Source organism: Aquabacterium sp., from assembly GCF_050725395.1.
Classification (GTDB): Bacteria; Pseudomonadota; Gammaproteobacteria; order Burkholderiales; family Burkholderiaceae_C; genus Aquabacterium.
Genome location: NZ_JBOHHL010000032.1, coordinates 1 through 54514, shown reverse-complemented (window position 1 = coordinate 54514; position 54514 = coordinate 1). Strand labels below are relative to the sequence as shown.

Below are 54514 nucleotides of genomic sequence, written 5' to 3'. Positions count from 1 at the left end.
GCGCGCAAATGCGCGTGCACATGATGAGTTTGCCGCTGCGCTGGCGCCTGCTGGCAGGCTATGTGACGGCCGACATGACCTACGTGATGATGATGCAAAGGCATGGGACCGCACCCCCAGCGGGGCCCGAGCATCCGGGGCCGTTGGCGTACTTTGCAGGCCTTTTTTCGGTGAACTGGCTGACCTGGAACGTGGCGTCGTTGGCGGGCGTGATGTTTGCCAGCGCGATCCCGACGCAATGGGGCCTGGGTTTTGCCGGGACCTTGGCCTTGGTGGGCTTGCTGGTGTCGCTGACGAATGACCGCAGGACGGCCTTGAGCGCGGGCTTGGCGGGCACGGCGGCAGTGGCCGCCTTTGCCTTGCCGTTTCGGCTCAACATCGTGGTGGCGGTGGCTTCGGCGGTGGCCTGCGGTTTGCTGTTGGACCAGATGTCGGCTTCGCGGCAAGGCAGCCCCGAGCCCGCGGACAGCGCGTCAGGAGACCACTGAACCATGGCCTTGCCTGCGATTCCGATGAGCGAGGGAGAAATGGTGCTGGCCGCCTTGGGATTGGTGGTGATCTCTGCCTTCAGCCGTTCGTTCTTCTTTTTGAGTGAGCAGCCCTGGCGCTTGCCCGCCTGGTTGGAGCGCGGCTTGCGCTATGCGCCCTTGGCGGCCTTGAGTGCCGTCGTTTTTCCGGAAGTGCTGTTGACTCAGGGGCATTGGCCGCATGATTGGCGTGATGCGCGGTTCTTCGCGACCGCGGTGGCCGTGGGGTGGGCTTGGTGGCGGCGCGACATGCTGGGGACCATCCTGAGTGGGATGGTGGTCTTGCTGGCCTTGAAGCTGGGGCTGGGCTGGTGAGGTCCTCGCCCGAGGCTCGAGGCCCCATGATGAACCTGGGTGGCTGATCGCGGGCGGTTCTTGCCCGAGATCAGCGGGCAGGGGATCAGGCGCGACGGCGGAGACCGATCGCACCGATGGTGACCAGGCCCAACACGGCGAGGGCCACGCTGGAGGGCTCTGGAACCGCGCTGGTCGCCACGTGCACGTCGTCCACGAACTTGCCGGAAGGCAGGACGATGGCGCTGATGTCGGCGGCGATGTCGTCGACCTGGAAATGGGCGCCCGACAGGTCTTGCTGGAAACTGAAGGTCTGCACGACGTGGCCCATGGCGTCCAGGAAAAGGATGTCGGCCGAGGGCATGCCGTAGGTGGTGTTCTCCAGCGTGAAGGAGAAGCTGCTCAAGGTCAGCGGCGTGCTGAAGCTCATCAGCACGGGGCCGTAGGCGGTGTTCAATGCGTTGATGCCGCTGGGGGCCAGGTTCCGCCCGAAGTCGATCGGGTTGGCGACGGTGACGGCCTCGGTGTAGTCGGTGTCGATGCCCCAGTGGGTCTGGCCGGGGATCGGGTCGCCATTCACATCGAGGTCATCGAAGAGCTTGGCGTTGTCGAAGCGGACCAGGCTGCTGGCGCTGCCGATGGCCAGGTTGGCGTCGGTGCCGGAGGCGACGGCGTCGAAGCTGAGGGTGGTGTCGATGCCGACAGCGTGAGCGGAGGCGCTGGCCAGCGCGATCGCGGTGGCGGCCAGGGTGGCGCGCAGCGCAGTGTTCAATGTGTGCATGGGTGAAAATCCTTGGATGGCGAAGGCTCCATGCAGGAGCCTTCGCGGTGGCATCAGGTCAGTGAAGCGTGGCGGTCAGGTCAATCACTTGACGCCGCCGATGGCCGCCTGGCCCAGCTTGAAGAACACGTCGGTGTTGTCCATCACACCGGTGAACAGCGAGCTGCCGCGGCCGAAGGCCGACAGGGGGATGTCGGTGGCGGTGTGCACGGCTTGCTGGCCGGCCACCTGGCCGGTGATGAACACGCCGGTGTCGCTGTTGCGCACGTTGGGATTGGCGGGGTAAGTGTTCAAAGGCGAGGCTCCAACGAAGGGCTGTTGTGAATCCTGGGTGGGCTGGGCGGTGGCCAGCCAGGTTTCGTAGCGGTCGGCGTTGGCGCCGTATCCCACCAGCAGCTTGTTGTCGATGTCGGTGGTGGCTGGGTAGCCGTCGGCCTGGATGGCGTAGGACGGGAACTTGGCGGCTTCATAGTTGCCGACCACGGCGTCGCGCTGGTCGGCCGTGGTGTGGCTGCCGGAGGCCTTGGCTTGCAAGGCGGCGTTGGTCAGCAGCGAGGCGCCGATCAGCGCCGCGCCCGAGCACTCGTGGTCGGCCGTGACGATGACCAGGGTGTCGGGATTGGCGATGGCGAAGTCCTTGGCCTTTTGAATGGCGCGGTCGAACTCCAGCACTTCCAGCATCCAGCGGTCGGTGTCCATCAGGTGAGCCTGTTTGTCGATGGACGCGCCTTCGACCATCAGCACGAAGCCATTGGGGTTCTTCTTGAGCACGTTCAGGGCCTTGTCGGCCATTTCGTCGAGCATGGGCTGGTCGGGGAAGCCGTAGTCGTTGACCACGCTCGAGGTGCCGCGGCGGCCGTTGATCTTGTCGAACGAGACGTTCATGTTCGAGTAGGAGAACAGGCCCAGGAGCTTGTCGGGCGTGCCGGCGTTGTCCAGGTCGGTCTTGGTGGCGGCGTAGGTGAAGCCGGCGCCTTGGAAATCGGCGATCAGGTCGCGGCCAGCGTCGAGGGCGCCAGGTGCTGCGCTCCAACCGGTGACGATGTCACTTGGCAAAACGTAGTCGCTGGAAGTGCGGCGTTGCGAGCCATTGGCGGGCTGTGGGCTGGTGCTGTTGCCGGCGTTGGGCAGGAACCACTTGCGACCACCCCCCATCAGCACGGTCAGGCCGGTCTGGGCGCGGTCGTCGAAGAACTGGTCGACGATGCCGGTGCCGTTGCCGCGGTTGGAGGTGTGCACGGCATTGGCGGCCGGCGTGGCATCGAACACGTCGGAGGTGGTGACGACGCCCAGCGACTTGCCTTGCGTGCGGTGCAGGAATTCCGACAGGTATTCGATGCGGGGGTTGTCGAAGGTGTCGGTGGTGTCGTCGGGGAAGACACCTTCCTGGTTGTTGTTGGCCTTGTTGCCCGTGACGTAGTTGGCCATGCCTGGGGCCGAGTCGGTCACGATGGAATCGAGCGAGGCGGTCATGACCATGCCGGTGAACGGGAAGGTGTCCATGGCGAGCAGGCCCTTGGCCTTGCCTTGCGCGTAGCCCTTGGCCAGGATGCGGCCGGCCGTGCGGTGCGCCGCGCCCATGCCGTCGCCCAGGAAGATGACGATGTTCTTGGCGGGACGGCCTTGGGCGGTGATGCCGATGACTTCGAAGTTGCCGGTGGAGGTGGTGGTCGTGCCGTCGCTTTGCGTGGCAATGGCGGTCAGGGTGTGGACGCCGGCGGTGGCGTTGCTGTAGGCCCGCACGGAGGCGGCCACAGAGCCGGGGGCGGCGGCGGTGATGGCGCTGGCCGGCACCAGGCTGGTCTTGCCAGAGAACACCGAGGTGGCGGCACTGGTCACGGGGGCGGCCGCGTTGAGGGTGGCAACGCTGTTGCCATCGACCAGGAACTGCACCTTGGTGATGGACTTGCCGGCTTCAGGGCGGACCGTGGCCTGCAGGTCGAAACGCTGGCCGGGCAGGAAGCGGGCCAGGGTGTTGACGGTTTGGCCGAGGGCATTGCTGGGAGGCGTCAAGCGCGAGATGGTGGGGGCGGCGAAAGCGGGGGCGGCCAAGGCGGCGAGTGCCGTCGTCAGGGCCAGGGTCAGGGCGCTGCGTTGAAAGCGGGTGCGGGACATGGACATTCTCCGGATAAGGCTTGGGGAAAGAAAAAGGAGGGGCGGATGGGTCAGCGGGCCTGTTCGGCCAAGGTGGTGCGGGCACCCGGCACGGCGTCGGTGAAGAGCTTGGAGGTGTTGTCATCCAGCTCCAGTTGGAAGGACGACACGCGGCCACCAGCTTCATCGCGGGCACCGACGCGCAAGGTGCCGATCACGCTGATCAGGCCGCGCAGGTGCGGGATGTCGCGTTGCGCGGCGCCTGGGGCGGCATGCACGAAGACGGAGGACGCGGGCAGGTCGTCGGACAGGCTTTCGTCTTCGTCGCCCACTTCCACGGGCAAGGGCGAGAGGATGAACTGGCCGGGCGTGGCCGCGTCCTGCGCGACCATGTAACCCACCATGCGCACCTTCTGGCCGGCCAGCGAAGTCATCTTGTCGCCGAGCTCCAGGCCTTTGGGGCCGATGGGCAGCTTGAACATCTCGCGGAACTTGAGGTCGGTGACGCCTGCGGGCGGTGCGCTCAGGCTGCCCTTGACGGCGATGGCGGCGGGGGCCGGGTAGGAGGCGGCGCTGCCGTGGGCCCAGGAGGAGGTGCCGGCGAGACCGCAGGACGCGGCCAGGAGTGCCAGCAAGAGGGAGGTGTGACGCATGGTGTGACAACCGGGGGAAATGAAACAACCTCGTTACGATCGCGCCCGGCGGTGACGCCCTGATGACAATGCAAACTCGCGGATTGACCCCCGGGTTCAGGGGGCGCCAGGCTCTCTACAATCAGGCCCAGCTCCCGTTTCGTTTTTCATCCAATTTTCACGATCACCATCATGAACATCCTCCGATTCGAAGACCTCGTGGCCCAGGGCAAGGTGGCTGGCCAGCGCGTGTTCATCCGCGCCGACCTGAACGTGCCGCAGGACGATGCCGGCAACATCACCGAAGACACGCGCGTGCGCGCCTCGGTGCCGGCCATCGAGCTGGCCCTGAAGGCCGGCGCCGCCGTGATGGTGACCTCGCACCTGGGCCGTCCCACCGAGGGCGAGTTCAAGATGGCCGATTCGCTGGCCCCCGTGGCCAAGCGGCTGGGCGAGCTGCTGGGCCGCGAAGTCAAGCTGGTGTCGAACTGGGTGGACGGCGTGACCGTGGCGCACGGCGACGTGGTGCTGCTGGAGAACTGCCGCCTGAACAAGGGCGAGAAAAAGAACAGCGAGGAGCTGGGCCGCAAGATGGCCGCGCTGTGCGACATCTTCGTGAACGACGCCTTTGGCACTGCGCACCGCGCCGAGGGCACGACCTACGGCATCGCCCAGTACGCCAAGGTGGCTTGCGCCGGCCCGCTGCTGTCGGCCGAGATCGACGCGCTGAACAAGGCCCTGGCCGCGCCCAAGCGCCCGCTGGTGGCGATCGTGGCGGGCTCGAAGGTGTCGAGCAAGCTGACGATCCTGGAGGCGCTGTCCAAGAACGTGGACGGGCTGATCGTGGGGGGCGGCATCGCCAACACCTTCATGCTGGCCGCGGGTTTGAACGTGGGCAAGTCCTTGGTCGAGCGTGACCTGGTGCCCGCCGCCACCGCCGTGATCGAATCGATGAAGGTGCGTGGCGCCGAAGTGCCGATCCCCGAGGATGTGGTGGTGGCCAAGACCTTCGCCGCCGACGCGCCCGCCACGGTCAAGGCCGCGGCCGACGTCGCCGACGACGACATGATCCTGGACATCGGCCCCAAGACCGCCGCCACGCTGGCCGCCAAGCTCAAGGCCGCTGGCACCATCGTGTGGAACGGCCCCGTGGGTGTGTTCGAGTTCGAAGCCTTCGAAAACGGCACCAAGACGATTGCCAAGGCGATCGCCGAATCGCCCGCCTTCAGCATCGCTGGCGGTGGCGACACCCTGGCCGCGATCGCCAAGTACGGCATCGAGAAGGATGTGGGCTACATCTCGACTGGCGGCGGTGCTTTCCTGGAAGTGCTGGAAGGCAAGACCCTGCCGGCCTTCGAGATCCTGCAAAAGCGCGCGGCGGGCTGATCGGCCATGGTCAAGCGCACGCTGCTGGTCCTGGCGATTGCCGCTGGCTTGATCTGGTGGTACGAGCAGGCGCAGGCCCCGGGGGTGGACGCGGCGAAGGTGACCGCGCCGTCGTCGGCCTCGCCGGGGCTTGATGCGACGCCACCGGTCGTCAAGGGATCGGCGGTCCGGCCCGCGGGCGGTTGGTCGCCCAAGGCCTGGTCGGTGATCGGCGGCAAACTGACCCCCACCCGCGCCTTGCGCGATCGCTTCGACAGCTACCTGCCTTTGGGCAAGGGGGTGACGATGGTGGAGGTGCGGGCCACCATCGAGCAGGACGCCGAGGCGGACCTGGGACAGGCCAATGCCGCCCAGGTGCTGGCCATCTGGGACCGTTACGCGCGCCTGCAGAACAACGATTGGCAACACCCTTTCAATGCCACGGAGCCGAAAGGCTGGCAGGCCACCCTGAACGAGCAGCACCAGGTGCGGCGCCAGTTGCTGGGGGCCGAGTGGGCCGAGGCCTTCTTTGGCGACGACGAGGCGGCGTTTCAGCGGCGCATCGCCAACCTGGTGGCGGCCCGCCCGGTCGCACCTCAAACGATGGACAGCGTGCTGGCCAGCGCGCCGTCGTCGGCGGGCGTGGCCTCGGCCGCCTCATCGGCCAGTCGGGATGACTGGCGGGCGCGCGCCGACAAGGCCCGGCTGGAATGGACGCACCTGACGCAGGATGCCTCGCTGGACGAGGGCCAGCGCCTGATCCGGATCCGGCAATACTTGCAACAGAACTTCAATGGCCCCGATGCTGCGCGCATGGAGCGCGAGCTGCCATTGCCCTGATCTGAGCGCGCCAGTCAGCGGCGGGTGGGCGGCGTCAGGGCGTCACTGGCTGCGATGACATCACCAGTGCGCTTGAGGGCGTCGGCCCACACGGGGTAGTGGGGCAGCATGCCCGAATCCCAAGGGTGGAAGCCGGGCTTGTACCAAGCCAGGTAGGGCCGGACGACGTCGGTCATCATGCCGCCGGGTCCGTAGAGCCACCACAGGCCTTTGGCCCACAGCCTGGCGCGCTGCCGGCGGTTGAAGCCATCGACCTTGAACATGTGGCCCATGATCTGGAACACGAAGAGCGGGAAGTGGATGCTGACCTGCAGCAGGGCCAGCACGCGGCCGACGTAGCCCACGCGGGCCACTTCTTGCATCACGTCGTAGGCCACGCCCTTGTGCTCGACCTCCTCGACGGCATGCCACACGTACATGGCGCGCACGCGCGGGTCGGCGTCCATGAAGAGGTCGCGGCGCTCGAACCAGCACTGCGCCATGATGGCGGTGAGGTGCTCGGAGGCGGCGGTCAGCGCCAGGGTCTGCCGGCGCGACAGGCGCGTGCGCGCGGTGTCGAACAAAAAGCGCCGCTGGTTGTCCAGGATGCGGTCGACCTTGATGCCTTGCGCAGCCAGCCGCTGGTTGAAAGCCTTGTGCACCTGGCCATGCTGGGCTTCCTGGCGGGTGAAATCCTGGATGGCCTGCAGCTGTGCGGCATCGGTGACCTGCCCGCGGAAATCGCGCACGCAGGTGATGAAAAAGCGCTCGCCCTCGGGGAAGAGCGTGGACATGGCGTCGAAGAAGCGGGTCTTGAACGGATCGCCGCCGAACCAGTGGCGGGGGATGTCCTGGGATGCCAGGCCGAAGTCCAGGTGCTCGCGCGGCACGATGGGGACACCATCGCGCTGGGCGGTCGTGTCCTGGGGGGTGTCGGCGGAGCGGAGGGCGGTCATGCGGCTATTTTCGGCCGCTGTGCCGGCGAACTTGAGGCCCAAGGCGGGCCTCTCAGGACAAGTCCCTAGGCCGCGGCCGCGTGCAGCACCTCGCCGGCGATGATGGGGTCGCCCGTTTCGTTGAAGGTGTTCAGCCAGAGCTGGTAGCTGTCCATCTGGCCATGCTGCCAGGGGTGGAAGCCAGGCTTGTAGTAATGCATGTACATGGCGAACATCGACATGAACAGCCCCGTGCCCGGCTTGTACAGCCACCACAGGCCCTGTGCCCACAGCTTGGTGCGTTGCCAGCGGCTGAAGCCATCGACCTTGAGCATGTAGCGCGTGCTCAGCATGGCGTTGATGGTGAAGCCCAAGGTGACTTCGACCATGGCGAGGACGCGGCGCGGGTACCAGACCTTGGCCACCTTCTGCATCACGTCGAAAGCGACCGATTTGTGCTCGATCTCTTCCATGGCGTGCCAGGCGTACATGGCGCGCATGCGCGGGTCCGCGGCGGCCATGACGTCTTTGCGCGAGAAGAAGCTGTGCGCCATGATCGACGTCATGTGCTCGGCGGCGGCGGTGCTGGCCAAGGTGTGCTTCTTGGGCAGGTTGCGGCGCATCCACTCGATCAGGCCGCGCTGGATGCCTTCCAGCATGTCCACGTCGATGCCTTGCTTCTTGAGGCGCTCGTTGTACTGGCTGTGCACGATGCCGTGCTGGCCTTCCTGGCGGATGAAGTGCTTGATCTCCTCACGCAGCACGGGGTCGCTCACCTGGTCTCGGAAGTCGCGCACGCAGCTGATGAAGAAGCGTTCGCCTTCCGGGAAGATGGTCGACATGGCGTCGAAGAAGCGCGTCTTGAAAGGGTCGCCGCCAAACCAGTATTGGGGGATGTCGCCTTCCAGGCCGAAGTCGAGCTTTTCGCGCGGGACGATGTCGTTGGGCTTGTGCATCATGGCGGGCTCCTTCAAGCGTGGGACCAGACCTGCGCGCCGTGCAGGCGGTTGCCAGCCAGGACCGGGTCGCCGGTTTCCTTGAGCAGCTTCAGCCAGTTGTCGTAGCTGGGCACGACCGGGTCTTGCCAGGGATGGAAGCCGGGCTTGAGGTAGCTGAAGTACTTGCCCGCCATGGGCGCGAACAGGCCGCCCGGCTTGTACAGCCACCACAGGCCCTTGGCCCAGATCTTGGTGCGCTGCCAGCGGCTGAAGCCGTCGACTTCAAGCATGTGCTTCATGATGCGGAACACGTGGAAGGGAAAGAGCATGGTCACCAGCAGCATCGAGCGGATGCGGTTGCCATAGCTGCTCTTGGCGACGTCCTGCAGCACGTCGTAGGCGACGGCCTTGTGCTCCATCTCTTCCATCGCGTGCCAGACATACAGGGCTCGGATGCGGTCGTCGGCGCCTTCGAAGATCTCGGGGCGCTCAACGAAGCAGTCGGCCATGATGGCGGTGATGTGCTCGGCGGCGGCCGTGATGCCCAGCGTGAATTCGCGGGAGGTGTATTTGCGGATGATGCCAAAAAGGCGCTTTTCCTGGCCGGCCAGGATGGCGTCGACCGCGATGCCCTGGGCCTTCAGGCGATCGTTGTAGCGCGTGTGGACGATGCCGTGCTGACCTTCCTGGCGCGTGAAGTCCTTGATGTCCTGCAGCATGCGCGGGTCGGTGGTGCGGTCCTTGAAGTCGCGCACGCAGGTGATGAAGAAGCGCTCGCCCACGGGGAAGAGCGTCGACATCGCGTCGAAAAACCGGGTCTTGAACGGGTCGCCATTCATCCAGTACTGGGGGATGTCGCCGTCCAGGCCGAAATCCAGCTTTTCACGCGGGATGATGGGGGGCGGGGTCATTTTGCTGTTGTTCATGTGTCGTCTCCTCGGGTGGAGTGCGCCCAAGGCACAGGCTGTCCGATGGGTGAACTGTAGGCAGTCGGTGGCGAGGGGGCTATGGTGTGCAACGACAGCAAGGTAAATTTCGCGACATCTTCACCCTCGGGAAAACCATTAAGGGGCGGGTGCCGAATCGCGCCGGTACTGGCTGGGCGTGGTGCCCGACCAGCGGGTGAAGGCCTGGGTGAAACTGCGCCGGTCTGAAAACCCCAGGCGATCGCTGATGTCCTCGATGGACTGGGTCGGGTCTTGCAGCCACTCGCGGGAGAGACGATAACGCACCCTGCCCAGGATGCCGGAATGGCTTTCCCCCAGGTCGCGCAGACGGCGTTGCAGGGTGCGGGCGTGCACGTTCAGCTCTTCGGCCAGGGCTTCCAGGCCCAGGCCCAACAGGCGGGGCTTGTGCGCCAGGGCGCGCTCGATCTGGTCGACCAGGGTGTGGCCGCTGGTGTCGGGTGCGGCATCGTGTTGCTGCTGTTCGGCGCGCTCGGCCACCTTCTGAACGACGCGTTGCGCGGCTTGTTCGTGCAGCAGGGGAAAACCGCCGCGCAGGGGCAAATCGAGCAGGGCGCGGTCGAACCACATGGCGCTGACCGGTTCCGAATACGCGACCGGTGATTGGAAAAAAGCTTCGCAGGCCACGCTGTCCTGGTCGCGTGGATGCTGGAACGTGATGCGGCCGAACAGCTGCTGGCCGCCCAGCAACATGCGCGTGAACTTGTGCAGGCTGGCGAACACGCCTTCGGTGAAATGCCGGGTGTTGGCGGCCGTGGCCTCGGGGTGGTTGAAGGACACCGCCATGCGCGCCTCGTCGCCGTGCTCGGCCAGCGTGAACTGCATGTAGGGGTTGAGCAGCGGAGGAATCCACTCCAGCGAGCGCGCGGCTTCGCGCAGCGTGGGGCTGGTGGTGATGAAGGTCTCCACGTCCGACATGTACTCGAACGCGAAGGTTTCGCCCAGCACGATGGGGAAATACTGGCCACGGTCGACGGCGTGGGTCTCTTCGACGCAGCGTTGCATGACGCGCTGCATGGTGACGCGCAGGATGACGGCGGTCTCGGGGTGCAGGTTGCTGGTGTCGATGCCTTCTTCCTGGAAGATGCGGCCGATGTCGATGCCGCACAGGTTCGCCGCGCGCACCCAGTTGGTCACGGTGACGAAGGGGATCGGTGTTTCGGCCGGGCTGGGGGAGGTCATCGGGTCGCGATGTCCGGGATGGGCGGGTTCTGGAAGTGGGTCAGCCAGCGCAGCACTTCGGCCACGGTGGCTTGCGGTTGTTCGAAAGGATACAGGTGCGAGCCGGCGATCCACGACATGTTGGCCGATCCCACGATCCGGCGCGTGCCGGCCAGCTTGACGGCCTTGAGTTCCTTGGAACGCGTCCCGCCGATGAAGGCCAGGGGGCAGGCGGGCGGCCGCTGCCTGAACTCCCGCACCAGGTTGATCGGCATGCTCTGGTAGATGCGCGATTCGATCTCGCGCTTGAAGCTCAGGCGGCGGGAGACGGCGGGGTGGTGCTCGGTTCCGTGCTGCACATAGGCGTCGAACACGCCGGGGTGGAAGGCGGCGAACTTGGGTTTGGCGATGAAATGCTCGCGCACGGCCTCCAGGCTGGGCCATTCGTGGCAGCGCTGGGCGGCCACGCCGGAGGGCATGACGCGGTCCACCACGCCCAGGGCCTTGACCAGCTTGAGTCCCAGCGCACGCCAGCCTTCCAGCAGGGGCGAGTCGAGCACCACCACGCCTTGGGCCAGTTCGGGGTGGCGGCTCGCCAGCATCAGGCTCAGGTAGCCGCCCAGCGAATGCCCTACCAGGTACACCGGGTGGCCCACCGCCTCGTCGATGAAGTCCTTGAGCTGGTGCACGAGGTGCGGCCAGTCGGCGCTGACCGGGTAACGCGGGTCGTGACCGTATTTCTCGATGGCGTGGACCGCGTAGCCGGCGTCGCGCCAGGCATCGAACAGGGCCCGGTAGGTGCTGGCCGGGAAGCTGTTGGCGTGCGAGAAAACGATGGTGGGCTGGCTCATGGCGGGGTCTAACTTCTACATCAATGGACAGGCAAAGGCAGAGCGACTCCTTGGCATGTCGGCTGAACGGGCCTCAGACTGTAGGCATTACGCCACCGGGCAAGGCATGCGGCTCAGTGTAATGTCTCGGGAGAAGGCGCGACAAGCGAGGGTCTTGCCGCCCCAATTCGGGCGTTTCACCAGGCGGTTTGGTGGGACACTGTTTGCGAGACAACAGCCGCTCTCGATGCAGAGCCGAACACACCATGCCACGTGCCACCAAGATCGTCGCCACCCTGGGTCCTGCTTCCTCGTCCCCCGAGGTGTTGGAGCGCATGCTGCGCGCGGGGGTCGACGTGGTGCGCCTGAATTTCTCGCACGGCAAGGCCCAGGACCACATCGACCGCGCGACGCTGGTGCGCGAGGTGGCCAAGAAGGTGGGCAAGGTCGTGGCCATCATGGCCGACCTGCAGGGGCCGAAGATCCGGGTCGGCAAATTCGCCAACGGCAGCGTGATGCTGGAAAACGGCCAGCCCTTCGTGCTGGACGCCAGCCGCGCCGAGCCGGGCGACCTGCACGGCGTGGGCCTGGACTACAAGGAACTGCCGCGCGACGTGCGCGCTGGCGACATCCTGCTGCTGAACGATGGCCTGATCGTGCTGACCGTGGAATCGGTCAAGGGCGAGGCCGTCAACACCATCGTGACCATCGGTGGCGAGCTGTCCAACAACAAGGGCATCAACAAGCAGGGCGGCGGCCTGACCGCGCCGGCCCTGACGGCCAAGGACATGGAAGACATCAAGACGGCCGCGAGTTTCCAGTGCGACTACATCGCCGTGTCCTTCCCCAAGAATTCGACCGACATGGAGATGGCCCGCCAGTTGTGCAACGTGGCCGGCGAACCCTGGAAGCACCGCCCGGCCCTGATCGCCAAGATCGAGCGCACCGAGGCCATCCCCAACCTGGAAAGCATCCTGAAGGCCTCCGACGGGATCATGGTGGCGCGTGGCGACCTGGCCGTCGAGGTGGGCAATGCCGCCGTGCCCGCGCTGCAGAAACGCATGATCAAGCTGGCCCGCGAGATGGACAAAGTGGTCATCACCGCCACGCAAATGATGGAGTCGATGATCGTGAACCCGGTGCCCACGCGCGCCGAGGTGTCCGACGTGGCCAACGCGGTGCTGGACGGCACCGATGCCGTGATGCTGAGCGCCGAGACCGCCGCCGGCAAATACCCCGTCGAGACCGTGCAGCAGATGTCGGCCATCGCGATGGCGGCCGAGGCGGCCGAGGACGTGACGCTCGACGCGGATTTCACCAACAAGAAGTTCGGCCGCATCGACCAGTCGATCGCCATGGGCGCGCTGTTCACGGCTTACCATCTGGGTTGCAAGGCCATCATCGCCTTGACCGAGTCAGGCTCGACCGCGCTGTGGATGAGCCGTCACAAGATCCACGTGCCGATCTTCGGCATGACGGCGCAGCCGATCTCGCAACGCAAGATGGCGCTGTACCGCAATGTGCGGCCCCTGCTGATCCGCAGCCACACCGACCGCGACGAGGCCTTGAAGCAGGCTGAATCATTGCTGGTGGAAAGCGGCGTGCTCAAGCCGGGCGACACCTACGCCATCACCTGCGGCGAGCCCATGGGCTACCCGGGTGGCACGAACATGCTGAAGGTGTGCGAGGTCGGTTGATCAGACGCTGGCGGTTTCCGCCGGCTTGATCAAGGCCTGGGCCGATGAGCCCAGCACCAGGGCCTCGAAGGCCTGCGGTGGCACGGCCTTGCTGAACAAAAAGCCCTGCAGCACGTCGCAGCCCATGCGCTGCAACACGCGCAACTGGTCTTCTTCTTCCACGCCTTCGGCCACCACCTGCATGCCCAGGCTGTGGCCCAGCGACACCACCGTCTGCACGATGGCCTGGTCCTTGTTCTGGCCGGGCAAGTCGATGATGAAGGAGCGGTCGATCTTGAGTTCGTCGGCGGGGAACTTCTTGAGGTAGCTCAGCGATGAGTAACCCGTGCCGAAGTCGTCGATCGACAGGCGCACGCCCAGGCCCTGCAGATCGTTCATCTGCTTCAAGGCCCAGGACACGTCGCTCACCAGCATGCTTTCGGTCACCTCGACCATCAGCCATTCGGGCGGCAGTTGCGTCTGGGCCAGCACCTTCTGCAGGTACTGGAAGAAGTGGCCGTTGTCGAACTGCGGCTTGGCCACATTGATCGACACTTTCAGGTCGCGCATGCCCTGCTGCTTCCACTGCGCCATTTGGCGGCAGGCTTCCTGCGTGACCCAGTCGCCGATCTCGACGATCAGGCCGGTTTCTTCGGCCAAAGGCACGAAGCGGCCGGGGAACAGCAAACCGTGGTCAGGGTGCTGCCAGCGCACCAGGGCTTCGGCGCCCAGGATGCGGCCGGTGCGCATGCAGACCTTGGGCTGGTAGTGCAGGCGCAATTCATGGCGCTGGATGCCGACGCGCAGCTGGTTGGTCAGGGTCAGGCGCTCGATGGAGCGGGCCGTCAGTTCGGCCGAGAAGAATTCATAGCCGCTCTTGCCATGGCTTTTGACCTTGGAGCAGGCCAGGTCGGCGCTCTTGAGCAGGCCATTGGCGGTCTGCCCGTCGCTGGGGGCCAGGGCGATGCCCAGGCGTGGCACCAGGAAGATGTCGTGGCCGTCGATCTGGAAAGGGGCGGCGGTCAGGGCCTGGATCACGTCCTTGGCCAGGGTGGCGGCGTCTTCGGCCTGGGCCAGTTCGGGCAGGATGAGGGCAAAGTCCTGGCTGTCGACACGGGCCAGGCCGAGTGATTCGGGGTTCAGGGCGGCTTCTTCACGCTCCTGCGGCGGCACCACGGTGTTGATCAGGCACTGGGCGACCTTCTGCAGCAGGGTGTCGGCGGCGCGCGGGCCCAGGGTTTCGCGGGTCTGGCGGAACTGCTCGCAGTCCAGGTGCAGCAGGCCGATCATGGCCTGGTCGGGCAGGGCGTGTTGCAGGGTCTCGTCCAGGCGGCGCGTGAAGCGCTCGCGGTTGGGCAAGCCGGTGACCAGGTCGACGTTGGCCAGGCGGTCCTGGTAGCGCTTGAACGCCAGGGTGTTGCGCACCCGCAGAACAAGTTCGCTCGAATCGACCGGCTTGGACAGGAATTCGGTCGCGCCCAATTCCAAAGCGCGCAGCTTGGTCGCCGGGTCGCTGGCGGCGGTCAGCACGATGACCGGGGTGTATTGGAGGAGCTCGTCGGCGCGCACGGCCTGCAGGATGTCGAAGCCGGACACCTCGGGCATCATCAGGTCGAGCAGCAGCACATCGGGCTGGTGCTGGCGGATCAGCTGCACGGCCTCGCGCGGGTCGTTGCAGGCCACGAAGCGGGTGTAGCCGGCGTCTTCCAGGTGCGTCTGGATGACGTCGGTCATCATGGACTCGTCGTCCACCATCATGACCAGTGCGCCGTCCCAGGGCGTGGTCATGGTCATGAGGTTGCTGCCGCTCATGCGGGGGCTCCCTCGGGGGCGTCCAGCACCATGCGGTGGCTCAGCTCCTCAATGTGCTGCAGCCAGTGGCCGGCCTGCACGGCGTCGTCCACCAGGCAAGCGGCTTCGAGGTGGCGAGCGGGTTCGAAGTACGCGTCGAAGCCCACGCTGCCACCGGCGCCTTTGAGCCAGTGGGCGTGTTGAGCCAGGGCGGGCAAGTCTTTGTGATCCAAGGATTGCTTCATCAGGGTCAACTTGCCGGGAAACTCGTCCATGAACCGGACCACCACTTTTCGCAATTTGGGATGTTGTGAGAGTCGGGAGACCAAGGGGCTGGTGCCTCCAGGTTCGTTCACCGGAGCGCGTTCTGTGTTGTCGGCCGCTTTGCCTTGCAGCTTGAGGACTTCTTCCGGCGAGATGCACTCGCCCCCCAGCCGCTGCGCCAGGTCGGTCAGCAGGGTGCCGATGTTCAGAGGCTTGGTGTGGAAGCCGCTGAAGCCGGTCTGGTTGATCTCCTGTTCGAAGCCCTTCATGGCGTTGGCGGTCAGGGCCAGGATGGGGGTCTGCACGCCGCGTTGGCGCAGCAGGCGGGTGGCGGTCACCCCGTCCATCACGGGCATTTGCATGTCCATCAGCACCAGGTCGAAGCCGCTGTCGGTGACCATGTCCACGGCCTCCTGGCCATTGACGGCCTCGGCCACGACCAGGCCGGTTTCTTCCAGCACCAGGCGCACCAGTTCGCGGTTCTCGGCGCCGTCGTCGACCACCAGGATGCGGCGCGGCGGGAAGCGCCAGTGCGTGGTGGCCTGCACGGCCAGCTCGGCGGCTTGGAGACGCAGCTCGTTCGGACTGAGCAAGTCGATGCCCTTGATCGAACCCGGGTCGATGCTGATGTGGAAGGTGCTGCCCTTGCCCAGCTCGCTGGTGATGGTGATGTCGCCACCCATGGCGCGGGCGAAGCGGCGGCTGATGGTCAGGCCCAGGCCGGTGCCGCCGAACTGGCGCGTGGTCGAGGTCTCGGCCTGCACGAAGGGCTCGAACACGGATTCGAGCTTGTTGAAGGGGATGCCCACGCCGGTGTCGGCGACGTCGATGAGGTAGCGCGGCGGGCGGGCGGCCTTGTCCATGCGCAGGCTGACGGTGACCTCGCCCTGCGCCGTGAACTTGAGCGCGTTGCCGATGAGGTTGGTGATGACCTGGCGCAGGCGGCCCGGGTCGCCCTCGATGGTGGCGGGCAGGGGTTCCGGCAGGTCGATGCGCAGTTGCAGCTTTTTCTCGTGCGCCTTGACCTCGAGCACGCGCACCACGTCGCTGACGACCTTGTGCGGCGCGAAGTGCACGCGCTCCAGTTCCAGCCGGCCGGATTCGACCTTGGACAAATCGAGGATGTCGTTGATGAGGCCCAGCAACTGCTGGCCGCTGGAGTGGATGGTCTCCAGGTGGCGGCGCTGTTCGTCGGCGTTGCCGGGCGTCGGGGCGCGGCGGCGCAGCAGTTCGGTGAAGCCGAGGATGGCGTTCATCGGGGTGCGGATCTCGTGGCTCATGTTGGCCAGGAAGTCGCTCTTGGCGCGGTTGGCGCTGTCGGCTTCTTCCTTGGCGGCCTGCAGGGCCACTTCCTTTTCTTCGAGCTCGGTGATGTCCTGGAAGCTGATGAGCACGCCCTGTGGCTTGTCGGCGGCCAGGATGGGCGAGCAGTTGACGCGGAAGGTGTAGCGCTGGCCGCGTGCGGTGCTCAGGTACATGAACACGTCGCGGCGGGTCTGCTTTTCATCGAGGGCCTGTTGCCAGGGCAGCAAGGGCGTGACCAGCGGCTGGCCTTCGCGGTCGGTCCAGGGCAGGCTGGAGGCGGGCTTGCCGAGCAGGGCGTCGGGCTCCACGCCCATGATGGTGGCCAGCGACTGGTTGGCCAGCACGGTCTGGCCGTGGGCGTCGAGCACCATCAGGCCTTCGGTGAGGGTGTCGAGCGCCGAGCGCACCCGCGCCGGGATGGCCTGCGAAGGGTCGAGGTGCTTGAGCATGCGCCCCAGGTAAAGCGAGAAGGCGATGAAGCTGGTGACGAACAGGAAGGCGCTCAGGCGCAGCGACGGGTCGTCGAGGTAGCCCAGCCAGCCTTCGTGGCGCAGTGGCGAGTAGCGCAGTTCCAGTTGGCCCCAGCGTTCGCCGTCGTGCCAGATGGGGACCTGCACCTGCGCATCGGTGGACTGCTCGCTGGACGTCGGCTGCCAGCCGTCGTGCGGGCCCAGGGCCAGCAGCGTGCTTTGATCGGTGCGGCGCAGTCCGATGGACAGCAGCGAAGGCTCGCGCTCCATGGCCATCTGCAGGGCTTGTTCGAGCGTGCTGGTCTCGTCTTCATTGAGCAGCACCGAGGCACTGGTGGCCAGGGTCTCGGACAGCACGGCACGGTGCTGGCGGATCAGCGACTCGCGGTCGGGGATCAGGCCGAGGTAGGTGGCGGCCAAGGCGATCGTCACCAGCAGCGATGACAGGCCCATGGCGAGGTAGTAGCGCGTGCCCAGGCGTTTCATGATCATGGCGTGCCCTCCCCGAGGTTGGGCGGCGTGGGCATGGTCGGTGGTGGCGCGGGCCGTGGGGGTGGCGGGGAACCGTCATCGTCGTCGAAGATGTTTTCGATCGAGGCATCGTCTTCGACGCCAGCATCGAGCTGGCGTCCGCCACGGCCCCGTGAAAGCACGGGCAGTGGGTCGATCATCTGCCAGGCAGGCATGGCCGACAGCATGGAGCCGATGAGGGCGCCGCCGCGCACCAGCCAGATCACATAGCCCACCGACAGGCCGGTGGACACGGCGATGGACGAGGCCACGAGGTGGCGGCGCTCCAGGCCGTCGTTCTGCAGTTGTTCGCGCAGGGCCTCCAGGCTGTTGCGCAGGTTCTGGGTGTCGCTGATGGTGGTGTTCAAGGCCTTGAGCCAGGAGTAGCGGAAGGTGTCCTCACCGGCCGTGGCGATGCCGCTGGCGGTGATGACGCGGTTGTTCAGGTCCACGCCGTAGTGATTCACAGGGGGGGCGACCACGATGGGGCTGTTGGCCTGCACAACGCTGTTGACGTCCACCTGGAAAGACAGGCTCATGGCGGGCGCGGCGTTCTGCCCGCTGGCGGCACCGGCCAGGGCACCGGCTCCCGTGACCGGGGCTTCCTCGGCCTTGTCATCCTTGCTGTCGCTCTCGGGTGGGGGCGGTGGAGGGGGCGGAGGTGGCGGCGGCGGAGCGGGCGCGGCAATGATGGGTGGGGGCGGTGGGGTGAGTGCGAAGCTGGTCTGCACCGTCGATGCGGCTGTGCTGGCCTGGCCATCACTGGCGGACAGCACATAGGTGGGCGCCTGGGCGCTGTCGTCATGGACGAACACGATCTGGTGCGTGGCCACGTCCGCCATGGTGAACTGGGTGACGGTGTTGCCCGTGCCCACGTTGGCGAAATGGCCGCCGACGATGCCGCTGGCGCTGATGAGCAGGTCCGCGTTGCCGTTGTCCACATCGGTGACCAGCAAGATGGGCTCGGCCGTGGCCCCCTGGTTGATGTTCAGGGCGTTGCCGCCGATGACGGGCGCATCGTTGACCGGGGTGACGGTGATGGTGACCGTGGCCACGCTGGAGTCCGCCGAGCCATCGGACGCCCGGTAGGTGAACGTGTCGCTGCCGTTGAAATTGGCATGGGGCGTGTAGCTGTAGGTGCCGTCGCCATTGAAGGTCAGGCTACCGCTGGTCGGGCCCTGCACCAGCACGGCGGTGAGGGTGCCGCTGTCGATGTCCGTGTCGTTGGCCAGCACCGAGCCGCCAGTGAGCGTGGTGTCTTCATCGACCGAGGCGCTGTCGCCGGTGGCCGAGGGGGCATCGTTGATGGCGTTGACGACGATGGTGACCGTGGCCACATTGGACGTGGCCGAGCCATCCGAGGCTTGGTAAGTGAAGGTGTCGGTGCCGTTGAACTGGGCGGTGGGCGTGTAGGTGTAGGTGCCGTCGCTGTTGAGCGCCAAGCTGCCATGCGCGGGGCCTTGCACCAGCACCGCCGTGAGGGCGCCGCTGTCGGCGTCCGTGTCGTTGACCAGCACCGTGCTGCCATGGAGCACCGTGTCCTCGTCGACCGAGGCGCTGTCATCGCCCGCCATCGGTGCGTCATTGACGGCGTTGACGGTGACGGTGACCGTGGCCACGTTGGAGTTGGCCGAGCCATCGGACACCTTGTAGGTGAAGGTGTCGGTGCCGTTGAAGTGAGCGGTGGGTGTGTAGGAGTAGGTGCCGTTGGCGTTCAGCGTCAGGCTTCCGTGTGCCGGGCCTTGCACCAGCACGGTGGTGAGGGCGCCGCTGTCGATGTCCGTGTCGTTGGCCAGCACCGTGCCGCCATTGAGCACGGCGCCCTCGTTGACCGTGGCGTTGTCGTCCACTGCCACGGGGGCATCGTTGGCCGCGGTGACGGCGATGGTGACGGTGGCCACATTGGACGCGTCCGCGCCATCCGAGGCCTGGTAGGTGAAGCTGTCGGTGCCGTTGAAATTGGCATCGGGGGTGTAGGTGTAGGTGCCGTCGCTGTTGAAGGCCAGGGTGCCGTGTGCGACGTTCGTCACCAGGGTTGCCGTGAGGCCGGTGCTGTCGGCGTCCACGTCATTGGCCAGGACGGTGCCGCCATTGAGCACGCCATCCTCGCCGACCGAGGCGCTGTCGTTCGCGGCCACGGGCGCGTCATTGACGGCGGTGAGGTTGATGGTGACGGAGGACGAGCCGATCAGGTTGCCGCCCGTGCCGGTGTGGCCCAGGTCGTTGATGGTCAGGGTCAGCGTGTCGGTGGCGGGTGGGGTGTTGCTGGGGTGGCGGTAGACCACGGTGCCACCATTGAGGCCGTCCAGCAGTTCGTTGATCTGGTCGACGGTGCCCAACAGGATGACGCTGTTCGTGCCCGAATTGGTCACGGCCACGCCGGTGGTCCCGGCATCGACGCTGATCAGGCCGCCCAGCGTGCTCAGCCGGACGGGGACGCTGCTGGTGGCCGCGTCCACATCGCTCACGCGCAGGCCGGTGTTGTGCAGGTCCATGTCGGTCTGCTCGGCGGTGTCGTAGACGCTTTGGCCAATGACGGCGGTGGGCGCATCGTTCACGGCCGACACATCGACCGTGCGGCTGCTGCTTGCGGTCAACGGCGGTGCAGTGCCGGTGTTCACGCCATCCTGGGTGGTCATGGTCAGGGTGTCCTGGCCCGCGAAGTCCGCGTCCGACAGGTAGACCAGGCCCAGGCCATCGGCCAGCGTGGTGTTGATGGCGCTGACGCTGCCCGTGAGGATCACGGTGCGGTGGTCCGCGCTGTACTGGATGCCGGCATTGCCCAGGCCCGAGGACACCTGGTCGCTCACGCTCAGGGTGCCGTGCTGAACTTGCAGTGTGACGGTGATGGGCGCGCTGCCCGCATCGGGGTCGGTGACACTCAGGCCCGGCAGGGCGCTGGCGGCGTCTTCGGTGGCCGAGAGGGTGGCGGGCAGGTTGTTGACCGGTCGCGCATAGGGCTGGATGTCGATGGTCAGGGTCTGGTAGCTGGTCAACTGGCCATCCGAGGCGCTGACCTGCACCTCGTAGCGGTTGATGCCGCCCACGTCGCCGGGCGCTTGGGTGTCGGGCGGCGCCGTGAAGCGCAGCTGGCCCGTCTGCGCGTCGATGCTGAACAGGGCCTGGTCAGCCCCGCCCGAGATGCCGTAGGTGAGTTGCGAGCTGGCCGTCTGGTCGTCGGTGGCCTGCACGGTGGTCACCTCGGTGTGGAACTCGTTGACCACCAGGGTGGCGTCCAGCGGGCCGCCATTGCTGTTGATGACCGGTGCGAAGTTGGAGGCGGTGACCTGGATGTTCAGGGTCTGCTCGTCCCAGGCGCCCTGTGCATCGAGCACCCGCACCACGACCTGGTAGACGTTGTCGCCGTCCGAGTCTTGCGGGGTTTGGGCGGTCACGGCGGGGTTGAACATGAGCTCACCCGTGGCGCTGTTGAGGGTGAACAAGGTGCTGTCCAGGCCGCCGGTGATGACGTAGTTCAGGGTGTCGACCTGATCCTGGTCGGTGGCATGCACGGTGGTGGCCACGGGAGCGTTGTCCAGGACGACCAGGTTGGCGGTGCTGCCGCCGCCGCCGCTGACAATGACGGGGGCTTCGTTGACGTTGAGCACGTTGACCGTGAGGGTCTGGCTGTCCTGCAAGGTGCCGTCGCTGGCGGTCACGGTCACCACGTAGCTGTTGTTCTTGTCGCTGTCTTTCGCGTTCTCGTGGTCTGGGGCGCCGGTGAAGCGCAAGGCGCCGGTGCGGCTGTCGATCGTGAACTGAGCAGCGTCGGCGCCACCGCTGATGCTGTAGGTCAAGGTGGCATAAGGGTCGATGTCTTGCGCGCTGACCGTGGTGATGGCCGTGGTGTTCTCGTTGACGGTGACCACGGCGGTGCCGCCGCCGCCATTGCTGTCGATGACAGGGGCGGCGTCCAAGGTCAAGGCCAGGCTGTCGATGGACCCCGAGGTGATGCCCACGCTGCTGCCCTGCACCACCGTGGTGGCCACGGCGATGGCGGTGTTGCTGCCGGTGGGGCGGACCACGGTCAGGCCGATGACATCGGTGGCCGCCACATTGGCGTAGTTGTTGGCCACCTGCGTGTCGGCCTGCGCCAGGCTGATCAACAGGGCGCCCGGGTACAGCGTGAAATCATTGCCCAGCTTGGCGGTGGTGGAGGCCACTTCCAGGCCGGTGATCGAGCTGTCCAGGTTGATGTCGTCTCCTTCGATGAGCGTCGAGACCGTCAGGTCGCCCAGCTTGTAGCGCAGGATGTCGTTGGCGCTGGTGTTGCCATTGCCGTACGAGAACAGGATGGTGCCGGCGGTCAGCGTGACACCACTGACCGAGCCGATGGTGATGGTCTGTTCGACCAAGGCCAGCCCGCGAACGCTGGCGCCCGCGCCCAGAACCGTGCCCAGGGCGCCCAGCAGACTGGTGTTGACCGTGAAGACCTTGGTGAACGTGCCGGATGAATAGTCGCCCGCCACCGTGGGGCTGAACAGCAGGACATCGCTGCGGGAGGCCGTCAGGCTGTTGACGCTGGTGAGCGTGGTGTTGTTGCTCGGCACCGAGAACAGCACATCGCCCCGGTGCACGGTCAGGCCGCTGGAGAGCACCACGTCGCGCGAGACCCAGGCAATGTCGTTCAGCCCCGTGGCGCCAAAGGCCGACATGTCCAGCACGTGCGAGAACGTGCCATCTGTGTTGCCCGATCCGTAGTGGGCATCGGGGTTCTCCAGCGCGAGCACCTCGGTGCCGGTGACCGAGTTGACGCCATCCCACGCGTCGGCATTGCCCTGGTTGGAGCCCAGCCACAGGGTGTTGGTGGTGTTGCCCGCGATGTGCCCCTTGAACGTCCACGAGAACGCCGGTGTGAGCGAGCTGCCGGTGTTGGTGGTGGCCACCACGGGCGTGCTTTGCCACGCGCTGCCGCTCCAGTCCGAGAAGGACAAGCGGCCCGCCGTGGTCTGCATCCCCAGCATGATGTTGTTGGTGGTGGGATCGCTGTTCAGGCGCAGCGCGCCGACGATGCCGTTGGCATTGGGCCCGGTCAAGGTGGCCGACCACACGCCAGAACTGCCCAGGGTCTTGTAGTTGACGGTGTTGGCGCTGGTGCTGCCGTACACGGCCAGCAGGTCGCCGCTCTTGCTTTCGTAGGCCACCGCCACCGTGGGCGCGTTGGTGGTGGTGTTCTGGGCGGTGGTGACGGTGCGGTTGCCCCAGCTTTGCGAGCCGGCCTGGTTCCACACGGCGAAGGAGGTGATGGTCTGCGTGCCGGAGCTGCTGGTCAGTCCCATGGCGATGCGGTCGCTGGTGGGGTCGGAGGCCAGCCTCAGCCATTGCGGCGTGGCGGCTTCGAGGTAGTTGCCGGCGGCCGATTCGGCGCCCCAGGCGCTGCCATCGAAGACGCGGAAGTAGACATTCGCGTCCGAGGCCTTGCCATAGGCGACCAGGGCGTGGCCGCTCTTCGCTTCGAAAGCCACGGCGATGGCGGTCTGGTCGGCAGCGGTGGTGCCCGAGGTGTCCAGCGTGATGGCGTGGCCCCAGCTGTTGCCATTCCAGATCAGCGCGTGGTCATCGGCGTTGGCATCGCTGACCACCAGGGCCATGCCGTCGCCACCCGGCTGCACCACCAACTGCATGTGCTGGGGCGCGGCACCGGTGTAGCCCGCGATGGTGGCGGCGGCGGTCCAGGTGCTGCCGTTGTAGAGGCTGTACTGGAGGTTGGTGCCGTCGTTCCAGACCAGCATGGCGTCGCCGCTGGTCTGCTCGTAGGCGATGCCGAAGCCCTGGCGGTTGCTGGGCTGGCCACTGCCCAGGGTCAAGGGAATCAAGGTGCTGGTGCCGTCCTTGATCACCTCGCCGGTGATGGCGCCGCTGGTGGTCACGCCGACCGCGATGATTTCGTCCCGCTTCGGTGACGAGGCGGTGTCCACCAACGTCCATTGGCCCGTGGTGGCCGTGCCGGCGCCGTTGGTGTAGGTGGTGCCGTCGTACTGGGCGTACTGCGGGGTGCTGTCGCCGGAGGTGGCCCACACCGCGTCGGCCTTGCCGAGGGGCACGGCCGCCAGCACGCCACTGAAGGTGCCGCGTGCTTGAGCGCTGGGTGCCAGCAAGGCCTCGATGTGGCCGCTGTGCACTTCGAGCTGCCAGTCGCCGCCTTGCAAAACGGAGCCGGTCAGGTCATCGCTGGCGGCCACGTCGGCGCCGGTCAATGCCGCGAGGCCTTGCACCAGGGCCTGGCCACCGGCCTGGGCGCCGACGTCGCAACCATAGATCAGCAGGTCAGCGTCCTGGGTGAGGGCCTGGCCCCAGGTGGCCACGTCTTGCGCGCGCGTGGCCAGGGCCTGTTCGTCAAGCGTGGTGCTGCCCAGTTGCACCGAGCCGCTGCTGCCGTGCGAGATCAAATGCACGGCCGAGATGCCGGTGCGGTCGGCCAGGGTCTGCGTGATGCGCGCGATGCCGTCCTCGTTCGCGTCGATCAGCACGACTTCGATCGGGCGGCCTTGCCGGGCTTGTTCGTTCAGGTCGGCCAGCAGGGTGGCCTGGTCGGGCACGCGGGCATCGATGAAGACGATCTCGGTGCCGGGCGTGGCTTGGAGGTTCGAAGCGGTCGCGGTTTGGTCGACCAGGCGTTGGTGGCTGCCATCGCTGGTGCCCGCCGCCGGCAGGAAAGCCGCGGGCGCGATGTCGGCCGAGTACAGCACGCGCGGCTCCATCGCCTCGGCGATGGGCCTTTGAACGTGGGGCGGTGGCAGGGAACGCATGCCTGACCTGTTCAGTGCGCGGCGGGTCAGCGCGCGTCGGCCAGCGCGATGCTGAATTTCAGGCTGATCGGCTGGCTGGCCTTGGCCACGGCGAAGTTGCCGCGGGAGGGCGCTGGCGCCGCGGGCACGCGGGCCAGGGCGGTGGACATCTTCAGCCAGGTGGCGACTGGCGCGGTGGCCGTGGGCATGTGCACCGGCGGTGTGGCTTGCGCGATGGCCTTGGGCTGGGCGCGCACCGCGGGGACGGGCGCCATGCTGCTGGGCATGGGCCGGGCGGGCGCCGCGGTGCCACCCGCCGAGGCCACCGGCCAGTCGGCCTTGCAACGCAGGCCGGCGGGCAGGCGGTGATCGGGATTGGGCAGGGTCAGGCGCACGCGGAAGGTGTTGCTGGCGGCGTCCACCACTTTGTCCACGTACTGCACCGTGGCGCTGACCGTGCCGACGCCCGGCAAGTCGGGGTGGATGGCCAGGTGGTCGCCCAGCTTGACCTGGCCGTATTGGGTGATGGGCACCATCAGCGACACGCGCAGCGGATCGATGTTGGCCACGCGCATGACCGGGCGGTCTTCCACCCGTTCGCCGACATTGCTGTAGCGCTCGACGACGATGCCGTTGATCGGGCTGCGCAAGGTGCGCAAGCCAAGCTGGGCTTGTGCCATGGCCTGTTCCTGGCCATAGATGCGTTGCTGGCTGCGCGCCAGCAGGTGTTTTTGCGCGGCCACTTCCATTTCCGCATTGGCCTGGTCCAGCGCTTGCTGCGACACGAAGTCCTTGGCCACCAGTTGCTGGGTGCGCAGCACCTTTTGGCGCGCCAACTCGAGGTTGGCGGCGGCGGCCTTCACTTCGGCGTCCATCTGCGTGCGCAGGGTGGCGGCATTGGCGTTGGCGCGTTCCACGTCGGCGCGCAGGATGACCACGGACTGGCCGGCTTCCACCCGTTCACCCAGGGCGACGTTGAGCTTTTCAATGATGCCGGTGACGGCTGAGCCGACGTCCGCCACCTGGTCGGGTTCGATCAGGCAACCGGCAGGCTTGGGGGCCGCGGCGTGCGCGCTCGCCCCCACGGAGCCCAGCAGCGCGCCTAGGCAGAGGGCCCACGGTTTTGCCGTGCGAGGCGAAATTGTTGAGCCCATTGCCGGTCTCGTTCGAGCAGTTGCCGCCGCAAAGCCGCCTGCCGACGCTCTTCCACCCACTGGGGCAGACGCAGGTGCCAGAGGCACCAGGGCGACAGGTGAAAACGATGCACGACGGCGGATTGAATACATCGTGTTAGCTTAGGTTCAGAAGGGGGTGGCGGGTCGGCCGAAATGGAGGCACAAATCCACGCTTCTGTGCTGCCCGGCTGCCCCTGTCGCGCAGAGCGCCCCACCAACTGGCGGTCCATGCGTTTGGACTCGTTGCGCTGGCAATGGATCACGTGCAGGCCACCCGCGGCCAGGGCCCGTTCGTCCAGGCCGATGTCGGTGCCGCGTCCGGCCATGCGGGTGGCCACGGTGACGCGTCCGGCCTGGCCGGCTTGCGCCACGATGTCGGCCTCGTGCTGGTCATGCCGCGCGTTGAGCACCGCATGCGCGATGCCAGCCTCGTGCAGGTGGTTCGACAGCTGTTCGGAGTCGTGCACCGAGTCGGTGCCGATGAGGGTGGGACGACCCTTGGCCTGCAGTTGTTTCACCCGTTCTGCCACGGCGCGCCAGCGTTCATCCGCGGTCGCGAACACCAGCGTGGGCCAGCGTTGGCGCTGGCTGGGCAGGCGCTCGGGCACGCGGACCACATCAACGTCGTAGAGGCTGCGCAGCTCGCCGCGTGCTTCGACCAGGGTGCCGCTCAAGCCGCCCAGGCGCCAGTAGCGCTTGAAGAATCGTTGGAAGGTGATCTGGGCCAGGGTCTCGGTGGGTGCGCTGAGGGGACAGCCTTCCTTCAGTTCGATCAGGGTGTGCAGGCCTTGTGACCAGACCCGGCCCACGGCGATGCGGCCGGTGAGCGAGTCCAGCAGCTCCACCTTGCCTTCGCGCACCAGGTAGTGCTGGTCGCGTTGGAGGGCGTGCAGCGCGGTGAGGGCCAGGCCCAGCAGGTCGCGGCGCAGGCGCGGGCGGCGCCAGACGCCACCCAGGGCTTCGGCCGGGCCGGCGATGTGCCGCTCGCCCGCGGGCGTGAGGGTGGCGCTGTGCCGGCTGGTGTCGATGGTGAAGTGGTCGCCCGCGTGCAGGCGCCGGGCCAGGTGCAGGGCCTGCCACCAGACGGCGCGGCGGCTGGCCTGCTGCGCGGCCTGGCCTGACTGCGCCACCGAGATGATCAAGGGCACGCTGGCCTCGTCGAGCAGGATGCTGTCGGCCTCGTCGATCAGGGCGAGGCTGAGACCGCGCAACAGGGGCGGTGCGCCGTGGGGCATGGACAGGCCATCGCGAAGGTAGTCGAAAGCGACTTCCTTGGCGGTGGCGTAGACCACGTCCCGCACATAGACGGGGCGGCGCTGCTCGGACGTCATGGCCGGCGCGATGGCGCCCACCGACACGCCCAGGGCCTGGAACAGGGGGGCCAGGTGTTGGGCGTCTCGTTCGGCCAGGTAGTCGTTGGCGGTGACCACGTGCACGGGGATGCCGGCCAGCGCCGCCACCGCAGCAGCAGTGGCCATGGCCAGGGTCTTGCCTTCGCCTGTGGCCATCTCCACCAGTTGCTGGTCCAGCATCAAGGCGGCAGCGAGCAGTTGGGTGTCGTGCAGGCGCAGGCCCAGCGTGCTTTGCGCGGCGCGCAGCACATGGGCCAGGGCCAGGGCCAGGGTCGCGGAGGTGAGGCCCTGGCGACGCAGGGCCTGGCGGCAGGCGTTCAGATCCTCATTGGGCGTGTCGGCCAGTTGTCGCACCTGGCGCAACCAGGGTTGGCACAGCGCCAGTCGCCAAGTGGCGGGCAAGGCGGCGGGCAGGCCCCGCACGGGCAAGCCGCCGCCCTGGCGTGGCGCGGCGTGGTCGGGCCGTTCGGGGTAGCGCCCCCAGCGTGGGCCAGGACGGGCCAGCGCGTCATGCCTTGGCATGGGCAGCAGCACTTGGCGCCAAGAGGCCATCAGCGTGTGGTCCATGGTCCCTCAGTGTCCCGGGTTGAAGCTGGCGTCCACGCGCTGGCGGGTCCAGCGCCAGAGCTGGGCCACCGGCGGCGACCAGCCCTGGTCGAAGCGCACCCAGGCGCGCTCGCCCAGCCGTTCTGCGCGGGGGGCGTGGTCCAGGCGCACGTCCATCAGCACCACGGGGCGCACGGTGTTCAACTGGTGTTCGTCGTGCGGGTCGGTCTGGAGGTCGCCGCCGTGGACATCGCTCAGGGCGGCGCTGGGCAGTTGCTGCGTGGCGCCGATGGCATCGCGCACCAAGGTGGCATTGGCGGCGGCATCGCCCTGGCCGCTGCTCAAGCGCACCGACACCTGCCGAAGGTGTTGGCGCAGTTGCACGGCGTCGCCTTCGCGCACGGCCACGCGCACGGTGGGGGCTTGGTCCGTCAGCACATGGCCCAGAAGGTTGCCGCGGTGCAGATAGCGGCCTGGCAAGTCGCCTTGCTGAGGCAGCACCAGCCGGCCGGCGCTGCGGGCCCGCACCTGCAGGTTCGCGATCTGGTCGTCCAAGCGGTCGACCTCGGCTTGCAAGCGGACCAGTTCGTCTTGGGCCTTGCCGGATTGCGCCACGTCCTGGTCGGTGCGGGTGAGCATGCCGGTGAACTGATTCTGTTCGGCCTGCGTGACCAACGCGGCCAGGCGTTCGCGCTGGGCCAGCAGCTTGGGGTTGTCCAGCGTGACCAGCAAATCGCCGGCCTGCACCGCATCGCCATCGGCGTGGTGCACGGCCTGGATCAGGCCATCGACCTCGCTGCGGACCAGGGCCTGGTCGGGCGCCCAGACCACGCCACGCGCCACGATGCGGTCGGGCCAGGGCAGCAGCAGCGCCAGCAGAGGCAACAGCAACAAGGCCGCGCGACGCAAGGTGGCACGGCGGGTTTCACGGGGGCGCCACAGCACGGCCTGCCAAGCCACGCGGGCCCAGGACCAGGCCGGCTTGAGCACGCCGAAGAACAAGGCCAAGCTGCCGCCCAGCCAGCCGAGCACGCTTGAAACACTGCCGGCCCACACCACCAGCGCGGTCCACAGCAGGCACTGGTAGACCCAGGCCAGTGGTGCGTAGGCGATGAGCCAGGGCCGCTCGCCCGGCGCGATCTGCAGGGCCTGTGACCAGGGGGCGGCATCGTCCTGCGTGAGCCAGCGTTGGCCGCGTGCGCGCCACCACTGCTGGCTGCGCGAGGCCAGGTTGGGCAGGTGCAGGGCGTCGGTGGCCACGTGGTAGCCGTCCAGCTTCTGCAAGGGGTTGGCGTTGAACAGCAAGGTTGACACGCAGGCGATGAACCACACGACGAAACCCGCGTCGTGCAACAGGCCATCGCTGGTGGCGTGCCAAAGCCCCAGGCCCAGTGCGGCCAAGGCCAGCTCGGCCATGATGCCGGCCGCGCTGACCAGCATGCGCTGCCAGGCGTGGCGGAAGGCATTGGCCGCCGAGGCATCCACATAAGGCACAGGCATCAGCATCAACAAAGTGATGCCGGCTTCGCGCACCTGTCCCCCCCAGCGGCGCACGGCCAGCGCGTGCGCGGCTTCGTGGATGGCCTTGATGAGCGGGTAGAGCAGCAGCGACAAGGTCAGGTAGCGGGGGGTGTGCATCCACGCGCCGGCATGCGCCTGCAGCGCGTTGCCTTGCATGAACAGGCCCGCCAGCAGGCCCAGCATCAGTGCTGACCACAGCAGCAGGCCGGGCAGCGAGAACACCGCGCGGGCCAGGGGCTCGGCGCGGTCCAGCCAGCGGCTGGGGTTGCCCAGCGGGATGCGCCAGGCCATGAGACTGGACTGCCTTTGAGTGTGCTGGTCGGTGGGCTGCGCAAGCTGATCAACCGTGGCACCGGAGGCGGGCATGGCGCCGAAATCCGGCGTGCCATCGAACTCGACCAGGTGCTGCTTTTGAAGTTGCCGCAGCACGGCCACGATCTCGTCCTGAGTAGGGGCGTCGGCGTGGTGGTCCAGCAAGGGCCACAGGTCCTGCAAGGCGCGCTGACCGTCGAAGCGCGCGGCGATGCGGTAAGCGGAGGCGTTGAGTCGGCAGGCCTGTCCGGTGTCGTCGTCGCGCAGCACCTGCCAGCGCTGGCCGCGCACCCATTGCCCTTCGACGCTGACGCGCGGGCGCAGGCGCGGACGCAGCGCGGCCACGCGGTGCCAGTCGGGGCTGGACAAGGGGCTGTGCGGCTGCACGCTGCTCACCTCATCCCCACCAGGACCACAGGCCAAGGCGGGCGCGTTCGATCAGGGGTCGCACCAAGGTCCACAGCCAGGGGCGTTGGCCCACGACCACCTTGGCCTGGCCCATCAGGCCGGGGCGCACCTCGGCGGGCACGGGGCCGGTGAACTCGGCCTGCACTTCGAACACATTGCGGCCGTCCTTGGCCTGGGCCAGCGGGGTGATGCGCAGCACGCGCAGGTCCAGCGTGTCCCAGGGCAGGGCCGACAGCGCCAGCGTGCCGGTCTGGCCAGGGTTCACGCGGGCCACATCGCTTTCGTCCACTTCGAGCATGACGCGGTACTGGTGCGTGCTGGCCACCGTGATCAGGGCATCGCCCTGCTTCACGGGTGCGCCGATGGATTGGCTCAGGTCGCCCTGGATCACCACGCCATCGAAGGGCGCGTTCAACTGCGATCGCTGCAGTTGCTCATCGACCAGGGACAGCTGCGCCTGCGCTTCCTGCACCTTGGCCAGGCTCATGGCGGCGTCGGCGCGGTCCGCGCGGGTCATGGCGCTGGCGTAGCTGTTCTCGTGCTGGGCCAGTTGGCTGGTCCACTTGTCGCGCTCGAGCTTCAAGTCCTGTTCGGCCAGGTCGGCGAGCACCTGCCCAGCCTTGACGCGGTCGCCAGGGTGCACGTGGGTGGCCTTGATGAAGCCATCGCTGGGGGCGACCAGCACGCGCTGCTCGGCGCCTTCGATGCGGCCATGGCCGCCGATGCGGTCGGGCAGGGGCAGCAGGCCGAGCACGGCCAGCAGCACGGCGCCGAGGGCCAGGCCACGACGTCGCCAGGGGTATTCGCGGTCCTTCAGCGTCTGCCAGCGCTGCTTCAACGACTGGCGCAGGTGCCAGTGCCAGGGCCGGTGCGCCTGGCGTTGCAGCGCCAGCAAGGGCGCGCATTGCGCCACCGTGGCTTCGATGAACTGGCGGGTCATGGGCGACAAAGGCGGCTGGCCCTGGGCCCATTCAAGGCAGATGGCGCCGGTGGGCGTGGGGCCGGCAGGCAAGGGGACGCTCAGCACCGCGCAGCCCAGCTTTTGCGCCAGGGTGCGGTGCGCCAGCGTCACCCAGTGCTCATGGTCCTCCTGCACCGGGGGCCAGCCCAGGGTCACGCCTTGGTCGATGGCCTCGTCGAGGGCGGCGCCCAGTGGCGTGGGCAGCAGGGTGGCCGTGGCGGGGGCGTCGGGGCTGGTCCATTGGGCGTCCACCACCGCGTGGCCCTGCTGCCACCAGGCCAGGCAGGCGCGGCTGGCGCCCACCTGCGTGGCCAAGGTGGACAACAACAGCATGGCGCCTTCACGGGCGCTGCTGGACGCGGCCAACTCGGCCAGCAAGGCCGGGTTGGCGGGCGTCAAAGGCGGGCGGGACGACACCGTCGGCTTCCTCAAGGGGGCAACAAGCCCTCATCATTCAACGCCGGGCGGTGGCCCGATCCCCCGAAAAGCCAGGGCAGGCCAGGCTTGCCGGCGGTTTCGTGAAGAAAGTCACTTGCGCAGCACCACGTTCATGCCCGGCTGCAACTCTGATTCGTCGATGTAGCCCACGGCACCGGGCGTCTTGCTGACGTAGTCGATCATCTCGGCGGTCTGCTTGACCTCGTGCGGCGGCGTGCCCTTGCCCACGTAGCGGCGCACCGTCCAGTAGGCCACGTACTGGTCCTCGTCGGTTTGCAGGTATTGCGCCAGGAAGCGCTGGCGGCTCGGCATGGTCGCTGCACCGTTGGCGGGCGACACCCGCACGCCATCGACCTCGATGGCCTTGCCGGTGAAGATGCGCTGCACGGTGGCCAGGTCCATCTTGCGGACCGTGGGGTGGGCGATCACCACCACGCCGGCGTGTGCCAGCAGCGGGGCACACAGCGCCGCGATGGCGAAGGTCCGGTTGAATTTAAGGCGTGTCATGGGCACTCCTTAAAAGGCGAAGTTGTAGCTCAGGGACAGCACATTGATGCCTTGGTCGGACACCGCTGGACCGCCGCTCGGCGAATCAACCAAGACCGAGCCCCGCTTGACCCACGTGTGCAGCAACTCGGCCTTCACCTTGCTGTGCGGCGTGATCGCGTACGAGGCGCCGATGGCCAGCGAGTGCTGGTCGTAGAAGGGGATGCCATCGACCAGCTGGCGCTGGCCGGCGCCGATCTGGGCTGCGGCCGCCGAGCCCACCAAGGGCACGAGCGAGGCTGGATCGACCTGGTTCACGGCCTCCCGCAGGCGGGCCGGCGCCCCCACCGTCTTCAGCTTGGACACCGCCACATAAGGCGTCCACCGGTCCATGGTCTTGAGCAGCGCGAGGTAGCCGCCGGCGGTGTTGGCGCCCAGGTCGGTGTCGTGCTGGAAGTTGCGTTCCAGCTCCAGCATCACGCGCCAGTTGTCCGGCAGGCGCTGGTCGAAGCCGATGGTGAAGATGTCGTTGACGATCTTTTGGGTATAGCTGCTGACGTTGTAGAAGCCCACGCCCGGCACCATGGGCACATAGGTCACGGACTGCGGGTTCTGCGGCCCATCGATCGACTTGGTGCCCGCATGGTGCCAGCCGAAGCGCAGCATCGTGTCGTCGGCGCGCCAGGTCAGCACACTGCCGCTGACGTGCGTGTTGTAGTCGTAGAAGCCCACGCCCGTGTCGCGGCTGGCCACGCGGATCCACACCTTGGCCTGGCCGCTGTACACGTCCATGCTCAGCTCCGAGGCCGGCAGCGTCCAGTTGCGGGTGATGTACAGGCCGGTCACATCGGTGGTCGGTGCGATGGAGTACATCTCGGTCGGCAGGCGTGCGAAATCGTAGCTCTGGCCCACGTCCATGTTTTCCGACGACAGGTACAAGGGGATGCGGACCTTGCCCGCGCGCAACAGCCAGTCGTTGTTGGGCCGCCAGGAGGCGAAGGCCCAACTGGCGCTCAGGTCCCAGTGGCGGTCATTGCGCATCGACGGGGCCACCTTGGCCTGCACGGTGGCCGACAGCTCGGGCGTGAACTGCGCATCGACCTGCGCGCCCAGCACGCTGTCGCGCTTGAAGCCCACGTCCGAGTCGATGAAGCGCTGGTAACGGTAGTCTTGGTCAGACACGGCCGCGCCGATGGTGCCGAAGGCCGAGTACGAGAAGTCCACGGCGTGCGCTGCCAGGCTGCCACTGGCGACCAGGACCAGCACCGCCACCTTCAACAGGGGTGTCTTCATCATCTTGGTTTGCTTCATCAGTCTTTCCATTGGCTGGCGATGTCGATGAACATCGCTTGTGTCGCGTGCAGGGCATCCACGATGTCCCCGTCGAAATGCTTGCCCCGGCCCTCGTCGATGAAGGTCATCGCCACCTCGTGGGTGAAAGGCTCCTTGTAAGGCCGGCGGCTGATCAGGGCGTCGTACACATCGGCCACCGCCATCAGTCGGGCCGAGAGGGGGATCTTCTGGCCGGCCAGGCCATCGGGATAGCCCGAACCGTCCCACTTTTCATGGTGAGATCGGGCGATCTCCATGGCATAGGCCAGGAAGTCGGTTTCTTCGCCCATGCGCAAAGCGGCCTTGTTGAGCATGTCCCAGCCATGTTGGGGATGGCCCTTCATGACCTCGAACTCTTCCGCCGTCAGCTTGCCGGGCTTGAGCAGGATGCTGTCCGGGATGGCGACCTTGCCGATGTCGTGCAGCGGCGCCGATTTGGCGATGAGCTGGATGCTGTCCGGGTTGAGCACGTCGTGGTGCAGCCCTTGTGTCCACAGGTGCGTGGCCAGCACGCGCACGTACTCCTGTGTGCGCTTGACGTGGTTGCCGGTGTCCTCGTCGCGGAACTCGGCGAATGAAATCATGATGAACAAGGTGGAGTCGCGCAGGCGGTCCAACTGCGCCATCTGCGTTTCCAGCTTGCTTTGCAGCACCACGTTGCGCTGGGCCAGGTAGTCGTGGAAGGCCTTGTTCTCCAGGTGTGTCTTGACGCGCGCCTTCACCACGGCCGGGATGATGGGCTTGTGGATGTAGTCCGCGCCGCCCACCTCGAAGCCGCGTGTTTCGTCCTCCGGCTCCTGCATGGCGGTCAGGAAGATCACCGGGATGTGGCGCGTGCGTTCGTCCTGCTTCAAGCGTTGGCAAACCTCGTAGCCGTCCATGCCGGGCATCATCAGGTCGAGCAGGACCAGGTCGGGCGGCGAGCGCTGCGCCAGTTCCAGTGCCTTGGCGCCGGACGACGCGAGCTTCACGCGGTAGGTCTTGTCGAGCAGGCCAGCGAGCAGGGTCAGGTTGGTCGGCGCGTCGTCCACGACCAGGATGGTGGGCGTGTGGGCGCGTGCTTCAGGAGAGGGCATGGCCAAGTCTTTCTTGGAGCAGGGTCAAGGCCGCGTCGAAATCGCAGCCTTCGATGGCGGTGTCCAGGCGGCTGAACATCAAGGGGTGCATCGCGCTGGCGAACACGCCGCGCTGTTGGCGCCAGACGCTGATGGCTTCGCTGTCGCTGTCCTGGACCAGGCGCAGCAAGGCCTCGGTGAGCGCGGGTGGCAGTTCGGGCAAGGTGTGGGCGCGCGATGGCTTGGCGGGTGATCCGGTCGGTGGGTCGTGCCGGGGCGTTGTCAGTTGGGGCCGCAGCCGTGCCAGCAGTTCGCCGACCGCCGTTTGCAGGGTCTGGCTGATGCGTGCCAGGCCGTCGTTGTCTTGCGCCTGGACCGTCCGCTCCAACTCGGCCGAGAGGCGGGTCAACTCGTGCGCGCCCACCGTGGCGGCCAAGCCGCGCAGGGTGTGGGCTTCGCGTTCGAGGGTGGGCCAGTCGCGGGACCGGGCCGCGGCGTCGAAAGCCGGGCCGGCCTCCACCAGGTGGTCGGTGAACCCTGTCAACACGCGGAGGTAGAGGTCTCGGTCACCTTCCAGGCGGCCGAGGGCCTGTTGGGCATCCAGGCCCGGGGCTTGCGGCAATGGTCGGGCGGTGGCGACGGCGCCGGCCTCCATGGGCGAAGGCTTGGCCACGGCCAAGGCCTGGCTCAGCGGGTGGTAACACGCCAGCGTGGCGTACAGCTTGCGCGGGTCCAGCGGCTTGCTGATGTGGTCCTGCATGCCGATGGCCAGGCAGTGGTCGCGCTCCTCGTCCAGCGCGTGCGCCGTCATGGCCAGGATGGGCAGGGCCTGGAAGCGCGCGTCGGCGCGGATCTGGCGCGTGGCCTCGTGGCCGTCCATCACCGGCATGTGCAAGTCCATCAGCACCACGTCGTAGGCGGTGGGGCCGGCCATGCGCAGGTGTTCGACCGCTTCACAGCCGTTGTCGAGCGATTTGACGATGGCCCCTCGGCGGCTCAGCAACTCGATGGCCAGTTGCTGGTTCAGCGCGTTGTCCTCCACCAGCAGCACGCGCAGGCCATCCAGCCTGACCACCGCGTCCGCCGGCACCGAGGTGGCCGCATCAGAAGAAGCCAGCCCGGTCATCCGCGCGAACAGGCCGCGCAAGGCATCGGGCAGCACCGGCTTGGGCAGGAAGCTGTCGGCGCCCGCTTGCGTGGCATTGGCCTGCAGGCTGTCCCAGCCGTAGGCCGACACGACCACCACGCCCAGGCCGGGGTGGCTCTGGCGCAAGCGGCTGGTCACCTCCGCGCCGTCCAGGTCGGGCAGCACCCAGTCCAGCAGCACGACATCGAAAGGCTGGCCTCGCACCTTCGCAGCATGTGCCATGTCCAAGGCCTGCGTGCCGTTCTCGGCCGTGGCGATCGTGCCGCCGCGCGCATCGACTCCCACGCCCATGGCCTGCAGCAGCCCGGCCACCGAGGCCAATGTTTCGCCCTGGTCGTCCACCACCAGGACGCGCAAGGTCTCGATCGGGCTGGGCGCGGCGGCCGGCAAGGCCTTGCCGGCGCTGGCCACGATGCTGACGGGCAGCATGACCGTGAAGACCGAGCCCGAGCCCGGCTGGCTGGCCACCGAGATCTGGCCGCCCATGAGCGTGCTCAGGCGTTGGCAGATGCTCAACCCCAGGCCGGTGCCGCCATAGCGGCGCGTGGTGCTGTCGTCGGCCTGCGTGAACTCCTGGAACAGCCGACCCAGTTGCTCGGGCGTCATGCCGATGCCGGTGTCGATGACCTCGAAGCGCAAACTGGCCGAGGCGCCTGTGCGGTCCTCCAGGCTCACGCGGATCTTCACGTGGCCGCTGTGTGTGAACTTGACGGCGTTGGACAGCAGGTTGGTCAGGATCTGTCCGACGCGCAGCATGTCCCCGCGGACCACGCCCGCCTCGCCCAGCAGGGCGGGGTCGGCGAACTCGCACAGCAGCTCGATCTCGCGCTCCTGGGCTTTCTGGCGCACCAGCATCATGGCGTTGCCCACCACCTCTTCCACGCGGTAGGGCGCGTTTTCCAGCGAAAGCCGTCCGGCCTCAATCTTTGAGAAGTCGAGGATGTCGTTGATCACGCCCAGCAGGATCTGCGAGGCCGACAGCACCTTGTCCAGGTAGTCCTTTTGCTGTTCCGTCAACGGGGTCTGCAAGGCCAGGTGAGTCATGCCGATGATGGCGTTCATCGGTGTGCGGATCTCGTGGCTCATGTTGGCCAGGAACAATGACTTGGCCCGCGTGGCCGATTCCGCCTGGTCGCGGGCGGCGCGCAGGTCGGCCTGCACCTGCGCGCGCGCGGTGAGGTCATCCTGGATGGACTGGGCCATGGCGTCCATGGTGCTGCTCAGCACCGCGACCTCGCGCACAGCGTGCCATTGCGGGTCGCCGCGCAAGTCGTAGTGGCCCGACGCAAAAGCACGCGCCTGTCGGCTGAGCCCGTTGATGGGGTCGAGCACCCGGCGGCGCATCACCATCAAGGCCAGGGCCATCACGGGCAACAGCAGAAAGTCCACCGCCACGGCCAGGCCGATGAAACGGGCCACGCGGTCCGAGGCTTCTTGCACCGCGGCTTCCGTGCGGGCGTCGGCGCGCTGGATCAGGTCGGCGATGGCGCGCGTCAGGTCGGCGCCGTCCTGCTCGTAGGACTTGGCGTAGACCAGCTTGGTGGCATAGGCCAGGTTGGGCTCGCCCTCCGAGACGAAGGCCTGGCGCTGGGCGTCGTACAGGCCCTGCGTGGCGGCGAAGGCGACCTGCTCGGTCTTTTTCAGGCGTTCGGTGGCGTCCAGCACGCGCTGCAGGCAGTCCAGTTCGTCGGCGCTCAGGTTCAGGGCCTTCATGCGCTCCAACAGTGTCTGACGCGGGCCTTGTTGGGGCAGGACATGCGGCTTGCGCTTGGCGATCACGTCTTCCCAGAAAACGCTGGCGTCGCCTTCGGCCGGCGCGCCCTTTTCACCCTGGCGGATGGCGTAGATGTCGTAATAGGTCAGCAAGTAGTTGACGTCACCGGTGGCCGTGTACGAGCGCACCAGCCGGCGCAGCAGGTCGGTCTCCAGGCGCAGGTTTTCCAGGGCATGGGCGGTTCGCTCACGCTGCAGGGCGACCTGCGGACTGGTTTCGAATGCGGAACGGATCAGCACCAGGAAGGCGAAATTGGCCATCAGCGCCAGGATGACGCCGAGGAACATGCTGTGGGAAACCGTTTTGAGCTTCACCGGCGGGCCCGTGAAGCGATGCCGAGGGGTGGACAAATGATGACCATGGGGCGGTATCGGACATTTACCCCGGTACCTGAACACCCTCAAACCACTGAATTTCGGTCTTGAAACGCTGTTCGCGGACAAAGCGTGGCAAGTGTCACAGCCGGCGGAATAAAACGGCGTCCGAAACCCCGTGCTTGCGTGTTTGAAGCCCCCCAATCGGGTGGGTTGGTATTTCAAATTGAGACAAGGTGTGACAAAATTTTTCAAACTCTTCGGGGGTCGGTGCCAAGCCTTCGAATCGGATGAGATGTATTAAATCCTTAGAGGCACACACATGCAGTATTCAATCGCAGCACCATCGCGGATTCCTGGCGATGACGAGTTGGGCGAACAAAGTGGGTTGAACAACAGCCTGCCTTTTGTGATGAAACTGGTTCGCACGGAAGAACAACTGCAAAAAGTATGTGAATTGAGATCGGCCGCCTATGGGCACCATTTGCCCCACATGGCCGAAAACATGTTGATACCGGACCACCTGGACAAATCACCCGGCACGGTGATTTTCCTGGCCGAGGACAAAATCACCGGCGAAGCCATCGGGACGGCCCGGCTTCAAAGCAATACCCACCAGCCCTTGTTGCTGGAGGGCAGTGTGGATATTCCACCTGATTTGAAAAAACAGACTTTGACGGAGATCACGAGGTTTTCGGTCCGGCCTGGTTATAACCAGTTCACCACGCGCCAGGCCTTGATCAAGGCGTGTTATCTGTACTGCTGCGCCATGCAATTGCCCATCATTTTGATTGGCGCCCGGCGTCCGCTCGATCGGATTTACGAATCACTGGGGTATGTGGACATATTCGGTGATGGCCGAAAGTTTCCCTTGAAGCATGCCGGAGGCATCGAACACCGCGTGCTCAAATTCGATGTGTATGGGGCGGAAAGGCAATGGCACGCCAACCAGCATCCGCTGTATGGCTTCATGTTCAAAACCTACCACCCGGACATCCAGGTGTTCTCGGCTGTGAGCTCGGGCTGGGCCCGTCCGCGTCAGGCCGATCAGGCCGCCGGCATGAAAGACCGCGAAGGCGCCGCCAGCGGCAGGTGAGCCAGCAGGACGGACAGCAGCTGGTCTTCCCGGAAGGGCTTGGGCAGGTGGGCGTCCATGCCGGCGCCCAGGCAGCGCTCGCTGTCCTCGGCCAGGGCGCTGGCGGTCAGGGCCACCACCGGTGTGCGCGCCAGCCCGCGTGACTGTTCGTCGGCCCGGATCTGCCGCGTGGCCTCGAAACCATCCATGGCGGGCATCTGGCAGTCCATCAGCACCAGGTCCGGGCGGGGCTCGTTGCCGCACATGCGGTGGACCACCTCCAGCCCATCGGGCACATGCTCCACGGTCAGGCCGTGGCGGCGCAGCAAGGCCTCCACCACCATGGCATTGACCTCGTTGTCCTCGGCCAACAGAACGTGGCCATGCAAGGCCACTGGCGTGCGGCCTGCGTCCAGGGGGGCGCTGGAGGCGGCCGGGCTGTCGTAACGCCGAGGCGAAGGTGCTTGCTCGGCATGGTGCTCGGGCAAGGGCACCGTCAACTCGAAACTGGAGCCCTGACCTTGCACACTGGAGCAGGTGATCTCGCCGTGCATGGCCCGGCTGATTTCGCGCGAAATCGTCAACCCCAGGCCCGTGCCGCCAAAGCGCCGTCCCAGCGAGTTGTCCACCTGGTGGAAGGGGTCGAAAATGCTGGCCAGGTCCTGTGGAGCGATGCCAATGCCTGAATCGGACACCCGCATCACCACGGGCCCGGCCTGGCCGTTCGCCGTCGGGCCCGCCCGGTGTGCGCTCAGGCGGATCTGGCCACGTTCCGTGAACTTCACGGCATTGCCGATCAAATTGAGCAGGATCTGGCGCACCCGCGCGGCGTCGCCCACCACGTGGCAGGGGCGCGGCAACTGCACCTGCGTCACCAGCTTCAAGCCCTTGGCCGAAGCGGTGACCGAGGTCAGCGCCACCAGGTCGTCCAGCACATCGCTCAGGTCGAACGGCTGGCTTTCCACCGACAGGTGACCGGCCTCGATGCGCGAAAAATCCAGGATGTCGTTGATGATGGACAAGAGGTGTTCGCCCGAGCGTTCGACCAGGCCCAAGCGCTTGCGGTTTTCGAGGTCCAGGTCGGCCGTCTGGATCATGCGGGTCAGGCCCAGGATGCCGTGCAATGGGGTGCGCAATTCGTGGCTCATGGTGGCCACGAACTGGCTTTTCATGGCGTTTTGGCGTTCGGCCAAAAGCAGGGCGTTCTCGCGCTCGTGGGCAATCCGGTCGGTCACGAAGCGCAGCCGGATCAATTCAACGATGTGTTTCTGGCCCCGCCGGGCCACCGACAGCAGGCAAGCCAGAAAAACCAGCAGGCCGGTGCCGGTGTACAAACTCAGCGGATCGTGCCGGTTTAAAAACACGATCGCCGCCGGCAACACCATGGGCACGCAATAGGCGACGTTGTTGATCCAATTGGAGTGCAGCGTGAAAGTGGCCAGGGTGGCCACGCCGGCGAGGCCCACGCCGATCAGGGTCGAGGTCAGTAAATCATTGGACGGGGTCAGCCAAATGCCGGCCAGGCCCCAGACGCAACCATCCAGGAACATCAGCAGCAGGGCCGCCCTTTGCCAGCGGCGAGAAACCGGGGCACCCAGGTACCGGTGCCATTCCTGTTGAAGAATCCGGGGAAGCGCGATGCCTATTTTCAGGCCCAGCCACCAGTGCACCAATGAATTGGCCACCTGGTGGTGAAAGAAGAGCGTCGTCAGCACGGCGAACAGCGTCGCCGCCACCGTGGCTGGCGTCGCCATCGCCATCATCATTCGGAACTGTTCCGCCTTGATTTTCTGGCGGAGTTCCGGATCCAATTCCAGGAAAGATTTGGGCATGGACTTGCGGTTCATAGCGGTACAGCTCACCACGAACAATGGATATATGAAACGCAGTGCACGGCTGCGCTTTCAGCGATCCATTCTGACAAGTATTCGTGACAATTGTTGCGCCGAGTAAAAAATACCCCCCCATATTTTGGGCTGGCTTTCGCGGCGCGTCAAACATCCCATGAACATGTTTTGCGCGCCGACCTTCACCTGGGGGGCGCGCCGGGGCAAGCACATCAGTAGAATCCACCCCAGTCCTGCGGGCTTGGCCCGTTCATTTTTTTGTCATTAGGGGGTTCCACATGCCACTCGTTTCCATGCGCCAACTGCTGGACCATGCCGCCGAAAACGGCTATGGCATCCCGGCTTTCAACGTCAACAACCTGGAACAGGTCCAGGCCGTGATGTCGGCCGCCGATGAAGTCGGTGCCCCGGTCATCCTGCAGGCCAGCGCAGGTGCCCGCAAGTACGCCGGTGAAGCCTTCATCAAGCACCTGATCCAGGCCGCCGTCGAAGCCTTCCCTCACGTGCCCTTGGTGATGCACCAGGACCACGGCCAATCGCCGTCGATCTGCCAGGGCGCGATCGACCTGGGCTTTGGTTCGGTGATGATGGACGGCTCGCTGAAGGAAGACGGCAAGACGCCGGCCGACTTCGCCTACAACGTCGAGGTGACCCGCAAGGTCGTGCAACTGGCCCACAAGGTTGGCGTGACCGTCGAGGGCGAACTGGGCTGCCTGGGCAACCTGGAAACCGGTGAAGCCGGCGAAGAAGACGGCATTGGCGCCGAAGGCAAGCTGGACCACAGCCAGATGCTGACCGACCCCGAGGAAGCCGCGATTTTCGTGCGCGAAACGCAACTGGACGCCCTGGCCATCGCCATCGGCACCAGCCATGGCGCCTACAAGTTCAGCCGCAAGCCCACGGGCGACATCCTGGCCATTTCGCGCGTCAAGGAAATCCACAAACGCATCCCCAACACCCACCTGGTGATGCACGGCTCCTCGTCGGTGCCTGCCGACCTGCTGGCCATCATCAACCAGTACGGCGGCAAGATGAAGGAAACCTACGGCGTGCCCGTCGAGGAAATCCAGGAAGCCATCAAGTACGGCGTGCGCAAGATCAACATCGACACCGACATCCGCCTGGCGATGACCGGCGCGGTGCGCAAGTTCCTGGCCGAGAACCCTGACAAGTTCGATGCCCGCGAATGGCTCAAGCCTGCCCGCGAAGCCGCCAAGCTGATCTGCAAGCAGCGCTACATGGAGTTCGGCTGCGAAGGCCAGGGCAGCAAGATCAAGGCCGTCAGCCTGGTGGACATCGCCGCCCAGTACGCCAGCGGCAAGCTGGCCCAAGTGGTGGCGTGACGATGCCCGGCGCTGATACGCCCTGATACCCCTCGACCGCGCTGCGCCTTGTGGCGTGGCTCCGAGGTGAAGCCGACCCACGCGTTAAGCTTGGGTCGGTTTTTTTTTGGAGGTGTGCCCAATGCTCAGGCTTCACGGCTTTTCCCTGTCCAACTACTACAACAAGGTCAAGCTGGTGCTGCTTGAAAAAGGCGTGCCGTTCGAAGAAGTGCTGGTGCCCACCACGGGCCACCCCGTCGACAAGGCGATGTCGCCCCTGGGCAAGGTGCCCTACCTGGAAACTGAACAGGGCAGCCTGTGCGAGAGCCAGGTCATCCTCGACTACATCGAGGCGCGCTGGCCCACACCGCCTTTGGTGCCCGCCGATCCCTGGTTGGCCGCCAAGCAGCGCGAGATCAACACCTTCCTTGAGTTGCACATCGAACTGTGCGCCCGCCAGCTCTACCCGCAGGCCTTCTTTGGCGAGGCCTTGCCCGACAAATTCACCGCCCGGGTCAGAGGCCAACTGGTGAACAACCTGGCCGCTTTCCGGCAACTGGCGGTGTTCGGCCCTTATGTGGCGGGCGACACCTTCTCGGCCGCTGACTGCGCTGCCTACACGCACCTGCCCCTGGCCGGCCTGGCCAGCAAGATCGTCTACGGAGAAGACCTGGTGGTGGCGGCCGGCATCGACTGGAAGCCCTACGTCAAGTTGATTGAAGCGCGCCCCACGGCGCAGAAAGTGGCGGCCGACCGCAAGGCCGACCAGGGCAGGAAAGTCGCGGTGCCCAAGGCCGCGGGGGCAGGGGAGGTTTGACATGCCGAAGTTTCAGCAGCGCGCGATGGTTTTGACCGCCCTGGCCCTGGCCAGCCATGTGGCCTTGGCGCAAGCCGTGCTGGCGCCCGCGGCGCCAGCCGCCCCACCGCCTCCCAACGTGAAGCTGGACCACTGGCGTTGGGAGCTGGGCCTGGGGGCCAGCGTGTCCTCGGGCAACACCGAGGCGTCCAGCGCCACGTTCAACGCCGATGGCGCGCGCATCAGCGCCCATGGCAAGTGGACGGTGAACGGCCGCCTGCTCTACGCCAAGGACGCCAAGGGCACCACCGCCGAGCAAGTGGCGGCGGACAGCCGCTACGACCACAACGTCACGCCGCTGGTGTTCTTGTTCGGCCAGGTGGGCGGCCTGCGTGACCGCCCCGCCAACCTTGACCTGCGCGTCACCGCCGGTGGCGGCGCGGGCTACCACGTCATCGAAACGCCGCAGACCATCTTCGACGTCACCGCCGGCCTGGGCTACGCGCGCGACCGCTACACCCAGCCCAAGGTGGTGAACGACCAGAACCGCGAAACCCTGGACCGGGTCGAACTGCTGCTGGGCGAGAATTCCAGCCACCGCCTGACCGACAACACCACCTTCAAGCAGCAATTGGCCTTGTCCCCGGCGTTGGATGGCAGCGGCTTGCGTGCCGAGTGGAAGGCCGGCCTGGCCGTGGCCATGACCGCCAAACTCAAGCTGTCGGTCAACGCCAGCATGCGCTACAACGGGGACCCCGGCGTCGGCATCAAGAAGACCGACACCCTGGTGGTGACCGGCGTGCAGTTAACCCTGGACTGACCAGACCCTGGCCTGACGAGGCGAGGCACAATGGCGGGCTGGGCCGCGAGCGGCGCCAGCCGTTGTTGATGAAGATGAAAGCCGACCTTTGATGACCTCCGCCCTGCACACTTCCGCCCTGCAATCCCTGCCCCTGCTTGCCCGTGGCAAGGTGCGCGACAACTACTCGGTGGGCAGCGACCGGATCCTCATGGTGGCGTCCGACCGCATCAGCGCCTTCGACGTCATCATGGGCGAGCCCATTCCCGGCAAGGGCGCCTTGCTCACCCAAATGGCCCTGTTCTGGTTCGAGTTGCTGAAGGACGTGGTGCCCAACCACCTGACAGGCGACGAACCCGTCAGCGTCGTGTCCGCCGCGGAGCGCGCGCAGGTCGAAGGCCGCTCGATGCTGGTCAAGAAGCTCAAGCCCCTGCCCGTCGAGGCCGTCGTGCGCGGCTACCTGGCCGGCAGCGGCTGGAAGGAATACCAGCACAACGGCGAGGTCTGCGGCGTGAAATTGCCCGCCGGCCTGAAAAACGCCAGCAAGCTGCCCGAGCCGATCTTCACGCCCGCCACCAAGGCCGACGTGGGCGACCACGACGAGAACATCAGCTTCGACAAGATGGTCGCCATCATCGGGCAGGACCTGGCCGAGCGCGTGCGCGAGGTGTCGATCCAGCTGTACCAGGCCGCGGCCGACTACGCCCTGACCAAGGGCATCATCATCGCGGACACGAAATTCGAGTTTGGCCTGGACGAGCAAGGCACGCTGACCTTGATGGACGAAGTGCTGACGCCCGACTCGTCGCGCTTCTGGCCGCAGGAGGGCTACGACGCCGCCTTCAACGCCGGTGCCAACCCGCCCAGCTACGACAAGCAGTTCCTGCGCGACTGGCTGGAGCAAGCCCAGGTCAATGGCCAGCCCTGGGACAAGACCGCACCATCGCCCGCCTTGCCACAGGACGTGATCGAGCACACGGCGGCCAAGTACCGCGAAGCGCTGACGCGCCTGACCGGGGCCTGAGGGGGCGATCGGCGCGGCGCGACGTTCAGCGCCGCCGAGCCGGCTTGTCGTCGCCCAGCAAGGCGTCTTGTTCGGCCTTTTCGGCGGCGCGGGCTGCGGCCAGTTCGGCTTCGCGCAGCGCCACTTCTTCGGTCGAGGCCCAGCCGCGCAGCATCACCGCCGCTTCGCCCACGCCGGTTTTCTTGACCGACGAGAACAGCATGATGTTCATGTTGGAGGCCTCGGTCTTCAAGGCGCTCAGCACTTCTTTGGCCTCACGCAGGGCGGCGTCGGCCTCCTTGCGGTTGAGCTTGTCGGCCTTGGTCAGCAGCACCAGCAGCTTGACCTCGCCCATGCGCACGCGGGGGCCGACGAATTCGAGCAGGTTGCGGTCGAGCTCGGTGAAGCCGTGGCGCGAGTCGACCATGTGCACCACCCCGGTCAGGTTGCGGCGCACGGCCAGGTACTGGGCCATGACTTCCTGCCAGCGCAGCTTGGCGGTGCGGTCGACCGCCGCGTAGCCGTAGCCAGGCAAGTCGGCCCAGTGCAGGTTGGGCGCGGCCTTGGGGCCGACCTGGAAGAGGTTGATGTGCTGGGTGCGCCCTGGCGTTTTGGAGGCAAACGCCAACTGCCGCTGTTGCGCCAGCGTGTTGATGGCGGTGGATTTGCCGGCATTGGACCGGCCCACGAAGGCAACCTCGGGTAACTCCGAGGGCGGAAGTTGCTCCAATTTGGCGGCTGTTGTTAAAAACCGAGCCGTGTGGGTCCAGGCGAGGGCGTCTTTCGGGGAAATCGTAGGTTCGGTCATCAGCCATTGTAAAATCAATGGGTTTCCAGCCCAACCCCACTCATCGTCATGAAGCGTCTTTCCACACTGATTGCCCTTGCCACGATGGTCTTGACCCTGACGGGTGTGGCCCATGGATCTGCCGCCAAACCGCCCGCCAAGCCCGACCTGGCCGCCGGTGAGGCCAAGGCCACCGCGGTGTGCGCGGCCTGCCACACGGCCGATGGGTCGCGGGGGGCGGCCACCTACCCCATCCTGCAGGGTCAGCACCCGCAGTACCTGGCCAAGCAGCTGAACGAATTCAAAAGTGGTCAGCGCAAGAACGCCGTGATGAACGGCATGGCGGCACCCTTGACGCCCGAGGACATCCGCAACGTGTCCGCCTTCTACGCCACCAAGAAGGCCAAGGACGGCTTCGCGAAGAACAAGGACACCGTGTCCCTGGGCGAAAAAATCTACCGTGGTGGCATCGCCAAGAAAACGGTGCCGGCCTGTGCGGCCTGCCATGGCCCGGCTGGCTCGGGCATCCCGGCGCAATATCCTCGCCTGGGTGGCCAGCACGCCGACTACGTCAAGGCGCAACTGACGGCCTTCCGCCAGGGCGACCGCGTCAACAACGCCTCCATGGCCGCCATCGCGGCCAACCTGAGCGACAAGGAAATCGACGCCTTGTCCGACTACATCGCCGGTTTGCGTTGAGCCTCGGCGCGGGCCGGGCTGGGTCCCGGTCTCGGCCCTTGCCCGCAAGGGCCACCATCAAAGGCGGGGCCATGGCAACCGCCTTTTTTGTGCCTGGTAATCCCTTGCATGGTCGCCTGCCCGACCATGCGATCGTCAGTGGCGTGGCTATAGTCCGCGCGCCGATGTTTCCCGGAAGTCGCTGTTGACCATGAGCTCCCTCGCCGATCCCACCCCGATGCCTGCGCGTTCCCTCAAGGGCGATCTGCTGGAGCTGCTGTCGTCCATGCGCTTCGCGATCTCCCTGCTCACGGTGATCTGCGTGGCGTCGGCCATTGGCACGGTGGTGCGCCAAGGCGAGCCCTCCAACAACTATGTGGAGCAGTTCGGGCCTTTCTGGGCCGAGGTTTATGGTGCCCTGGGCCTGTACCGCATCTACAGCACACCCTGGTTCATGCTGATCCTGGCCTTCCTGGTCACCTCGACCAGCTTGTGCATCGCGCGCAATGCGCCGCGCATCCTCGTGGATTTCCGCAACCACAAGGAAGGCATCCGCGAGCAAGCCCTGAACGCCTTCCACCACCGCGCCGAGGGCGTGATTTACCAGCCGCTGGACCAGGCGCAAAACCGCGTGCAGCAACTGCTGTCCAGCGCGGGCTGGTCCATCAAAAGCCAGGTGCGCACGGGCGGCGTGGGTCGCGAGGCGGGCGTGATGATCGCGGCGCGGCTGGGGGCGGTCAACAAGCTGGGCTACATCGCGGCGCACTCGGCCATCGTGCTGGTCTGCCTGGGGGGGCTGTTCGATGGTGATCTGATCGTGAAGGTCCAGGCCTGGGCGCAAGGCCTGCAGCCGTTCCGGGGCGGCGCCATCACCGAGCAGAGCCGCCTGAGCGTGGACAACCCGGCCTACCGCGCGCAACTGTTCGTGGCCGAGGGCCAGCGCTCCAGCTCGGCGGTGCTCAACCTGGACAAGGGCATGCTGCTGCAGCCCTTGCCCTTCGAGGTCGAGCTCAAGAAGTTCAACGTCGACTACTACGCCACGGGCATGCCCAAGCGTTTCGCCAGCGACATCGTGATCCACGATCCGCGCACCAACACCACCAAGGCGGCCACGGTCGAGGTCAACCATCCCGTGGTCTACGACGGCGTGACCATCTTCCAGTCCAGCTTTGAGGATGGCGGATCGCAGGTCAGCCTCAAGCCCGTGTTCCTGAACGGACAGGGGCTGGGCGAAGACGCGCCCCTGATCCAGGGCGAGGTCAATGGCAACCCCTTGCCCCTGGCGGCCGATGCCCGGGGCCAGGTCAGGGTGGAGATCACCGGCCTGCGCGTGATCAACGTCGAGAACCTGTCGGATGCCCAAGGCGCGGGCGAGGACAAAACCGATGTGCGCGGTGTGAACCTGGCCGACCTGAGCAAACACCTGGGTTCGGGCGCCAAGCCTCCGGGCGACAAGAAATTGGTCAACGTGGGCCCGTCGGTCACCTACAAGCTGCGCGACTCGGCCGGCCAGGCGCGTGAATACCAGAACTACATGGTGCCGGTGAACCTGCAGGGCCGGCCGACGTTCCTGCTGGGCGTGCGCGACACCCCGGCCGAGAACTTCCGCTTCCTGCGCATCCCGGCCGATGAGCAGGGCAGCATGAACGGTTGGCTGCGCTTGCGCCGGGCCTTGAACGATGAGGGCATGCGCCGCGAGGCCGTGCAGCGCTTCGCCGCCAAGGGCGCCCCGCCCAACCGGCCCGAGTTGGTCCAGCAGTTGGGCATGTCGGCACAGCGGGCCCTGGATTTGTTCGCGGGGGTGATCGTGACCCCCGGCGAGCCTGGCGAGCCCGTGCCCACGACGTCCGCTGGCGGCCTTCAGGCCTTGTCGGATTTCATCGAAAAGGTGGTGCCCGAGCGTGAGCGCGAACGCACGTCGGAAACCCTGGTGCGCATCCTCAATGGCGCCCTGTCCGAGCTGATGAACCTGAGCCGCGAGCGGGCCGGGCTGGCACCCTTGTCCATGGACACGGATTCTGCCCAGGCTTTCATGACGCAGTCGGTGCTGTCCCTGTCCGACGCGGCCTTGTACCCCGTGCCGGTCGTGCTGATGCTGGAAGGCTTCGAGCAACGCCAGGCCAGCGTCTTCCAGGTCACGCGCACCCCGGGTCGCAACGTGGTTTACCTGGGGTGTGTTTTGCTGATTGTCGGCGTCTTCGCCATGCTCTACATTCGCGAGCGACGCTTGTGGGTCTGGCTGCACGGCGACGGTGCCCAGGGCACGCAGGTCAGGATGGCCTTGTCGTCCACCCGGCAGACGCTGGACACCGACGCCGAATTCGAGCAGGTTCGAGCCGCCCTGCTGGCGCCAGCCCCAGCGCCTGATTTGAAAGAAGTGTGAGTCCCCCATGACGACCTCCTCGACCCATTCCCTGCCCGGGCCGCGTGGCCTGCACAGGTCCCTTTTCGACTGGGCCTTCGCGGTCACCGTGCTGGCCTTGGGGGGCTGGGCTTTCCAGTCGCACGGGGCCTCGATGGACATCTACGAACGGGCCATCCTGGCCGGGGCCTTGCCCGCCATCATCGCGCTGGGCTGGTTCTGGGGCCCGGTCCGTGTGCTGCTGCTGGCGACCGGGCTGGTGACCTGGGGCGCGATGGGCCTGTACATGCGCGCCACCGATGATTACGGCGCCGACCTGGCGCAGGCCGACAAGGTGTTCTGGCTGAAGTACTTCCTGTCCAGCCAGAGCGCCATCTTGTGGATGAGCGTGCTCTTTTTCATGAGCACCGTCTTCTACTGGATCGGGGTGTTCAGCAAGAGCGTCACGGGGGCGCGCCTGGGTTCGCGCATCGCCTGGGCCGGCGTCTTCATGGCCTTGGTCGGCACCCTCGTGCGCTGGTTCGAAAGCCACCAGATTGCCCCCGACATCGGCCACATCCCGGTCAGCAACCTCTACGAGGTGTTCGTGCTGTTCTCGTGGATGACCACCACTTTCTGGCTGTACTACGAAGACCGTTTTGCCAAGGCGGGCCAGTCGCTGATGGGCCTGGGCGCCTTCGTGATGCTGGTGGTCAGCGCGGCCGTGGGCTTCCTGCTGTGGTACGCGCTGGAGCGCGGCGCCAGCGAGATCCAACCGCTGGTGCCGGCCTTGCAAAGCTGGTGGATGAAGCTGCACGTGCCGGCCAACTTCATCGGCTACGGCACCTTCGCGATGTCGGCCATGGTGGCCTTCGCCTACCTCATCAAGACCCACGCCACCGAGACCCGCTGGTGGAAGCTCGCGCCCTTGTGGGTGATCGGCGTGGCGCTGTGCTTCGAACCCTTTGTGTTTCGCAGCGGCAAGCCGAGTGCTGAACAGGCCACGAGCAGCTACTGGGCCGTGTACTTCGGCATCGCCGCCGTCATCGTGGCCGGCATCCTCAGCATGCGCCGCAAGCTGGCTTCGCAGCTGCCGGACTTCGCCGTGCTCGACGACGTCATGTACAAGGCCATCGCGGTGGGCTTCGCCTTCTTCACCATCGCCACCATCCTGGGGGCCTTCTGGGCGGCCGAGGCCTGGGGCGGTTACTGGAGCTGGGACCCGAAAGAAACCTGGGCCCTGATCGTGTGGCTGAACTACGCGGCCTGGCTGCACATGCGCCTCATGAAAGGCCTGCGCGGTGTTTTCGCGGCCTGGTGGGCCCTGGGTGGCCTGCTGGTGACATCCTTCGCCTTCCTCGGGGTGAACATGTTCCTGTCCGGCCTGCATTCCTACGGTCAACTGTGAACGCGGCATCCTGGGTCACGCCCGAGTTGCGGGCACAGCTTCGCACGGATGCCTGGTTCGGCAGCCTGTCCTCGGGCCTTGAAAACGACCTGCTGACCCTGGCCACGCCACGGCGCCTGAAAACCGGCGAACACCTGTTTTTCCGGGGCGATGCCGCCGATGGCATCTACGCCGTGCTGGAAGGCAACCTGCGCATCTCGGGCGTGACCGAGGCGGGCAAGGAAGCCATCCTGTCGTTGGTCGAGCCCCCGATGTGGCTGGGCGAAATCGCCCTGTTCGACCACCTGCCGCGCACGCACAACGCCGTGGCCGACACCGCCACGCGCCTGCTGCACGTGCCCATGGGGCCGCTGAACGAACTGCTGGCGCGCTGTCCCGTCTACTGGCGCGACTTCGGCGTGCTGATGTCGCTCAAGGTGCGCTTCGCTTTCATCGGCATGGAGGACCTGGCCCTGTTGCCGGCCGACCTCCGCCTGATGCGCCGCCTGGTGATGCTGGCCCATGCCTCGGTCAAGGCGGGCGCCTGCGTGCTGCCCATCAGCCAGTCGCAGCTGGGCATGATGCTGGGCTTGTCGCGCCAGACCACCAACCAGATCCTGCAGAGCCTGCAGGACAAGGGCGTGGTGCAGGTGGCGTATGGCCGCATCGAGGTGCTGAACCTTGGCGAGCTGATCGCGGTGGCGGGGTTGTCGAGTGCGGACAAGGCGCTGCTGGGTCAGATCGGGCCGTCGCGTCAAGCTGGGGGCTAACCCGGCTTTGGTGATGTTGCTTCTTTCCTAAAATGGACGCGGCCCGAAAAATGGGCCTCATTCAACAATCCAGTGGAGGACATCACATGAACAAACCGGTCAAACATTTGCTCGCGGTCACCACCCTGCTCGCGGGCAGCATGGCGCATGCCGCCTTCGGCGACTTTCCACCGGTCCTGACGAACGGATCGGCTCAATTGGCCTTCTCGGACAATGGATCGATGTCGCTGGGCTCGGGAGGCGTCAGCATCCGCACACCGGCGACCCTGCCCGGCTTGCCGGCCACGGACAACCGCGCCTCGTATGCCAGCGGCACGCGACAACTGGACTTGGCCCTGGGGTCGTTCACCATCTCGGACGACCAACGCGCCGCGGTGGCCACTCAATCGCTCAACTCCCTCGTCGAATTCAGGCGGACGGTCGTCGATGAGGACAACCCTGACAGCCTGACCCGCTATGTGGTGTCCATGCAGGATGTCGAGGTGGACCTGGTCAGCGCCACGATCTACGCGAAGTTGTCGTCCTCCGTTCGCAACGGCCTCGACGCGCCCTTGGTCACCGACTTGGGCCGGCAGGCCATCTTCCAGGCCACCCAGGTGGGCCTCGTGGGTGGAACGCAAGGCCAGATCACCTATGTCTCGGACCCCGACTATCCGGGATCGCTCCGTGCCCACGCCAGCGGGAACTTCGCGGGCCAATTGCGGATGAACACCAGCACGGCGGACACCATCCTGGGCAACCTGGGTTTGTCGACCGACGCCAATGACCCGGTGGCGGGGCTGTGGCGCAGTGTCAACTGGGGCACTTTTGGCTTCACGACCTCGCCCGTGCCGGAGGCTTCGACCTATGCCATGTTCGGCATCGGGCTCCTGGGCGTCGGCGCAATGACCCGCCGCCGGGCCAGGGCCTGATCGCCATCCAGGCAATTGCAACACTTGTCAAGCGGCTGTAACGACTGTTTGGCGGGGGCCGCGATCTCTTTAAGATGGAAGTGTCCCGCGCCAATGCGTGCTGGACACTTCATCAATATCAGGGAGAGATTCGCATGAAAACTGCATTCAAACATTCATTGGCCGTGGCGGCATTCGTGGCGGCCAATGCCGCCCAGGCTCAGTTCATTCCTTTTCCACCCACGCTCACCTCAGGCTCGGGCACCTTGGCGTTTTCCAACGATGCCCTGAATGCCTTGAAGTCTTCTGGCGTTGCCCTGGCCACCCCGAACATCATTCCTGCCGTCTCGGGGGTGTCCACGGGGGGCAATGCCAACGCGGGGTCTTACGCGGCCGGTTCGCTGAACCTGACGTTCTCCTCCGTGACCACCTCGGGTGACCATGTCAGTTCGCTGGCGTCCCCAGATTCATTCCTGCGGCTGCGCCGTTCTCTCGTCGATGAAAACGGCAATGTGGAAGCGCAGTATTCCGTTTACCTCACGGGTTTTGAGCTGGACCTGAACCAATCCACCGTCTATGCCAACGTCTTCGCCGCCACCGCCGGTGGCGGCGCGGCCACCAACCTTGGTCGGACCGCCCTCTTCACGGCGACCCAGGTCGGCATCGTCGGTGGCACCGAGGGCCGCATCGTGTTCAGCAATGGCCCGGACGGCGTGCCTCGTCCCACGGCCAGCGGCAATCTGGCTGGCGGCTTGCGCTTGAACGGCGCCGCTGGCGAGCTCATCTTGAGCAACCTGGGCCTGGCCGCACTGGCCACCAATCCCAATGACCCCTTGAACCGCCTCTGGCGTGATTCGAACTGGGGCGCCGTGTCCTTCACGGCCCCGGCGGTTCCCGAGCCTTCAAGCTACGCCTTGTTCGGCATGGGCCTTTTGGGCGTGAGCGCCGCGGTGGCCCGCCGTCGGGCCCAGGCCTGAGGGCTCACAGGTCGGCGTTTCCCGCGCCGACCTAGGTCTATCCCTGGTTTGTCGGTCATCCGACAACGTTGAAGTGAGCGGTCCGCGACCATGCGCACATCTTCAATGTCGAACACTGAACCGGGGGTATCTCATGGCCAACACATATCACAGGGTGGCGCCCACGCTGGGGCTGATGGCCCTGGCTGCCTGCGTGCCGCTTTGCCAGGCCGCCCCCAAGTTCCCTGACCAGGAGCTGGTGTGCAGCTTCAACGCCGCACGCGAGCAGCAGCGCGCCGCCTCCGCTCAAAACTTCGCACAGCCGGTGGCGCAGCAGATGCTGGTCAATGGCGCCTTGGTCTGGACGGCGGGCAGCACCACCGCCCCCGCGCTCAAGCCCGGTGACACCGTCACGCTGATCGGCAGTGGCTTTGGTGCCGGCACCGACATCGATTTCAGCAAGATCATGGTCGGCAACAGCCGCGTGCTCGAGACCGACCTGGTCATGTACGAGCAGAAGCTCGACATCCTGGCCAGCGCCAACTACGAAACCGGCAAGGTCACCAGCAGCTGGCCCAAGGACGTGCTCAGCTGGTCCGACACCAAGGTCGAGTTCCGCGTGCCGGCGCATGCCAGCAAGGGCCCCTTGAAGCTGCAGGTGCAAAAGCGCACCGGCTACCTGACTTCGCTGCGCAAGCCTGGCGAGCCACACAACATCATCGACGTGCAGCAGTCGCGCCTGGAGGCGCCGGCCAATCCGAATTGCGACATCGTTTCGCTGCTGTCGGACGACACCAAGGCCATCGCGCCCATCAACGTCAGTGTGAACAACGCCAGCTTCGCCGAGATGGTCAAGTTGGGCCGTCAGATCTTCTGGTCCTACGACTATGGCCTGGGCGTGGCGCACAAGTTCAAGAGCCTGGACTGGGACAAGATCTTCGGTGGCAAGGCCATCGACCCCTACACCCGCAAGGTGGCTGATCCGGCCGTGCTCTTCGGTGCCTACAAGACCGTGGCGGGCCAGGTGCCCAGCGAGGCCATCGACGACGTCAGCTTCGATCCCTACCCACAAGAAAGCCCCATCCCTGGCTTCCTGCTGGTGGACCAGCAGCTGACCGCTGGCAAGACCAGCAACAGCGGTTGGGTGGGCTACCGCTATGCCGAGTCCTCGCACCCCTTGCTGGGGCGTGGCAAATGGATCGGTTTCAACTGCGCGTCGTGCCACGGCTACCAGATCAGCTACAGCAAGGGCAGCGCCAACATCACCAAGGTCTTCCCGGGCCTGCCCAACCCCGGTTGGACGCAGCGCTGGACGGTGCTGGGGGACAAGACCACGGACACCACCGCGACGTTCACCTACGTCGTGGGCGACGAGCCGGGCCCCAGCTGGGCATCGGGCAAGAAGAAGGTCGACAAGACGGCCATGCTGTACCTGATCCCGGGCGGCGCCACTGAATCGACCATGACGCGCACGGCGGGTGAGGGCACGCTCTACGACAACGACTACATCTTCTCGCCGATGGTCATCCCCAATGTGACCAACCACTTGCCGATCCGCCGCTCGCTGTCGCACACCGAGTCCTACGTGGGCTTCGAAGGCTCGTACATCCACGCGCAGGAGCCGGAAGGTGCCATGGGCGCGATGGACCAGAAGTCGCTCAAGGCCCTGACCGCCTACATGTCGGTGCTGGACCAGGACGATGACGACCTGCGCAACATCGGCTTCTACCGCTGGCTCAAGTCCAACGGCAAGCTGGCGCAGACGGGCAGCACGTCGACCACGGAAGGCACCTTTGTGCAGAAGGGCTGGCAGAACTACCCGGCCGTGGTGAGCGCGGTGAACGCGGGCAAGGCCAGCTTCACGCAGGCTTGCGCTTCGTGCCACGGGGACAAGCTGGGCGCCAACACCAACGAGAAGATGGTGTCGCTGAAAGAAGTGGGGCGCTTCTTCGCGCCGTCGGACTTCCAGCAGAAGCAGCAGTCCATCCGCGCCACTTTCCTGCGCAATCTTTACTGGGTGTCGTCGCGCGGTCTGCTGACCGATGGCCACGTGCGCAACCTGGAAGACTTGGTGAACCCCGACCGTTGCAGCGAAGGCAGTGCGCTCTACAAGCAGTACTACACCTTGCACGCGCCGGTGCGCCCCGCGCTGGGCACGGCCGACCAGCCCTCGGTCTTCCCCGACCTGAACCGCAAGGGCGATGTTTTCCGCGTCTACAAGGCCAAAAAGAAGAACATCTTCGACACCACTTCGGATGCACGCAACCTGTTCGTCGAGCGTCACAAGTACTTCGTGACCGTGCCCGGTGACGAGGCGCACTACTACTGGGACTACCAGAAGATGCGCCGTGAATTCGGCCCTGAGATCGGCGCCTCCGGCCCGATCGGCCTCCCCGCTTCGCCGCACCCCTGGTGTGCCAAGTCGGGCGGCGAAGTGGCCAACCTCGTCCAGTACCTGCTGACCCTGTGAGGGGCTGGCTGAACTGGTTTTTCCTCTGGGATGCCTGAGGCATTCTTTGACCGCCGGTGGTGACGCCGGCGGTTTTTTTACATCGGCTGAAGGCGACAGTCGCCCAGCACGGGTTCGCCCATGAGCAGGCCTTGGTTCAGGCAGTCCATGCGCACCAGCTGGCCAACCCGGGGTTGAGGCGTGTTGCTGACCTGGGCGCCCATGTCCACCACGGCCCGCAGGCCTGCGTGGTCCTGGCTGGCACCCAAGGTGATGAGCAGTGTCTGCCCTTGGCCGCCTTCGGTCTGATCGACCACCCCTTGCAAGCTCAACCTCTGGCCTTTGAATCGGGCATCGGCCACTTGCGGCGAGCGTGCGTAAGCTTGCGCGATGTCTTGGGCGGCCAGGCTGTCAGGCTTGGATGGGCGGTCGACCTTGGGCAAGGTCGGCATGCCTGTTGGGGAGCCTGGTGTTTCGAGCTGTGCGGCGCTGCCTGGCTGATCGGGGC

General features: G+C 66.2%; 39 protein-coding genes. 17 read left to right on the top strand and 22 right to left on the bottom strand.

All coding sequences use genetic code 11. The features are described from left to right. Both ACREB4_RS17000 and ACREB4_RS16995 read left to right on the top strand, forming a co-directional pair. On the top strand, positions 1-488 hold a 488-nt coding region (locus ACREB4_RS17000; RefSeq protein ID WP_431589426.1), incomplete at its 5' end, for an AzlC family ABC transporter permease. Between the two features lie 3 nt (positions 489-491). After that, positions 492-842: an AzlD domain-containing protein gene (locus ACREB4_RS16995; RefSeq protein ID WP_431589425.1), complete on the top strand. Its 351-nt coding sequence runs from the start codon at positions 492-494 to the stop codon at positions 840-842. Positions 843-927: 85 nt separating this feature from the next. On the opposite strand, the gene ACREB4_RS16990 is transcribed toward ACREB4_RS16995, so the two are convergent. The 3 genes from ACREB4_RS16990 to ACREB4_RS16980 all read right to left on the bottom strand — a co-directional run bounded on the left by ACREB4_RS16990 (position 928) and on the right by ACREB4_RS16980 (position 4349). Continuing rightward, positions 928-1602 carry a PEP-CTERM sorting domain-containing protein gene (locus ACREB4_RS16990; protein WP_431589424.1) on the bottom strand — a complete coding sequence of 225 codons (675 nt, stop codon included), beginning with the start codon at positions 1600-1602 and terminating at the stop codon, positions 928-930. Positions 1603-1686: 84 nt separating this feature from the next. Beyond that, on the bottom strand, positions 1687-3717 hold the full coding sequence (locus tag ACREB4_RS16985; protein ID WP_431589423.1) for an alkaline phosphatase: 2031 nt from the start codon (positions 3715-3717) through the stop codon (positions 1687-1689). A 50-nt stretch (positions 3718-3767) separates the two neighbouring features. Next, complete coding sequence (locus ACREB4_RS16980) at positions 3768-4349, bottom strand: hypothetical protein (protein WP_431589422.1); 582 nt, start codon at positions 4347-4349, stop codon at positions 3768-3770. Positions 4350-4520: 171 nt separating this feature from the next. Between ACREB4_RS16980 and ACREB4_RS16975 the strand changes: the two genes are divergently transcribed. Both ACREB4_RS16975 and ACREB4_RS16970 read left to right on the top strand, forming a co-directional pair. Beyond that, on the top strand, positions 4521-5714 hold the full coding sequence (locus ACREB4_RS16975; RefSeq protein WP_431589421.1) for a phosphoglycerate kinase: 1194 nt from the start codon (positions 4521-4523) through the stop codon (positions 5712-5714). A 6-nt stretch (positions 5715-5720) separates the two neighbouring features. After that, a complete protein-coding gene (locus ACREB4_RS16970) occupies positions 5721-6533 on the top strand; it encodes a hypothetical protein (RefSeq protein WP_431589420.1) in 813 nt (270 codons plus the stop codon). A 14-nt stretch (positions 6534-6547) separates the two neighbouring features. On the opposite strand, the gene ACREB4_RS16965 is transcribed toward ACREB4_RS16970, so the two are convergent. The 5 genes from ACREB4_RS16965 to ACREB4_RS16945 all read right to left on the bottom strand — a co-directional run bounded on the left by ACREB4_RS16965 (position 6548) and on the right by ACREB4_RS16945 (position 11362). Next, positions 6548-7468, bottom strand: a complete 921-nt coding sequence (locus tag ACREB4_RS16965; RefSeq protein WP_431589419.1) for a metal-dependent hydrolase — start codon at positions 7466-7468, stop codon at positions 6548-6550. Positions 7469-7533: 65 nt separating this feature from the next. After that, complete coding sequence (locus ACREB4_RS16960) at positions 7534-8406, bottom strand: metal-dependent hydrolase (RefSeq protein WP_431589418.1); 873 nt, start codon at positions 8404-8406, stop codon at positions 7534-7536. An 11-nt stretch (positions 8407-8417) separates the two neighbouring features. Continuing rightward, entirely contained in the window at positions 8418-9311 is an 894-nt protein-coding gene (locus ACREB4_RS16955) for a metal-dependent hydrolase (protein WP_431589417.1), read from the bottom strand. Positions 9312-9449: 138 nt separating this feature from the next. Beyond that, positions 9450-10532, bottom strand: a complete 1083-nt coding sequence (locus tag ACREB4_RS16950; protein ID WP_431589416.1) for an AraC family transcriptional regulator ligand-binding domain-containing protein — start codon at positions 10530-10532, stop codon at positions 9450-9452. Then, positions 10529-11362: an alpha/beta hydrolase gene (locus tag ACREB4_RS16945; protein ID WP_431589415.1), complete on the bottom strand. Its 834-nt coding sequence runs from the start codon at positions 11360-11362 to the stop codon at positions 10529-10531. The genes ACREB4_RS16950 and ACREB4_RS16945 overlap by 4 nt, the downstream gene beginning before the upstream one ends. A 245-nt stretch (positions 11363-11607) precedes the next feature. On the opposite strand from ACREB4_RS16945, the gene pyk reads away from it, so the two are divergent. After that, on the top strand, positions 11608-13038 hold the full coding sequence (gene pyk / locus ACREB4_RS16940; RefSeq protein WP_431589414.1) for a pyruvate kinase: 1431 nt from the start codon (positions 11608-11610) through the stop codon (positions 13036-13038). On the opposite strand, the gene ACREB4_RS16935 is transcribed toward pyk, so the two are convergent. The 11 genes from ACREB4_RS16935 to ACREB4_RS16885 all read right to left on the bottom strand — a co-directional run bounded on the left by ACREB4_RS16935 (position 13039) and on the right by ACREB4_RS16885 (position 36879). Beyond that, on the bottom strand, positions 13039-14829 hold the full coding sequence (locus ACREB4_RS16935) for a GGDEF/EAL domain-containing response regulator (protein WP_431589413.1): 1791 nt from the start codon (positions 14827-14829) through the stop codon (positions 13039-13041). Further along, positions 14826-17339, bottom strand: a complete 2514-nt coding sequence (locus ACREB4_RS16930; RefSeq protein WP_431589412.1) for an ATP-binding protein — start codon at positions 17337-17339, stop codon at positions 14826-14828. Before ACREB4_RS16930 ends, ACREB4_RS16935 begins: the two co-directional genes overlap by 4 nt. Continuing rightward, positions 17336-24106, bottom strand: a complete 6771-nt coding sequence (locus ACREB4_RS16925) for a tandem-95 repeat protein (RefSeq protein WP_431589411.1) — start codon at positions 24104-24106, stop codon at positions 17336-17338. Before ACREB4_RS16925 ends, ACREB4_RS16930 begins: the two co-directional genes overlap by 4 nt. A 26-nt stretch (positions 24107-24132) precedes the next feature. Next, complete coding sequence (locus ACREB4_RS16920) at positions 24133-25170, bottom strand: efflux RND transporter periplasmic adaptor subunit (protein WP_431589410.1); 1038 nt, start codon at positions 25168-25170, stop codon at positions 24133-24135. A gap of 17 nt (positions 25171-25187) precedes the next feature. Continuing rightward, positions 25188-27179, bottom strand: coding sequence for a DEAD/DEAH box helicase (locus tag ACREB4_RS16915; protein ID WP_431589409.1), 1992 nt, complete (start codon positions 27177-27179; stop codon positions 25188-25190). A gap of 6 nt (positions 27180-27185) precedes the next feature. After that, entirely contained in the window at positions 27186-29378 is a 2193-nt protein-coding gene (locus tag ACREB4_RS16910) for a biotin/lipoyl-binding protein (RefSeq protein WP_431589408.1), read from the bottom strand. Positions 29379-29388: 10 nt separating this feature from the next. Then, on the bottom strand, positions 29389-30777 hold the full coding sequence (locus ACREB4_RS16905) for an efflux RND transporter periplasmic adaptor subunit (protein WP_431589407.1): 1389 nt from the start codon (positions 30775-30777) through the stop codon (positions 29389-29391). Between the two features lie 111 nt (positions 30778-30888). Further along, positions 30889-31305: a hypothetical protein gene (locus tag ACREB4_RS16900; protein ID WP_431589406.1), complete on the bottom strand. Its 417-nt coding sequence runs from the start codon at positions 31303-31305 to the stop codon at positions 30889-30891. Positions 31306-31314: 9 nt separating this feature from the next. After that, positions 31315-32595, bottom strand: a complete 1281-nt coding sequence (locus tag ACREB4_RS16895) for a hypothetical protein (RefSeq protein ID WP_431589405.1) — start codon at positions 32593-32595, stop codon at positions 31315-31317. Beyond that, positions 32595-33692, bottom strand: a complete 1098-nt coding sequence (locus ACREB4_RS16890; RefSeq protein ID WP_431589404.1) for a response regulator — start codon at positions 33690-33692, stop codon at positions 32595-32597. Before ACREB4_RS16890 ends, ACREB4_RS16895 begins: the two co-directional genes overlap by 1 nt. Next, complete coding sequence (locus ACREB4_RS16885; protein ID WP_431589403.1) at positions 33679-36879, bottom strand: response regulator; 3201 nt, start codon at positions 36877-36879, stop codon at positions 33679-33681. Before ACREB4_RS16885 ends, ACREB4_RS16890 begins: the two co-directional genes overlap by 14 nt. Positions 36880-37228: 349 nt before the next feature. Here ACREB4_RS16885 and ACREB4_RS16880 point away from each other — a divergent pair, with 349 nt between their 5' ends. Next, positions 37229-38002 carry an N-acyl amino acid synthase FeeM domain-containing protein gene (locus ACREB4_RS16880; protein WP_431589402.1) on the top strand — a complete coding sequence of 258 codons (774 nt, stop codon included), beginning with the start codon at positions 37229-37231 and terminating at the stop codon, positions 38000-38002. On the opposite strand, the gene ACREB4_RS16875 is transcribed toward ACREB4_RS16880, so the two are convergent. Further along, complete coding sequence (locus ACREB4_RS16875; protein ID WP_431589401.1) at positions 37954-39813, bottom strand: ATP-binding protein; 1860 nt, start codon at positions 39811-39813, stop codon at positions 37954-37956. The genes ACREB4_RS16880 and ACREB4_RS16875 overlap by 49 nt on opposite strands. Before the next feature lie 293 nt (positions 39814-40106). Here ACREB4_RS16875 and fba point away from each other — a divergent pair, with 293 nt between their 5' ends. The 4 genes from fba to ACREB4_RS16855 all read left to right on the top strand — a co-directional run bounded on the left by fba (position 40107) and on the right by ACREB4_RS16855 (position 43769). Continuing rightward, a complete protein-coding gene (gene fba / locus ACREB4_RS16870; protein WP_431589400.1) occupies positions 40107-41171 on the top strand; it encodes a class II fructose-bisphosphate aldolase in 1065 nt (354 codons plus the stop codon). 121 nt (positions 41172-41292) lie between these two features. Next, the gene (locus ACREB4_RS16865) at positions 41293-41967 is read left to right on the top strand and encodes a glutathione S-transferase family protein (RefSeq protein WP_431589399.1); all 675 of its coding nucleotides are present in this window, start codon (positions 41293-41295) and stop codon (positions 41965-41967) included. A gap of 1 nt (position 41968) precedes the next feature. Next, positions 41969-42766 (top strand): DUF481 domain-containing protein, encoded by a 798-nt coding sequence (locus ACREB4_RS16860; RefSeq protein WP_431589398.1) that lies wholly within the window; start codon positions 41969-41971, stop codon positions 42764-42766. A 91-nt stretch (positions 42767-42857) separates the two neighbouring features. Continuing rightward, positions 42858-43769, top strand: a complete 912-nt coding sequence (locus ACREB4_RS16855; RefSeq protein ID WP_431589397.1) for a phosphoribosylaminoimidazolesuccinocarboxamide synthase — start codon at positions 42858-42860, stop codon at positions 43767-43769. A gap of 25 nt (positions 43770-43794) precedes the next feature. Here ACREB4_RS16855 and yihA read toward each other — a convergent pair whose 3' ends face one another. Beyond that, on the bottom strand, positions 43795-44556 hold the full coding sequence (yihA, locus tag ACREB4_RS16850; RefSeq protein WP_431589396.1) for a ribosome biogenesis GTP-binding protein YihA/YsxC: 762 nt from the start codon (positions 44554-44556) through the stop codon (positions 43795-43797). A gap of 48 nt (positions 44557-44604) precedes the next feature. Between yihA and ACREB4_RS16845 the strand changes: the two genes are divergently transcribed. The 7 genes from ACREB4_RS16845 to ACREB4_RS16815 all read left to right on the top strand — a co-directional run bounded on the left by ACREB4_RS16845 (position 44605) and on the right by ACREB4_RS16815 (position 54027). Beyond that, entirely contained in the window at positions 44605-45234 is a 630-nt protein-coding gene (locus tag ACREB4_RS16845; protein WP_431589395.1) for a c-type cytochrome, read from the top strand. Between the two features lie 190 nt (positions 45235-45424). After that, entirely contained in the window at positions 45425-47596 is a 2172-nt protein-coding gene (locus ACREB4_RS16840; protein WP_431589394.1) for a cytochrome c biogenesis protein ResB, read from the top strand. Positions 47597-47603: 7 nt separating this feature from the next. Further along, positions 47604-48962, top strand: a complete 1359-nt coding sequence (gene ccsB / locus ACREB4_RS16835) for a c-type cytochrome biogenesis protein CcsB (protein WP_431589393.1) — start codon at positions 47604-47606, stop codon at positions 48960-48962. Beyond that, on the top strand, positions 48959-49711 hold the full coding sequence (locus ACREB4_RS16830) for a Crp/Fnr family transcriptional regulator (protein ID WP_431589392.1): 753 nt from the start codon (positions 48959-48961) through the stop codon (positions 49709-49711). Before ccsB ends, ACREB4_RS16830 begins: the two co-directional genes overlap by 4 nt. Positions 49712-49797: 86 nt before the next feature. Next, entirely contained in the window at positions 49798-50622 is an 825-nt protein-coding gene (locus ACREB4_RS16825; protein ID WP_431589391.1) for a PEP-CTERM sorting domain-containing protein, read from the top strand. A gap of 134 nt (positions 50623-50756) precedes the next feature. Further along, a complete protein-coding gene (locus ACREB4_RS16820; protein WP_431589390.1) occupies positions 50757-51578 on the top strand; it encodes a PEP-CTERM sorting domain-containing protein in 822 nt (273 codons plus the stop codon). A 133-nt stretch (positions 51579-51711) separates the two neighbouring features. Next, positions 51712-54027 (top strand): hypothetical protein, encoded by a 2316-nt coding sequence (locus ACREB4_RS16815; protein WP_431589389.1) that lies wholly within the window; start codon positions 51712-51714, stop codon positions 54025-54027. Positions 54028-54104: 77 nt separating this feature from the next. Here ACREB4_RS16815 and ACREB4_RS16810 read toward each other — a convergent pair. Further along, the coding region (locus ACREB4_RS16810) for an OB-fold protein (RefSeq protein WP_431589388.1) at positions 54105-54514 on the bottom strand (410 nt) is incomplete at its 5' end.

What these genes read in the sequence shown, in the direction of transcription:
- ACREB4_RS16885 (WP_431589403.1), bottom strand. Translation starts at nt 36,879, where the DNA reads ATGTTCCTCGGCGTCATCCTGGCGCTGATGGCCAATTTCGCCTTCCTG.
- fba (WP_431589400.1), top strand. Translation starts at nt 40,107, where the DNA reads ATGCCACTCGTTTCCATGCGCCAACTGCTGGACCATGCCGCCGAAAAC.
- ACREB4_RS16880 (WP_431589402.1), top strand. Translation starts at nt 37,229, where the DNA reads ATGCAGTATTCAATCGCAGCACCATCGCGGATTCCTGGCGATGACGAG.
- ACREB4_RS16990 (WP_431589424.1), bottom strand. Translation starts at nt 1,602, where the DNA reads ATGCACACATTGAACACTGCGCTGCGCGCCACCCTGGCCGCCACCGCG.
- ACREB4_RS16825 (WP_431589391.1), top strand. Translation starts at nt 49,798, where the DNA reads ATGAACAAACCGGTCAAACATTTGCTCGCGGTCACCACCCTGCTCGCG.
- ACREB4_RS16840 (WP_431589394.1), top strand. Translation starts at nt 45,425, where the DNA reads ATGAGCTCCCTCGCCGATCCCACCCCGATGCCTGCGCGTTCCCTCAAG.
- ACREB4_RS16935 (WP_431589413.1), bottom strand. Translation starts at nt 14,829, where the DNA reads ATGAGCGGCAGCAACCTCATGACCATGACCACGCCCTGGGACGGCGCA.
- ACREB4_RS16945 (WP_431589415.1), bottom strand. Translation starts at nt 11,362, where the DNA reads ATGAGCCAGCCCACCATCGTTTTCTCGCACGCCAACAGCTTCCCGGCC.
- ACREB4_RS16845 (WP_431589395.1), top strand. Translation starts at nt 44,605, where the DNA reads ATGAAGCGTCTTTCCACACTGATTGCCCTTGCCACGATGGTCTTGACC.
- ACREB4_RS16930 (WP_431589412.1), bottom strand. Translation starts at nt 17,339, where the DNA reads ATGATCATGAAACGCCTGGGCACGCGCTACTACCTCGCCATGGGCCTG.
- ACREB4_RS16865 (WP_431589399.1), top strand. Translation starts at nt 41,293, where the DNA reads ATGCTCAGGCTTCACGGCTTTTCCCTGTCCAACTACTACAACAAGGTC.
- ACREB4_RS16815 (WP_431589389.1), top strand. Translation starts at nt 51,712, where the DNA reads ATGGCCAACACATATCACAGGGTGGCGCCCACGCTGGGGCTGATGGCC.
- ACREB4_RS16915 (WP_431589409.1), bottom strand. Translation starts at nt 27,179, where the DNA reads ATGGACCACACGCTGATGGCCTCTTGGCGCCAAGTGCTGCTGCCCATG.
- ACREB4_RS16900 (WP_431589406.1), bottom strand. Translation starts at nt 31,305, where the DNA reads ATGACACGCCTTAAATTCAACCGGACCTTCGCCATCGCGGCGCTGTGT.
- ACREB4_RS16890 (WP_431589404.1), bottom strand. Translation starts at nt 33,692, where the DNA reads ATGCCCTCTCCTGAAGCACGCGCCCACACGCCCACCATCCTGGTCGTG.
- ACREB4_RS16960 (WP_431589418.1), bottom strand. Translation starts at nt 8,406, where the DNA reads ATGATGCACAAGCCCAACGACATCGTCCCGCGCGAAAAGCTCGACTTC.
- ACREB4_RS16950 (WP_431589416.1), bottom strand. Translation starts at nt 10,532, where the DNA reads ATGACCTCCCCCAGCCCGGCCGAAACACCGATCCCCTTCGTCACCGTG.
- ACREB4_RS16860 (WP_431589398.1), top strand. Translation starts at nt 41,969, where the DNA reads ATGCCGAAGTTTCAGCAGCGCGCGATGGTTTTGACCGCCCTGGCCCTG.
- ACREB4_RS16970 (WP_431589420.1), top strand. Translation starts at nt 5,721, where the DNA reads ATGGTCAAGCGCACGCTGCTGGTCCTGGCGATTGCCGCTGGCTTGATC.
- yihA (WP_431589396.1), bottom strand. Translation starts at nt 44,556, where the DNA reads ATGACCGAACCTACGATTTCCCCGAAAGACGCCCTCGCCTGGACCCAC.
- pyk (WP_431589414.1), top strand. Translation starts at nt 11,608, where the DNA reads ATGCCACGTGCCACCAAGATCGTCGCCACCCTGGGTCCTGCTTCCTCG.
- ACREB4_RS16895 (WP_431589405.1), bottom strand. Translation starts at nt 32,595, where the DNA reads ATGAAGCAAACCAAGATGATGAAGACACCCCTGTTGAAGGTGGCGGTG.
- ACREB4_RS16855 (WP_431589397.1), top strand. Translation starts at nt 42,858, where the DNA reads ATGACCTCCGCCCTGCACACTTCCGCCCTGCAATCCCTGCCCCTGCTT.
- ACREB4_RS16995 (WP_431589425.1), top strand. Translation starts at nt 492, where the DNA reads ATGGCCTTGCCTGCGATTCCGATGAGCGAGGGAGAAATGGTGCTGGCC.
- ccsB (WP_431589393.1), top strand. Translation starts at nt 47,604, where the DNA reads ATGACGACCTCCTCGACCCATTCCCTGCCCGGGCCGCGTGGCCTGCAC.
- ACREB4_RS16985 (WP_431589423.1), bottom strand. Translation starts at nt 3,717, where the DNA reads ATGTCCCGCACCCGCTTTCAACGCAGCGCCCTGACCCTGGCCCTGACG.
- ACREB4_RS16965 (WP_431589419.1), bottom strand. Translation starts at nt 7,468, where the DNA reads ATGACCGCCCTCCGCTCCGCCGACACCCCCCAGGACACGACCGCCCAG.
- ACREB4_RS16875 (WP_431589401.1), bottom strand. Translation starts at nt 39,813, where the DNA reads ATGCCCAAATCTTTCCTGGAATTGGATCCGGAACTCCGCCAGAAAATC.
- ACREB4_RS16975 (WP_431589421.1), top strand. Translation starts at nt 4,521, where the DNA reads ATGAACATCCTCCGATTCGAAGACCTCGTGGCCCAGGGCAAGGTGGCT.
- ACREB4_RS16980 (WP_431589422.1), bottom strand. Translation starts at nt 4,349, where the DNA reads ATGCGTCACACCTCCCTCTTGCTGGCACTCCTGGCCGCGTCCTGCGGT.
- ACREB4_RS16820 (WP_431589390.1), top strand. Translation starts at nt 50,757, where the DNA reads ATGAAAACTGCATTCAAACATTCATTGGCCGTGGCGGCATTCGTGGCG.
- ACREB4_RS16955 (WP_431589417.1), bottom strand. Translation starts at nt 9,311, where the DNA reads ATGAACAACAGCAAAATGACCCCGCCCCCCATCATCCCGCGTGAAAAG.
- ACREB4_RS16925 (WP_431589411.1), bottom strand. Translation starts at nt 24,106, where the DNA reads ATGCGTTCCCTGCCACCGCCCCACGTTCAAAGGCCCATCGCCGAGGCG.